52 protein-coding genes (1 of these 52 only partly in view) are annotated in these 57,671 nt (G+C 56.4%); 23 read left to right on the plus strand and 29 right to left on the minus strand.

All coding sequences use genetic code 11. From position 1 onward, the window contains the following. The 5 genes from argC to pmbA all read right to left on the minus strand — a co-directional run. On the minus strand, positions 1–1,011 hold the 5' portion of the coding sequence (gene argC / locus AC1RSM_RS14075) for an N-acetyl-gamma-glutamyl-phosphate reductase (protein ID WP_492933171.1). It extends 54 nt beyond the left edge of the window; the window shows 1,011 of its 1,065 coding nt (coding positions 1–1,011); the start codon lies at positions 1,009–1,011; its stop codon lies beyond the left edge, outside the window. 159 nt (positions 1,012–1,170) lie between these two features. Continuing rightward, a complete protein-coding gene (gene rpsI, locus AC1RSM_RS14080; RefSeq protein WP_189392419.1) occupies positions 1,171–1,563 on the minus strand; it encodes a 30S ribosomal protein S9 in 393 nt (130 codons plus the stop codon). A gap of 9 nt (positions 1,564–1,572) precedes the next feature. Then, entirely contained in the window at positions 1,573–2,001 is a 429-nt protein-coding gene (rplM, locus tag AC1RSM_RS14085) for a 50S ribosomal protein L13 (RefSeq protein WP_094197715.1), read from the minus strand. Between the two features lie 353 nt (positions 2,002–2,354). Next, entirely contained in the window at positions 2,355–3,458 is a 1,104-nt protein-coding gene (locus AC1RSM_RS14090; protein ID WP_492933172.1) for a TRAP transporter substrate-binding protein, read from the minus strand. A 211-nt stretch (positions 3,459–3,669) separates the two neighbouring features. Further along, positions 3,670–5,037, minus strand: a complete 1,368-nt coding sequence (gene pmbA, locus AC1RSM_RS14095) for a metalloprotease PmbA (protein WP_492933173.1) — start codon at positions 5,035–5,037, stop codon at positions 3,670–3,672. A gap of 67 nt (positions 5,038–5,104) precedes the next feature. On the opposite strand from pmbA, the gene yjgA reads away from it, so the two are divergent. Both yjgA and AC1RSM_RS14105 read left to right on the plus strand, forming a co-directional pair. Continuing rightward, the gene (yjgA, locus tag AC1RSM_RS14100) at positions 5,105–5,659 is read left to right on the plus strand and encodes a ribosome biogenesis factor YjgA (protein WP_492933174.1); all 555 of its coding nucleotides are present in this window, start codon (positions 5,105–5,107) and stop codon (positions 5,657–5,659) included. Continuing rightward, positions 5,656–6,324, plus strand: coding sequence for an alpha/beta hydrolase (locus AC1RSM_RS14105; RefSeq protein ID WP_492933175.1), 669 nt, complete (start codon positions 5,656–5,658; stop codon positions 6,322–6,324). The genes yjgA and AC1RSM_RS14105 overlap by 4 nt, the downstream gene beginning before the upstream one ends. A gap of 93 nt (positions 6,325–6,417) precedes the next feature. Here AC1RSM_RS14105 and AC1RSM_RS14110 read toward each other — a convergent pair whose 3' ends face one another. Continuing rightward, the gene (locus AC1RSM_RS14110; RefSeq protein ID WP_492933176.1) at positions 6,418–8,493 is read right to left on the minus strand and encodes a CocE/NonD family hydrolase; all 2,076 of its coding nucleotides are present in this window, start codon (positions 8,491–8,493) and stop codon (positions 6,418–6,420) included. 207 nt (positions 8,494–8,700) lie between these two features. Next, positions 8,701–11,172, minus strand: coding sequence for a bifunctional acetate--CoA ligase family protein/GNAT family N-acetyltransferase (locus tag AC1RSM_RS14115; protein WP_492933177.1), 2,472 nt, complete (start codon positions 11,170–11,172; stop codon positions 8,701–8,703). 444 nt (positions 11,173–11,616) lie between these two features. Here AC1RSM_RS14115 and AC1RSM_RS14120 point away from each other — a divergent pair, with 444 nt between their 5' ends. From AC1RSM_RS14120 to gltX, 5 genes are all read left to right on the plus strand, one after another. Next, positions 11,617–11,841 (plus strand): hypothetical protein, encoded by a 225-nt coding sequence (locus AC1RSM_RS14120; protein ID WP_492933178.1) that lies wholly within the window; start codon positions 11,617–11,619, stop codon positions 11,839–11,841. A 134-nt stretch (positions 11,842–11,975) separates the two neighbouring features. Continuing rightward, positions 11,976–14,678: a magnesium-translocating P-type ATPase gene (gene mgtA, locus AC1RSM_RS14125; RefSeq protein WP_492933179.1), complete on the plus strand. Its 2,703-nt coding sequence runs from the start codon at positions 11,976–11,978 to the stop codon at positions 14,676–14,678. Between the two features lie 133 nt (positions 14,679–14,811). Beyond that, entirely contained in the window at positions 14,812–15,891 is a 1,080-nt protein-coding gene (locus AC1RSM_RS14130; protein ID WP_492933180.1) for a sensor histidine kinase, read from the plus strand. Then, on the plus strand, positions 15,888–16,529 hold the full coding sequence (locus AC1RSM_RS14135; RefSeq protein WP_492933181.1) for a response regulator transcription factor: 642 nt from the start codon (positions 15,888–15,890) through the stop codon (positions 16,527–16,529). The genes AC1RSM_RS14130 and AC1RSM_RS14135 overlap by 4 nt, the downstream gene beginning before the upstream one ends. Before the next feature lie 104 nt (positions 16,530–16,633). Further along, positions 16,634–18,043 carry a glutamate--tRNA ligase gene (gene gltX / locus AC1RSM_RS14140; protein WP_492933182.1) on the plus strand — a complete coding sequence of 470 codons (1,410 nt, stop codon included), beginning with the start codon at positions 16,634–16,636 and terminating at the stop codon, positions 18,041–18,043. A gap of 741 nt (positions 18,044–18,784) precedes the next feature. On the opposite strand, the gene AC1RSM_RS14145 is transcribed toward gltX, so the two are convergent. The 6 genes from AC1RSM_RS14145 to AC1RSM_RS14170 all read right to left on the minus strand — a co-directional run bounded on the left by AC1RSM_RS14145 (position 18,785) and on the right by AC1RSM_RS14170 (position 25,384). Next, on the minus strand, positions 18,785–20,176 hold the full coding sequence (locus AC1RSM_RS14145) for an amidohydrolase family protein (RefSeq protein WP_492933183.1): 1,392 nt from the start codon (positions 20,174–20,176) through the stop codon (positions 18,785–18,787). Positions 20,177–20,192: 16 nt separating this feature from the next. Continuing rightward, a complete protein-coding gene (locus AC1RSM_RS14150) occupies positions 20,193–21,578 on the minus strand; it encodes a nucleobase:cation symporter-2 family protein (RefSeq protein ID WP_492933184.1) in 1,386 nt (461 codons plus the stop codon). A 133-nt stretch (positions 21,579–21,711) separates the two neighbouring features. Continuing rightward, positions 21,712–22,518, minus strand: coding sequence for an alpha/beta fold hydrolase (locus AC1RSM_RS14155; protein WP_492933185.1), 807 nt, complete (start codon positions 22,516–22,518; stop codon positions 21,712–21,714). Further along, on the minus strand, positions 22,515–23,582 hold the full coding sequence (locus AC1RSM_RS14160; RefSeq protein WP_492933186.1) for a Rieske 2Fe-2S domain-containing protein: 1,068 nt from the start codon (positions 23,580–23,582) through the stop codon (positions 22,515–22,517). The genes AC1RSM_RS14155 and AC1RSM_RS14160 overlap by 4 nt, the downstream gene beginning before the upstream one ends. A 31-nt stretch (positions 23,583–23,613) precedes the next feature. Next, positions 23,614–24,369 (minus strand): SDR family NAD(P)-dependent oxidoreductase, encoded by a 756-nt coding sequence (locus AC1RSM_RS14165; RefSeq protein WP_492933187.1) that lies wholly within the window; start codon positions 24,367–24,369, stop codon positions 23,614–23,616. Positions 24,370–24,409: 40 nt separating this feature from the next. Next, complete coding sequence (locus AC1RSM_RS14170) at positions 24,410–25,384, minus strand: PDR/VanB family oxidoreductase (protein WP_492933188.1); 975 nt, start codon at positions 25,382–25,384, stop codon at positions 24,410–24,412. A gap of 116 nt (positions 25,385–25,500) precedes the next feature. On the opposite strand from AC1RSM_RS14170, the gene AC1RSM_RS14175 reads away from it, so the two are divergent. Next, positions 25,501–26,406, plus strand: a complete 906-nt coding sequence (locus tag AC1RSM_RS14175; protein ID WP_492933189.1) for a LysR family transcriptional regulator — start codon at positions 25,501–25,503, stop codon at positions 26,404–26,406. Here AC1RSM_RS14175 and AC1RSM_RS14180 read toward each other — a convergent pair. From AC1RSM_RS14180 to AC1RSM_RS14190, 3 genes are all read right to left on the minus strand, one after another. Next, positions 26,381–26,929, minus strand: a complete 549-nt coding sequence (locus tag AC1RSM_RS14180) for a YaeQ family protein (protein ID WP_492933190.1) — start codon at positions 26,927–26,929, stop codon at positions 26,381–26,383. The genes AC1RSM_RS14175 and AC1RSM_RS14180 overlap by 26 nt on opposite strands. Before the next feature lie 77 nt (positions 26,930–27,006). After that, the gene (locus AC1RSM_RS14185; protein WP_492933191.1) at positions 27,007–27,519 is read right to left on the minus strand and encodes a hypothetical protein; all 513 of its coding nucleotides are present in this window, start codon (positions 27,517–27,519) and stop codon (positions 27,007–27,009) included. A gap of 99 nt (positions 27,520–27,618) precedes the next feature. After that, complete coding sequence (locus tag AC1RSM_RS14190; RefSeq protein WP_009460635.1) at positions 27,619–28,077, minus strand: Lrp/AsnC family transcriptional regulator; 459 nt, start codon at positions 28,075–28,077, stop codon at positions 27,619–27,621. Between the two features lie 112 nt (positions 28,078–28,189). Between AC1RSM_RS14190 and AC1RSM_RS14195 the strand changes: the two genes are divergently transcribed. The 4 genes from AC1RSM_RS14195 (at position 28,190) to ada (ending at position 35,486) form a co-directional block, all read left to right on the plus strand. Further along, on the plus strand, positions 28,190–31,648 hold the full coding sequence (locus AC1RSM_RS14195) for an indolepyruvate ferredoxin oxidoreductase family protein (protein WP_492933192.1): 3,459 nt from the start codon (positions 28,190–28,192) through the stop codon (positions 31,646–31,648). 427 nt (positions 31,649–32,075) lie between these two features. Beyond that, positions 32,076–32,936, plus strand: coding sequence for a histone H1-like repetitive region-containing protein (locus AC1RSM_RS14200; RefSeq protein ID WP_492933193.1), 861 nt, complete (start codon positions 32,076–32,078; stop codon positions 32,934–32,936). Positions 32,937–33,050: 114 nt separating this feature from the next. Further along, a complete protein-coding gene (locus AC1RSM_RS14205) occupies positions 33,051–33,614 on the plus strand; it encodes a YggT family protein (RefSeq protein WP_492933194.1) in 564 nt (187 codons plus the stop codon). Positions 33,615–33,758: 144 nt separating this feature from the next. Then, positions 33,759–35,486, plus strand: a complete 1,728-nt coding sequence (gene ada, locus AC1RSM_RS14210) for a bifunctional DNA-binding transcriptional regulator/O6-methylguanine-DNA methyltransferase Ada (protein WP_492933195.1) — start codon at positions 33,759–33,761, stop codon at positions 35,484–35,486. Positions 35,487–35,538: 52 nt separating this feature from the next. Here the strand turns inward: ada and AC1RSM_RS14215 are convergent, their stop codons facing one another. The 8 genes from AC1RSM_RS14215 to AC1RSM_RS14250 all read right to left on the minus strand — a co-directional run bounded on the left by AC1RSM_RS14215 (position 35,539) and on the right by AC1RSM_RS14250 (position 42,252). Continuing rightward, positions 35,539–36,030, minus strand: a complete 492-nt coding sequence (locus AC1RSM_RS14215; RefSeq protein WP_492933196.1) for an outer membrane lipoprotein — start codon at positions 36,028–36,030, stop codon at positions 35,539–35,541. Between the two features lie 57 nt (positions 36,031–36,087). After that, entirely contained in the window at positions 36,088–37,029 is a 942-nt protein-coding gene (locus AC1RSM_RS14220; RefSeq protein ID WP_492933197.1) for a carbohydrate kinase family protein, read from the minus strand. Positions 37,030–37,037: 8 nt separating this feature from the next. Next, positions 37,038–38,234 (minus strand): zinc-ribbon and DUF3426 domain-containing protein, encoded by a 1,197-nt coding sequence (locus AC1RSM_RS14225; protein ID WP_492933198.1) that lies wholly within the window; start codon positions 38,232–38,234, stop codon positions 37,038–37,040. A gap of 23 nt (positions 38,235–38,257) precedes the next feature. Continuing rightward, positions 38,258–39,178, minus strand: a complete 921-nt coding sequence (prmA, locus tag AC1RSM_RS14230; RefSeq protein WP_492933199.1) for a 50S ribosomal protein L11 methyltransferase — start codon at positions 39,176–39,178, stop codon at positions 38,258–38,260. Positions 39,179–39,274: 96 nt separating this feature from the next. Continuing rightward, a complete protein-coding gene (accC, locus tag AC1RSM_RS14235) occupies positions 39,275–40,624 on the minus strand; it encodes an acetyl-CoA carboxylase biotin carboxylase subunit (protein ID WP_492933200.1) in 1,350 nt (449 codons plus the stop codon). 4 nt (positions 40,625–40,628) lie between these two features. After that, the gene (accB, locus tag AC1RSM_RS14240) at positions 40,629–41,072 is read right to left on the minus strand and encodes an acetyl-CoA carboxylase biotin carboxyl carrier protein (RefSeq protein WP_492933201.1); all 444 of its coding nucleotides are present in this window, start codon (positions 41,070–41,072) and stop codon (positions 40,629–40,631) included. Between the two features lie 86 nt (positions 41,073–41,158). Then, positions 41,159–41,593: a type II 3-dehydroquinate dehydratase gene (gene aroQ, locus AC1RSM_RS14245; RefSeq protein WP_492933202.1), complete on the minus strand. Its 435-nt coding sequence runs from the start codon at positions 41,591–41,593 to the stop codon at positions 41,159–41,161. Positions 41,594–41,754: 161 nt separating this feature from the next. Then, a complete protein-coding gene (locus AC1RSM_RS14250; RefSeq protein WP_492933203.1) occupies positions 41,755–42,252 on the minus strand; it encodes a TlpA family protein disulfide reductase in 498 nt (165 codons plus the stop codon). A gap of 107 nt (positions 42,253–42,359) precedes the next feature. Between AC1RSM_RS14250 and mpl the strand changes: the two genes are divergently transcribed. The 8 genes from mpl to AC1RSM_RS14290 all read left to right on the plus strand — a co-directional run bounded on the left by mpl (position 42,360) and on the right by AC1RSM_RS14290 (position 50,881). Next, positions 42,360–43,724 (plus strand): UDP-N-acetylmuramate:L-alanyl-gamma-D-glutamyl-meso-diaminopimelate ligase, encoded by a 1,365-nt coding sequence (gene mpl, locus AC1RSM_RS14255; protein ID WP_492933204.1) that lies wholly within the window; start codon positions 42,360–42,362, stop codon positions 43,722–43,724. A gap of 28 nt (positions 43,725–43,752) precedes the next feature. Then, positions 43,753–44,340 carry a YqiA/YcfP family alpha/beta fold hydrolase gene (locus tag AC1RSM_RS14260; protein ID WP_492933205.1) on the plus strand — a complete coding sequence of 196 codons (588 nt, stop codon included), beginning with the start codon at positions 43,753–43,755 and terminating at the stop codon, positions 44,338–44,340. 41 nt (positions 44,341–44,381) lie between these two features. Beyond that, positions 44,382–46,271, plus strand: a complete 1,890-nt coding sequence (locus tag AC1RSM_RS14265) for a ribonuclease catalytic domain-containing protein (RefSeq protein ID WP_492933206.1) — start codon at positions 44,382–44,384, stop codon at positions 46,269–46,271. 5 nt (positions 46,272–46,276) lie between these two features. Beyond that, complete coding sequence (locus tag AC1RSM_RS14270; protein ID WP_492933207.1) at positions 46,277–47,146, plus strand: energy transducer TonB; 870 nt, start codon at positions 46,277–46,279, stop codon at positions 47,144–47,146. A 106-nt stretch (positions 47,147–47,252) separates the two neighbouring features. Then, the gene (gene aroE, locus AC1RSM_RS14275) at positions 47,253–48,104 is read left to right on the plus strand and encodes a shikimate dehydrogenase (RefSeq protein WP_492933208.1); all 852 of its coding nucleotides are present in this window, start codon (positions 47,253–47,255) and stop codon (positions 48,102–48,104) included. A 1-nt stretch (position 48,105) separates the two neighbouring features. After that, positions 48,106–48,825, plus strand: coding sequence for a monofunctional biosynthetic peptidoglycan transglycosylase (mtgA, locus tag AC1RSM_RS14280; RefSeq protein WP_492933209.1), 720 nt, complete (start codon positions 48,106–48,108; stop codon positions 48,823–48,825). Positions 48,826–48,880: 55 nt separating this feature from the next. Next, positions 48,881–50,041, plus strand: coding sequence for an LPS export ABC transporter permease LptG (gene lptG / locus AC1RSM_RS14285; RefSeq protein ID WP_492933210.1), 1,161 nt, complete (start codon positions 48,881–48,883; stop codon positions 50,039–50,041). 3 nt (positions 50,042–50,044) lie between these two features. Further along, complete coding sequence (locus AC1RSM_RS14290) at positions 50,045–50,881, plus strand: symmetrical bis(5'-nucleosyl)-tetraphosphatase (RefSeq protein ID WP_492933211.1); 837 nt, start codon at positions 50,045–50,047, stop codon at positions 50,879–50,881. A 4-nt stretch (positions 50,882–50,885) separates the two neighbouring features. On the opposite strand, the gene AC1RSM_RS14295 is transcribed toward AC1RSM_RS14290, so the two are convergent. From AC1RSM_RS14295 to AC1RSM_RS14310, 4 genes are all read right to left on the minus strand, one after another. After that, positions 50,886–51,650, minus strand: coding sequence for a lysophospholipid acyltransferase family protein (locus AC1RSM_RS14295; RefSeq protein ID WP_492933212.1), 765 nt, complete (start codon positions 51,648–51,650; stop codon positions 50,886–50,888). A gap of 23 nt (positions 51,651–51,673) precedes the next feature. Further along, positions 51,674–52,105 carry a Holliday junction resolvase RuvX gene (gene ruvX / locus AC1RSM_RS14300; RefSeq protein ID WP_492933213.1) on the minus strand — a complete coding sequence of 144 codons (432 nt, stop codon included), beginning with the start codon at positions 52,103–52,105 and terminating at the stop codon, positions 51,674–51,676. After that, the gene (locus AC1RSM_RS14305; protein ID WP_492933697.1) at positions 52,098–52,619 is read right to left on the minus strand and encodes a YqgE/AlgH family protein; all 522 of its coding nucleotides are present in this window, start codon (positions 52,617–52,619) and stop codon (positions 52,098–52,100) included. The genes ruvX and AC1RSM_RS14305 overlap by 8 nt, the downstream gene beginning before the upstream one ends. A gap of 112 nt (positions 52,620–52,731) precedes the next feature. Beyond that, positions 52,732–52,896, minus strand: a complete 165-nt coding sequence (locus tag AC1RSM_RS14310) for a rubredoxin (RefSeq protein WP_009460582.1) — start codon at positions 52,894–52,896, stop codon at positions 52,732–52,734. 121 nt (positions 52,897–53,017) lie between these two features. Here AC1RSM_RS14310 and thiD point away from each other — a divergent pair, with 121 nt between their 5' ends. From thiD to hemL, 3 genes are read left to right on the plus strand one after another with little or no spacing between them, the layout of a single operon-like run. After that, complete coding sequence (gene thiD, locus AC1RSM_RS14315) at positions 53,018–53,845, plus strand: bifunctional hydroxymethylpyrimidine kinase/phosphomethylpyrimidine kinase (RefSeq protein ID WP_492933214.1); 828 nt, start codon at positions 53,018–53,020, stop codon at positions 53,843–53,845. Continuing rightward, positions 53,838–54,524 (plus strand): thiamine phosphate synthase, encoded by a 687-nt coding sequence (gene thiE, locus AC1RSM_RS14320; protein WP_492933215.1) that lies wholly within the window; start codon positions 53,838–53,840, stop codon positions 54,522–54,524. The genes thiD and thiE overlap by 8 nt, the downstream gene beginning before the upstream one ends. Positions 54,525–54,574: 50 nt before the next feature. Beyond that, positions 54,575–55,858: a glutamate-1-semialdehyde 2,1-aminomutase gene (gene hemL, locus AC1RSM_RS14325; protein WP_492933216.1), complete on the plus strand. Its 1,284-nt coding sequence runs from the start codon at positions 54,575–54,577 to the stop codon at positions 55,856–55,858. Between the two features lie 56 nt (positions 55,859–55,914). On the opposite strand, the gene AC1RSM_RS14330 is transcribed toward hemL, so the two are convergent. Beyond that, the gene (locus tag AC1RSM_RS14330) at positions 55,915–57,564 is read right to left on the minus strand and encodes an AMP-binding protein (RefSeq protein WP_492933217.1); all 1,650 of its coding nucleotides are present in this window, start codon (positions 57,562–57,564) and stop codon (positions 55,915–55,917) included. Between the last annotated feature and the right edge of the window lie 107 nt (positions 57,565–57,671).

The raw sequence follows: 57,671 nt of genomic DNA on the forward strand, positions 1-57,671 counted from the left end.
GATGTTCATGTTTTGCACCGCCTGACCAGAAGCACCTTTAACCAGATTGTCCTGCACCACCAGGATAATCAGCTGATCGCCATTGCCAGGGCGCTGCACGGAGATACGCAACTGATTGGAAGCGCGTACCGAGCGGGTTTCAGGCAAGGTGCCAGCAGGCAGCACATCTACAAAGGCTTCTTGGGCATAACGCTGTTCGTACAAAGCCTGGAAATCGGTATCCATGGCTTCTGGCTTGATGCGCGCATAAATCGTAGAGAACATGCCGCGAATCATGGGCACCAGGTGGGGCACGAAGGTCAAACCGACCGGGCCGCCAGCCAAACGCTGCAGCTGCTCCACAATTTCTGGATGATGACGGTGGCCCGACACCCCATAGGCTTTGAAGTTGTCGCTGGCTTCAGCAAACAGATTAGGCACAGATGCGCCCTTACCCGCGCCGGACACACCGGACTTGCAGTCAGCGATCAGATGCTGCGTATCGACCAGCGGCTTGCCGCCTTCCAGCAACGGGGCCAAGCCCAGTAATACAGTAGTGGGGTAGCAGCCGGGATTACCAATCACTTTAGCTTCAGAAATCTTGTCGCGCAGCAGTTCTGGCAAACCGTAGGCCGATTCACGCAGCACCTGCGGGCAGCTGTGCTCCATCTTGTACCACTTCTGGAATACGTCCGTGTCTTGCAAGCGGAAGTCTGCGGCCAGGTCAATTACGCGCACGCCCGCTTCCAGCAGACGTTCTACTTGGCTCATGGCCACGCCATGCGGAGTGGCAAAAAACACCACATCGCACTGTTCCAGCTTGGCATTTTCAGGGGTAGAAAACTTCAGATCCACATGACCGCGCAGGTTCGGATACATATCCGACACAGGCACGCCATCTTCTTTACGCGAGGTAATGGCGACCAGCTCTACCTGGGGGTGCTGACTTAACAGACGCAGCAACTCGACCCCGGTGTAACCTGTACCGCCGACAATCCCTACCTTGATCCGGGTATCGCTATGTGTAGCCATGAACTTTCCTGAAAGAGAGACGAGCAAAAATTCTATCTTAACGTAGTCCCGCTTCATCTCAAGCACCAGAGCCGACAAAGAGGGACAAATGTAGCCAGCAAACAAAAACCCCGGACGGGTCCGGGGTTTTTGAGCACCATAAACAGGTAGCGTGGCGAATTAACGCTTGCTGAACTGTTTGCGGCGACGTGCTTTGTGCAGACCGACTTTCTTACGCTCAACAGCACGAGCGTCACGAGTCACCAGGCCAGCTTGTTTCAGCTCGGTCTTCAGTGTTGCGTCGTAGTCGATCAGAGCGCGGGTGATGCCGTGACGGGCAGCACCGGCTTGGCCGCTTTCGCCGCCGCCATGCACGTTGATCTTGATGTCAAACGATTCAACATGGTTGGTCAGCACCAAAGGCTGACGAACAATCATGCGACCCGTTTCACGAGCGAAATACTCGTCAACAGGCTTGCCGTTGACCACGATTTGGCCCGAACCCTTCTTGATGAAGACACGAGCGACGGAGGTCTTGCGACGGCCCGTACCGTAATTCCAGTTACCGATCATGACCTATCCTTAGATGTCCAGAGTTTTAGGCTGTTGAGCACTATGAGGATGCTCGGCACCAGCGTAAACCTTCAGTTTCTTGGCCATGGCGTAGCCCAGAGGGCCTTTAGGCAACATACCCTTGACGGCCTTTTCAACGGCACGGCCAGGGAAGCGCTCTTGCATGGTTTGGAAGTTGGTTTCGTAAATACCGCCTGGGTAATTCGAGTGACGATAGTACTTCTTATCCTGCGCTTTGTTACCGGTCACGGCAATGTCAGCAGCGTTGATGATAATGATGTAATCGCCGGTATCAACGTGAGGGGTATATTCGGGTTTGTGCTTGCCACGCAAACGGCGTGCGACTTCGCTGGCCACACGACCAAGGACTTTGCCTTTAGCGTCAATCACAAACCAGTCACGTTTGACTTCAAGCGGCTTGGCCACGAAGGTCTTCATGATGGTTCCTAAATATTAAAATTCTGGGTCAAAGCAACATGCTTGGCCCATACAATCCACCCGCTTATAAAGGCTGGGCGGCTCCATTCGGCCCTGCCAAGACGTTATATTCCGCCCGTGCATTTCTGCCAAATAGCTCGCCATAATAGCATAAATAGTGGATAACACGAGAGTTTTGTGTGACAACAAGGGCTTTTCGCCACATAGCTAGGGCGCTACATAGGGGAATGCGCCCTACTCTTCCTATCCTGAATGCCATAAAAAAACCCCTGCTCTCCAAAAAGAAAGCAAGGGCAGGTAAAACTGGCCTGGCAGCCCGGAACAGATCAGTCTGGCCGGGCGAACTGGCAGGATTAGCCTTTTTTCTGGTTTGCCAAAGCAATGCCCAGGTAGTTGTCGTAAGAGCCTTCAGCCACACGGAACCAAGGCACAATCGCGTCACGAAAGCCCATGTAGTCATCGTGAATCTTCTTGAACATGGGGTCCTTGTCGCAGAACTCCTTGTACAGAATGTTGGAGGTCTTGAAGGACTCGTCCATCACATCACGGGGGAACGCTTTCAGAACAGCGCCACTGGCGATCAGGCGACGCAATGCGCCTGGGCTTTGGGCGTCGTACTGGGAAATCATGCGCTCACCGGCAGCACGCGAAGCAATTTCAATCAGGGACTGGTATTGCTTGGGCAACGATTGGAAAGCGGCATCGTTCACGTACAGGGACACCTGGGCCGAACCTTCCCACCAACCGGGGTAGTAGTAGTACTTGGCCACTTTCTGAAAGCCCAGTTTCTCGTCGTCTACAGGTCCTACGAATTCAACGGCGTCCAGCGTGCCTTTTTCCAGCGATGGGTAAATATCGCCCGGTGGCACTTGCTGAGGCACAACACCCATGCGGGCCAGCACTTCACCGGCAAAACCGGCAGTACGCATCTTCAGACCTTTCAGGTCTTCCAGGGAATTGATTTCCTTGCGGTACCAACCACCCATCTGGGTGCCCGTATTACCGAATGCGAAGTTGACGATATTGCGAGTGGCGAACAATTCACGCAGCAGCTTAGTGCCGTTCCCTTCCTGCATCCAGGCATTCATCTGACGCGCGTTCAGGCCAAATGGCACTGCAGTGTCAAAGCTGAAGGAGGGATCTTTACCGTAGTAATAGTAAGAAGCCGTCTGCCCACATTCGACCGTACCGTTGCTGACAGCATCCATCACGCCAAAACCGGGAACGATTTCACCAGCAGGGTACAAACGGATATTGAAGTTGCCGTCCGAGGCCTCTTCCACCATCTTGCAAAATGCCTGGGCTGTCGAGAACAGGGCCGGGGTAGATGGACCGTAAGTCGATGTCAGCTTCCAGTTGATCTTCGGATTGCTTTGGGCAATAGCGGGAGCAGCAATAGCGGCGGTACTGGCTACGGCGCCAAGACCTGCCTTCTTCAGAAACGAGCGACGCTGCATGAATAACCTCCTTGTGGGTATTCGACGAGAGTGGGTAAATATTTTTATGCTATGGATAGTACACTGGCGCGCCCCGGAAAGGGGCCGGGGAAAGCCCGGATTATCCCGCAAATCAGGCCCTATATTGTCTGGTCGTTGACATGAAGCAGCGGCGAAGCGCCCAAAACAAAACAGCCCTTGCGGGCTGATTTGTTTTTTCCAGGCCAGCAGCTCAGGAACCGGCCACTGACATCTGCTCGATCAGGATGGAGCCTGTGCGTTTGGAACCTGCGCCAAACGTATCGGCACCCACAGCCACAATCTGCGCGAACATCTCGGCCAGATTGCCAGCAATGGTGATTTCTTCCACCGCATGCTGAATGCGGCCGTTTTCGACCCAATACCCAAATGCCCCACGCGAATAATCACCGGTCAGGTAGTTGATACCTTGCCCGATCAGCTCGGTCACCAGCAGGCCACGGTCCATTTTCTTCAACATGGCATCCAGATCATCCTCTGGACGAGTCAGACGCGAGCTGAGCAGCAAATTGTGCGAACCACCGGCATTACCGGTCGAAGGCATGCCAAGCTTGCGACCCGCGTAGGAAGACAGAAAGTAACCTTTCAGCTCCCCAGCACGCACCACATCACGGTCATGGGTACGCACCCCTTCCGAGTCAAACGGGGCACTGCCCATTGCAGCGGCCAGATGCGGGCGCTCCAGCACGTCAATGTGCTTGGCCATCACCGATTTGCCCAGTGAATCCAGTAAAAAGCTGGTTTTGCGATACAAGGCCGAGCCACTGGTGGCCTGCACCAAGGCGCCAATCAAGCCAACGGCCAGCGGCGCCTCGAACAACACCGGATAGCGGCCCGTAGGAATGCGGCGTGCTGACAGACGCGACAAGGTACGTTCAGCCGAGTAACGGCCCACAGACTCTGGGCTGGCCAAGCGATGGGGGTCACGCGAGCTGCTGTACCAGTAGTCGCGATGCATATTGTCGCCCTTGCCGGCAATGGGGCTGACGCTCAGGGAATGACGGCTGTACGGGTAGCCGCCCAGAAAACCACGGCTATTGCCCATCACAAAGTGTCCTTCCAGCGTGTCCACAGACGCGCCTTCAGAATTCGTGATCAGCGGGCTTAGCTCCAGCGCCGCCTGTTCGGCACGGATCGCCAGCTTGGCCGCCTGATCCGCGTCCAAAAGCCAGGGATGGTGCAAGTGCAAATCAGGGTAGCTTTGGGCCAGCATGTCTTTTTCAGGCAGACCGGCAAACGGATCTTCAGCGGTATAGCGGGCGATGTGCCAGGCCGCTTCCACTGTCTCGCGCAGCGCCTTGATAGAAAAGTCTGAGGTCGATGCCGAGCCACTGCGCTGGCCGGCGAACACGGTCACACCCAAGGAGCGATCTTGCGTCTGCTCTACCGTTTCCAGTTCCAGCTGGCGCACGGACACCGCCAAGCCTTTGTTTTCAGAAATGTCGACGGCAGCGTCACTGGCGCCCAGTTTTTTGGCATGTCGCAGCGCCTCATCCACCAATTCGCAAAACTGGAACTGATTGGCGCTGATAGACAATTGGGAAATAGTTGGATGACTCATTGCTACTCTTTGAGGGTTAGGCGGTTATCATAGCCAATTGGCGACAATCTTTGCTATTTCACATCTTATGTCCCGCCCACGCACAGAAATCGATGAAAACGGATATGACCGGCCCAGCAAATCACAGGTCAAGCGCGACATGCACGCGCTACTTGATCTGGGCAAGCGTCTCATAGAGCTGTCTGACGACAGGCTCAAGCAGCTGGATCTGGGCGAGCCCCTGATGGCTGCCATCAAGGATGCCAAGCGCATCAGCCCGACCGCCCGCGAGGGCCGCCGTCGGCAGATCCACTATGTGGGCAAGCTGATGCGTCACGTCGACCCCGACCCTATCCTGAAACAACTGGATGTTTGGGAAAACGGCTCCAAAGAAGACACCCGTGCCATGCATAGGCTGGAGGCTTTGCGCGATCTGTTGTTGCGTGATGACGACGCTCTGACCGAATTTATGAATGAATTTGCGGGTGCCGACATCCAGCAACTGCGCACCTTGATTCGTGCCGGACGCAAAGAAGCCCAGAAAAACGCAACGCTGGAACAAGGCCAGGACCCACAGCGCAAGCACTACCGCGCCCTGTACCAGTACATCAAGACCTTGGTAGATCTTTCGGAGTCCCCATGAACCCTCTGCTTGAGTCGATTGAGATTGAAACCGGTGCCAACCCCCAGCATGCCATTATCTGGCTGCACGGCTTAGGTGCCGATGGCCATGATTTTGCGCCCATCGTGCCAGAACTGGGTTTGCAAAACGCCCCGGCTATCCGCTTTATCTTCCCGCACGCCCCCATCCAGCCCGTGACCATTAACGGCGGCATGGCCATGCGTTCCTGGTACGACATTTATGTTGCCGACCTGGTGCGCCACGAAGACGAAAGCGGCCTGCGCCAATCCCAAATCGAAGTGCAGAATTTGATCGCTCGTGAAAATGCCCGTGGCATCCCGACCGAGAACATCGTCTTGGCTGGCTTTTCCCAAGGCTGCGCCATGACCTTGCAAACCGCATTGCGCCTGCCCGAGCGTCTGGCAGGCATGGTCTGTTTGTCCGGTTACCTGCCTTTGGCTGGTGCCGTGGCGAACGAGCGCCATCAAGCCAACCAGAACACACCCATTTTCATGGCCCATGGCAGCATGGACCCGGTCGTACCGATTACTCGGGCCGAGGCCAGCCGCCAACAGCTGGAAGCGATGGGCTACCAAGTGCAGTGGAATGTGTACCCCATGCCCCACGCCGTTTGCCCGGAAGAAATTACGGCCATCGGCCAATTCTTGAAGCAAGTGCTGAAATAAACGCTGCGCTCGAGACGGGTTCACAACCCTGGCCCAAAGAAAAACGCCACTGACATTCAGTGGCGTTTTTTATTACTGCTTAACTTCCTGAGCTTACTGATAGACCCGCTCAATCTTGTCAGTCCACGTCTTTTCGCGGACAAGCAGGCCATTTTCTCGCAGGACCTTGGTAAAGGTGAGGTAAAAATAAGACGCGTCAGACTGTATCCGGGCGCTCGTCGCCAAATCTATCTCCCTGCCCTTGATCGTAAAGACATTGCGGCGCTCACCTTGATAGCTTGCTTTGGCGGGCTGAGCATCACTGACATCCCAACGATAGGATTCGCTGGATTGGTAGGTATTGTCATGCAAGGTCCAGCTAATATCGCTGGCTGTCGTAAAGGTGGATTCCCCTGTCTGCTCATTCCGCACGCTCTTGAAAACGGGGCCATTGTTCTGGATCTCGCGACCAAAGGGAGCGGTATCGCTGGTCTGGGGTGGCGGCAGAACGCAGGCTTGCGTACCTTGATCACGCACAGGGACTACCGGCAAGTCCAGCCATGTGGCTTCACCAGGGAAAAGGCGGGTATTTCCCGGCGTAGGGCTGGGCCAGATCATGGGGAATTGGGCGTTAGACACAGCCAGACGAATACGATGCCCGGCTTTAAAACGCCAAGTTGTGAAGTGAATGGTCGCCGCTAAAGAGGTTTCCTCACCGGGCACCAAAGCAGTTGGCTCCAGCCGTGAAAAACGTTGCGCAGGATTGATGCTTGCGCCACTGACCAAGGACACCTTGCCATCCGGGGCCACATCCTCCAGACGCACGCTCCACTGATAAAACGGAGCATCTGCCGCCACTCGCAGACTCAGCTGTGGCATGCCCATAATTTCCATGGCTTCAGTCAAAGGCGCCGAATCATAAACCAGGCTGTGCGCATCATCTGCGCTCATGTCACCCGTTTGCTCGCCCCACCAGCCCCCCGCGGCCAGACCCGCTCCGGCCCGATAATGCAATACCTGAGGCATTTCCTGAGTCTGCGGAGTCTTAGCCAGAGACTGCCCAGCACGTGGATAGAAACGTTGGGTAGAACTGCCCTCTAACGGCCACTGCGGATCACAGCGCCAATAGCCGGGGACGGTTTTTAGATCCGTAGCCGGAGCATGCCCGGTACGCATGAACGCCATACGGCGGGGATCATCCAGAACCCCGTTTTCTATGCCTTTCAACCAGTAATCCCACCAGCGCAGGGCTTTTTGCCGCCATTCGTAATTTGGGCCTGGCACACCGTATTCAGGCCAGGCGTGGTTCCAGGGGCCGATCTCCACAATGACAGGAGCTTTGGCTGTCTGGCTGACGTCCAAGGCAAAATCTCGATAGCCGTCCAGCAAGCCACCAATCAAATAGGCTGGAACCTCCAGCGGTTTTTTGAACGTCACCGACTCCCGGCGCCAAAACTCACCATCCTGCTGCTGACGCAACCAGGTAAAAATCCACGGTTCGCGGTCAAAGCGGTTTTGAAAATACTCCTGATCAATTCGGTAGTCGGGACTTTGCGGCATGGAATTGTCGGTATCAATCTGATGCGCATAGGAGTCGATGTGCAAGGCACCATCTATATAGTGGACATCGTTGTAGAACAGGTCGGTAGAGCCATGCGCCGCAATAATGGCTTTCAGCGCCGGCGGTTTTCTGTGCGCCGTCATCAAGGAATTGAAGGCGCTCCAGGATAGGCCGTACATTCCCACCTTGCCATTGGACCAACTTTTACGGGATAGCTGCGCGATCAACTCTTCAGCATCATCAATTTCAGCTGCCGAGTACTCACTTTCAGGAACAGGGCCATCACTGCCGCCAGTGCCGCGTACGTCCACTCGGGCCAGCACATAACCGCGCCTGGCAAAATAGGAGCCGTACTCGTAGTCGCCCAGCGCAAAGAAATCATCTTTTCGATAGGGCAGCATTTCCATGATGACTGGAAATGTTTCCCCCGGCACTTTTGCTGCTGGTCGGTAATAAGTCACCGCCAGGCGCACACCGTCTCTCATCTCCAGCGTGTCATTTTCAAGGGCAAATTCGTAAAGCTCATTGTCCTTGGGCTGCGTTTCATAAGCCGAGCAGCCGATCAAACCGCCCATCATAAACAGGCCGATTGCCAGCCGTTTCAGGATGATCACATTCCAGCGCATCATTTCTTCCCCTGATTTTGGTGCCGCACACCAAACCTCACGGCAGGCGCCAGCTTTATGAACCTGCAAAGACGCGGTGTCTGCTATAGGACGATCCGCATTTACCAGCGGATCATAGCGTCTGGGCGTCTATAAATTACGGCACCAAAAAGGAAGAATTAAACGGGACAGCACCGGCCAAAGAGCTCCTGTCGATGGCTCGGCCAGTGCTTAATCTGAACGTCGTGTCTCGCCCAGATCCAGCCATACTCGCCGCATGCTGGGATCTTCGGGGTCCGAATCGTTCTGGAACCCCAGACGCTGCATCAAGGCCTGCATGGGCGAATTGGAAGCCAGCACATAACCGTCTATATAGGTCAGACCTTGCTCAGAAGCTGCTTGAATCAGTGCTTGCATCAACGTTGCCCCAAGACCGCGCCGCTGCCAGGCATCCCCAATCACCAAGGCATACTCTGCCCCCCGGCCATCCCCATTACGCAAGTAATGGGCAAAGCCGATGATCTCGTCACGCGGGTGGTTGCGGTTGTCCGGATTCGGAGAACGCACGGTGGCCACCAACGCCAACTCCCGGTCGTAATCGATACGGGTGTAGCGCGACAACATGCGTGGTGTCAGTTCACGCAGCATCGACACAAAGCGCATATAGCGGCTTTCGTCGGACAGGCCACGCATAAAAGCCTGCAAAGCCTCGGCGTCTTCCGGACGGATGGGGCGCAAGGTCCAGCGCTGCCCATCCTTGAACTGACGCCGCTCAATCAAATGGCGTGGGTAGGGATGAATCGCCATATGGCGATAGCCCGCCGTCTCAGGCAGCACCAGCATGGACTGCTTGCTGAGGGTGATGGTAATGCTTTGGATATACAGGCTATTTTCACCCGCCTGAATCGGGTCCAGAACCACCCGGCGCACGCCGGGAAGCTCGCTCATCAAATCAGACAAACGCTCCAGAACCTGCAAAAGCTGAGTCAACACCAAAGGCGTTAATTGCGAGGACAGGCTCTTGCGCCACAACGGGCTACGCTCAACCAGCTGGCGTGCCAGATAACGGTTCAGCGGCGGCAGCTCCACGGCCGGATAGGAAGCGGACAGCCACTCAGCATGGTCAGCAGCTCCGAAAACAGCATATGGACCCAGCTTGTCATCTGTTTCAAAGCGGATACCCATTGCCGGTACGTCCGGGTCAGGCTCCCCTTCATCATGCGTCACCCGCAAATCAACAACGGGCACATGAAAATAGCGCAGCAAGTCGCGGCATTCCTGCTCACTGGCCTCGCGGCGCTCGCTTTGAATCTGGCGCACCAACTCCCGAGCAGGCTCTACCTCCGGCAAAGTGCCCAAGGGCAAGGGGGGCAACGTCTGTTGCGACAAATGCTGGTTGTAGTGATAACGGGCCAAAATATCAAAAGCATTGGCCGCCGTATCCGGGGTACGGAAGGCCGGTGTCCCCACACCATCCAACAGATGACGCAAGGGGCGCATATCCGCATCGCCAATCAGGCAAGTAATAATGGGTTTGCGCGCACTGGCCGACAACATGGCCAGCTCACGCGATACTGCCGGCATGTCGGCCAACGGGTCGGGCGTCAGCAAAACCAGCACGCCATCGATGTCCTTGTCGTCCAGCAGGGTGGAGATCACCGAATCAATGCGCATTGGCGTCAGCGGCACATAGGTGACGACCGGGTTCTGCACCTGATCACCGGGGGCCAGCAGATTATCCAACGCACGCTGTGTGGAGGCAGACAACTCGGGGCAGGTCACGGCGGCATCCGAACCCAGCACATCCAGGGCCATTTGCGCTGCACCATTGCCATTGGAGAACAAGGCAATACGCCGCCCTTTGGGACGGCGGGTATACACCAGCACTTTCAAGGCCGAGAACAGCTGCACAAAGTAGCGGATACGCACCGCCCCCACGCGCCGCATCAAAGCATTGAATACGGCCTCATGCGCCTCGCCTTGTTGACGCTGCCCCCCTACTTTCAAGACCACAACGGGTTTGACGGCCGCTACCGCATGCAAGGCACTGGTAAAGCGGCGTGAGGCGGGAGTGTGCTCCAGATACAACGCAATACTGTCGGTACGCGGGTCCATGGCCAGATATTCCAGCACCTCGGGCACGTCAATCACGGCCTCGTCCCCGACGGACACAATGGCTGAAAAGCCCAGGCTGACATCGTCGGCCCAATCCATCAGGGCGGACGTAATTGAGCGCGACTGGGACACCAGGGCAACGCGCCCCGCCAAAGCCATTTGCGGCTCGTGACTAAGGTTGATCCCTAAATGGGGACGCTGTATGCCAAAAGCACGTGGGCCAAGCACCACACAATTATTGATGCGGGCCCAAGAGCGGGCGTACACCATATCTTCCATCGGATCACGGGAGGCCAGATTCGAGGGTAGCAGCAAGACGACGCGGGGTCTGTGTACCCGAATCGCATCCAAGGCCTGCGGCAGGCGCACCGGTTCAATACACACCAGCGCCAAGTCCAGGCGCTGCGTCTCAGTCAAACCTTCCAGACGGTCCGGCACCAAGACCTGAGTAGCTGTAATACGAGCTTGCGTGATCCGTCCTGCCAGCCGGGCCGGCATCTCTTTGATCAGCGGCAAAGGCAGTGTTGATACGACCAATACCGAACGGGGCTCAAACAATGCTGTCAGACGATGCCTTAGGGCTGCCATGATTGTTCCGCCATAAGAAGACCACACGCCAAAATAAAGAATCCCTCATCTTAAGCACAGCGGCCTACAAATAAAAGAGACCAGGCCGGCTATATCTGTCTTGAGTCATGCGCCGGGCAGGTAAGCAACTTGTTTTTCACCTACGCCCGGTTCTTGCTGTTTTTTTGCGGCTGTATTTCCTGCCTTCCCACCATCCATATACTTTCGTATAAAACCCATACTCCAATGCCTTGCCAAAAGCGGCTTTCAGGCCGTCTCAAAGCGCCGTGCAGATCGTAAAATAACATCCGTTCGGAATGCAGGACCTTTCGTTCTCTCTGACAGGAAAAAACACTATGTCCAGCGACGGTAGTCGAAGAAAGATGCTGCACAGGCCCCTCAGGCACCACTGACCCAACGGGTCGTCTGCTGAAGTGGCTTGCGCAGCACGACCAGGAGTCACCCATGCACCGCATTTTTCATACTGGACCGATCCGGGCTCATACGCCGATGGGATCGCCGCATCTTGCCACACATCACTCTAGCCAGCGCAGCCTGGGCTGCACCGGTCGCCCCAATATTGCCTGGCGTATCAACACCGCCAGCCGCAAGCCAGAGAGCTACTGGATTGTAGACAGTGACAAGCCACCCTCACCGCGCACGTGGCGCCGCACGTATCCCAGTCATTAAGCGTTTGGCTCAGGCCATCTAAATCCGCTTGTTCTTATCTTTAGTTTGCCGACCCTGAACCGGTGGGCAGGACCTGTTGTGTCCGGCTGTCTGGCCGGCGCGGCACGGTCACGCCTGTACACCAGGAGCATTTCATGAGCATTCAACAACACCGTCCGCCACTGCGCTCAGTGGATCACGACGCCCGTCTGCGTACGGCCAGCGAATCCGGGCTTAGCCTGGAGACGACTCTGGCTGCCGTGCAAGCCAACTTGAACGGCCTGACCGACGCCGAAGCATTAAGCCGCCTGACCGAATACGGCCCTAACGAAGTCGCACGGGACAAGCCCGCCCACGCCTTGATTCAATTGGCCCTGGCGTTCAAGAATCCTTTTATTGCCGTGCTCATGGTGCTGGCTGCCGTCAGCGCCGTGACCGATATTGTCTTGCCCCTGCGCTCGGGAGAGGGCGCTGACTACACCGGCGTGCTGATCATTGTCATTATGGTCACGCTCAGCGGACTGCTGCGTTTCTGGCAAGAATATCGTTCAGGCAAAGCCGCCCAGGCGCTGAAAGCCATGGTGCGCACGACAGCCAGCGTACTGCGCCGCTCTACCGTGTCCAGCACCTCCATCCTGCGCGAAATCCCCATGAGCCAGATTGTTCCTGGCGATATTGTGCGCTTGTCCGCAGGCGACATGATTCCGGCTGATCTGCGCTTGATAGAGTCGCGCGACTTGTTTGTCAGCCAGGCCGCTCTGACAGGCGAAGCCCTGCCCGTTGAAAAGTACGATGTCTTTAGCGCCGTCAGCAGCAAAAGTGCGACGGCATCCAGCGCACAGGACGGCGTGCTGGAACAGAACAATATGTGCTTTATGGGCACCAACGTGGTCAGCGGAACCGCCACGGCTGTGGTCGTTGCCACCGGTGCCAAAACCTATTTTGGTTCGCTGGCCAAAGCCATTGTGGGTTCGCGCGCCGAAACCTCCTTTGACCGTGGCGTGAACAGCGTCAGCTGGTTGCTGATCCGCTTCATGCTGGTCATGGTGCCAATCGTGCTGCTGATCAATGGTTTTTCTAAAGGCGACTGGACCGAAGCCTTCCTGTTCGCACTGGCGGTGGCCGTAGGGGTGACCCCGGAAATGCTGCCCATGATTGTGTCCTCCAACCTGGCCAAAGGCGCCGTGGCGATGGCCAAAAACAAGGTGGTGGTCAAACGTCTGAACGCGATCCAGAACTTTGGGGCGATGGACGTGCTGTGCACCGACAAGACCGGCACCCTGACGCAAGACCGCATTATTCTGGAACACCACCTGGGCCTGGATGATCGCAACAGCCCCCGTATTCTGGAACTGGCCCTGCTCAACAGCCTGCATCAGAGCGGCGTCAAGAACCTGATGGACCAGGCCGTGCTGCGTTTTGCAGAAAAAACACCCGCTGCCCGCCAGGCCATTGGCTCTTACCGCAAGATTGATGAACTGCCTTTTGACTTCATCCGTCGTCGCCTGTCGGTGGTGGTGCAAGACACCCAGGGCGACCAGTTGATGGTGTGCAAAGGCGCAGTGGAAGAAATGCTCAGCATTGCTACCCACGTGCAAGACGGTGGCCAACGCCTGCCGCTGGACACCGAGCAGCGCGCACGCCTGTTCAAACTGGCGCATCGCTATAACTCAGACGGTTTCCGTGTCCTGCTGATCGCCACCCGCACTATTCCTGCTGATCAAGCCAAGAGCCGTTATGAAACTCAGGACGAGCAAGGCATGACCGTACAAGGTTTGCTGACCTTCCTGGACCCACCAAAAGAAAGCGCAGCACAAGCTATTGCAGCCCTGACCGAGCATGGGGTCGCCGTCAAAGTACTGACAGGCGACAACGAAATCATTACCGCCAAGATTTGCCGTGAAGTTGGCCTGGAGCCCGGCACGCCCTTGTTGGGCCCCGAAATCGAGGCCATGCAAGAGCCCGACCTGCGTTGCGCCGTGGAGCGTCATTCTGTATTTGCCAAGCTCACGCCTTTGCAAAAATCGCGAGTCCTGAAAGCCTTGCAGGCCAATGGCCACACCGTCGGCTTCCTGGGCGATGGTATTAACGATGCCCCTGCCCTGCGCGATGCCGATGTGGGAATTTCAGTTGATAGCGGCACGGACATTGCCAAGGAGTCCGCTGACATCATCTTGCTGGAGAAAAGCCTGCTGGTGCTGGAAGAAGGCGTCATCAAAGGCCGCGAGACCTTTGGCAATATCATCAAGTACTTGAACATGACTGCCAGCTCCAACTTTGGCAACGTGTTCTCGGTGCTGGTGGCCAGTGCTTTCATTCCTTTTTTGCCCATGCTGGCCATTCACTTGCTGATTCAGAACCTGCTCTACGATATTTCCCAACTGGCCTTGCCTTGGGACCGTATGGACAAGGACTTCCTGCGCAAGCCTCGTAAATGGGATGCCAAGAATATTGGCCGTTTCATGATCTGGATTGGGCCCACCTCCTCCATCTTCGACATCAGCACCTTTGTCTTGATGTGGTACGTGTTTGGGGCCAATACGCCTGAACTGCAGTCGCTGTTTCAGTCCGGCTGGTTTATTGAAGGCTTGCTCTCGCAGACCCTGGTGGTTCACATGTTGCGTACGCAAAAAATCCCCTTCATCCAAAGTACCGCCGCTTTGCCCGTGATGTTAATGACGGTCCTGATTGCCGCCGTAGGGATTTACCTGCCCTTCTCCGGCGTGGGTGCCATGGTCGGCTTGCAGCCTTTGCCTTGGGAATACTTCCCCTGGCTGGTGGGCACCTTGCTGGCCTACTGCCTGGTCGCTCAAGGAATGAAGACGCTGTACATCCGCCGCTTTGGCCAGTGGTTCTAAACCCCTGATGCGTCGGCCCCAGAAAAGTGTTTCCGGGGCCGACGCATCGGACCTCATCCTTGCAGAAGGGAGCCGGGTATATGATGGCCACACCGAGGGCACGATCCTGCTGCCCGGCCCATCCCTAAAAGACATGAAATCACCCGTTAGCTTTTTATCGAGCAAAACGTACCGAGCCTTGGCCCTGACCGGCATTTGCATCTTGATGGCCCTGGTCTTTATTGCCGACACCGTCACCAACTATGCCATCGCAGCCGCCGTGTTTCACACGCCGCTGCTGCTAATCGCCATTCGTTTTTTATCGGCCCGGCAGGTCGTTGCACTGACCACCACCAGCATGGTGCTGACCGTGGTCAGCTTTGTGCTGACTCGCGCGGGTGACTACGACGTCGGTTTGGTCAATACCGGCATCAGCATTATTGCGATTGCCATCACCTCCTATCTGGGCCTGAAGCTCAAATCTGCCCAGGCAGCTGCACACGAAACACGCGAGCATTTGCTACGTTTGTCGCGCCTGACCACACTGGGCCAGTTAAGTACCTCCATTGCCCATGAAGTCAGCCAGCCTTTGGCCGCAATCAATACCAGTGCTGGTGCGTGCCAGCGCTGGCTGGAGGCCTCGCCTCCCAATATAGAAAAGGCCCAGGCGGCTGCACGCCGTATTGTGTCCGATGCCCAGCGTGCCAAGGATGTGCTGGACCGGGTGCGCAGCATTACCCGCAACGAGGCCCCCACCAGCAGCGCCTTTGACCTGAACCAGGCACTGACCGAACTGCTTACCCTGTCGGGTGGCGAGATGCAGCGCAACCATATTGATCTGCGCCTGGCCTTGCAGTCGGACTTGCCACCCGTCTATGCCGACCGGGTACAGATTCAGCAGGTCATGGCCAATTTGCTGCTCAATGCGATCGAGGCCTTATCCCCCCCCTCGGACTATCACGCCGCCCATATCACTGTAGAGACCAGCCTGATGCCGGGTGACAAGCCCCAGGCAAACAAGGTGCTGTTTTCTATTAAAGACAATGGCCCCGGCCTGTCCGGCGCGCAGCTATCCCAGCTGTTCGATACTTTCTGGACAACCAAAGCCAGCGGCCTGGGACTGGGCTTGACGATCAGCCGCACCATTATTGATGCTAATAACGGCCATATCTGGGCCACTGACCAAGCGGATGGTGGTGCTGCCTTTCATTTCACCTTACCTTTAGCGCCATGACAGACAATCTGGACTCCCCACAAAACACACCGACGGTCTACATCATTGATGACGACCCCTCCGTTCGGGCTGCGCTGGATGACTTGCTGGCCAGCGTAGGCTTGAACGCCATCAGCTTCCCCTCTACACGCGACTTCCTGGCTTTTCCCTTATCGGATGACCCTGCCTGCCTGGTGCTGGATGTGCGCATGCCCGAGCAAAGCGGCACGGACTTTCATTTGCAGATGGAATCCCGTGGGCTGCATATGCCGGTGATTTTTATCACCGGGCATGGCGACATTCACATGGCAGTCAAAGCAATCAAGCATGGGGCCTGGGATTTTCTGACCAAACCCTTTGTGGATCAGGCCTTGATTGACGCTGTGCAGTCCGCACTGGCGGCCGATGCCCAGCGCAAGGAGGAGGCGAAAACCCGGCTGACCTTACAGCAGCGCTGGGACAGCCTGAATGCGGGCGAGCGCGATGTGTTTGTACGCGTGGTGCAAGGTTTGCTCAATAAGCAGATAGCCGCCGAGCTGGATGTGAAGGAGGTCACCGTGAAAGTGCGGCGGGCTCGTGTGATGCAAAAAATGCAGGCCGGATCGCTGGCAGAGCTAGTGCGTCAGTTCGATCAGTTGAATATCGAAACAGGGCATTAAGCCTGCTGTACAAGGCGGTTCCATCCTGGTGGGCAGGCTGAGTTAAAATACGAAGATTCGGTCCCGTATGCGGGCTTCCACAAGGTCAAGGCCACACACAAGTTATGAGCACGTCTACTTCCAACGTCATCCGTACCCGTTTTGCCCCCTCGCCCACCGGTTATCTGCACCTGGGCGGCGCACGCACGGCGCTGTTTTCCTGGGCATTTGCCCGCCATCATCAAGGCAGCTTTGTGCTGCGTATTGAAGACACGGATCTGGAACGCTCCACCCCCGAAGCGGTGCAGGGCATTCTGGACGGCATGCAGTGGCTGGGTCTGGATGCAGACGAAGGCCCGTTCTATCAAATGCAGCGCATGGACCGTTACCGCGAGGTCATCGCCCAGTTGCTGAAGGATGGCCATGCCTACTACTGCTACAGCAGCCCAGAAGAAGTAGAAGCCATGCGCGAGAAAGCGCGTGCCATGGGGCTGAAGCCACGCTATGACGGCACCTGGCGTCCGAAGGCTGGCAAAGCGTTGCCTGCCATTCCTGCGGACCGCAAGCCAGTGGTGCGTTTCAAGAGCCCGCAGTCGGGCGCGACCAGTTGGGACGATTTGGTCAAAGGCCGAATCAGCTTTGACAATAGCGAGCTGGATGATCTGGTGATTGCACGTCCTGACGGCACACCCACCTATAACTTCTGCGTGGTGGTGGATGATTGGGATATGGCCATCACCCATGTGATTCGTGGTGATGATCACGTGAACAACACCCCACGTCAGATTGTGATCTTGCAAGCTTTGGGCGCGACGTTGCCCGAGTACGGTCACGTCCCCATGATTCTTGGCCCTGATGGCGAAAAACTGTCCAAGCGCCACGGTGCGGTCAGCATCATGGATTACGACAAGGATGGCTATCTGCCCGAGGCCATGATCAATTACCTGGCTCGTCTGGGCTGGAGCCACGGTGATGATGAACTGTTCACCCGCGAACAGTTGGTGGAGTGGTTTGATACACGTAATCTGAATAAATCGGCTTCGCAGTGGGACCCCAAAAAGCTTAATTGGGTGAACGCTCATTACATCAAGGCCAGCGACAATGCGGATTTGGCCGAGCGTGTGGCCCCCCGAATTGAAGCCTTGGGTGGCAAGACAGATGGTCAGGATTTGCCTGGCATTATGGGTTTGCTCAAGGATCGTGCGGAGACCCTGAATCAGTTGGCCGAGGGTGCACTCTTGTTCTGCCGTCCTTTTGAACCGGCCAGTGATGAGTTGCTGTCCGAGGTCATGACGCCTGAAGCGCGTGCTTTGCTGCGTGATTTTGCCAGCAAGGCTGTAAGCCTGCCGCAGTGGAATACAGAAAATCTGGCGGCCTTGATCAAGGAAGTGTTAGCCCAGCATGAAGTGAAGATGCCCAAGCTGGCAATTCCTTTGCGTGTGGCTGTGACGGGTCAGAAGCAGACGCCTGCGGTGGATGCGGTGTTGGCTTTGGTGGGCCGCGACAAGGTATTGGGGCGTTTGGCTGGGTTGTAATGTAGTTACTGCATTTACAGCTTATGAGGGCATCTCTTTGGAGGTGCCCTTTTTATTTATTTTTTTGCTTGTGGCTGGGGTGTGTTTTTTAAGCATAGGGATGTCCAGGGAGCGTCTGGATGGGGTAATGGGCATGTCTTGAGTAAAGCTGGAGGCAAATGAGGCCGTCGTTCCAAGGGATGGTGCTCAGGCGGGGCTGATAGCTTGCCGGTGCTGCGCACCGGTTCCCTTGTCGAGCGCTTACTACGGGCGCGACCTTAACTCCGGGGGTGACCGGTCCCCCGGACCAGTCACAAGCGCCCCCGTCATACAGAAGGTCGCTTGCATCCCTGCGTAATCCCTCGCCAGCGGCAAACTATCTGACTCGCCCTGCCTGAGCACCACCCCCTGGAACGACTCAGTAAGTCCTCTGACTCAAGAGCTTGCTTCAGTAACTTGCTGATCAGGATGGGGCCTGACTCGGAGAGAGGCCAAGGCTGTTATTTGATGAAACAGGGTCAGTGATTTCGGTGACTTGGTGACTTTGTCATTCGGGTACTGAGTGGCTGTGGCTGTGGCTGTGGCTGTGGCTGTGGCTGTGGCCATTAGCATGCGCTTAGCGATGCGCTTAGCGATGCGCTCAGAATATTTAGTGCCTTGTTGGTTTTAGTTTTTCGAATTATCTTTCAAACAGAATAGGCAAAGGCCCAGGGGCTTGCCCCTCGGCCTTTGTTCCTCTCCCCCTACTTTTTGTGTCGGCTTTTAGGCGGCTACCAGGCCCGCCGATTTCACGAGTCCCAAGCGTTTGATCAGCGCGGTGCAATGTTCTCTTGCCTTAGCGACGACTTCTTCTTTAGACACGCACAGGCTCTCGCCTTTTTCGTAGATGATTTGGCCGTTCACCATCGTCATGGTGACGTCACGGCCGCTGGCACAGTAGACCAGGCTGGCAACAACATCGAAACAGGGGCTTAAGTGCGGCTGGTCCAGGTTCACCAAAGCCATATCGGCCAATTTTCCGGTGCTGATCTGCCCTGCATCTATGCCCAACATTTCAGCCCCACCTCGGGTAGCTAGCCAGAAGGCGTCTTGGGCATTGCTGGCTTGCGGGTCCAGGCGAGCCAGACGCTGTACATAGACGGCTTGGCGCATGATCTGGAACAAGTCTACTTGGTGGCCTGCCGCACCATCGGCACCCAGACCAATACGTACACCCGCTTCCAGCAGTTCTTTCAAGCGGATGGGGCCTGATGCCAAGTATTCGTTGGACATAGGGTTATGGGCGATGCTGCACCCGGCCCGGCCTGCACGTTCGATTTCATCGTCGTCCATCCAGATGGCGTGGGCAAATCCGGCTCGTTCATCCAGCCAGCCTTGTTCGTCCAGCCAGCGGAAGGGGCGTGCGCCGTAGGCTTTTTGAAAGATGTCCGGATCTACGGGCGCTTCAGAGCAGTGGGTTTGCCAGCGCACATCAAACTTGCGAGCCATCTCGGCGGAACCCAGCACCAGGTCCAGGTCGTTGTAGATGATGTTGATGGGCGATGGCCAGATCTGAACTCTCCCCTGCTCCCAATGGCTCAGGCATTGCTGCATGGTGTCCAGCTCATGTTTGACGCTGTGGCGAAACAAAGTATCTTGCAAGCCGTTATCACGGGCAACGGGGGTGAAGGGGCCGAACATGCCGCGCGCCACGATGCCACGCAGGCCGGTATCGTGCAGGGCCTGTGCCACAGCGATCGTGGTTTCAGGGTCTGCGGGGGCGTAGTGGTTGTCCAGTACGGTGGTGATGCCGGAGGAGGCTGCCTCGAGCGCTCCCAATTTCACGGCCGCCAGGGCTTCTACTGGACGAATATCCGCAGCCAATGGCAGCATGAATTCCCCCAACCATTGCCACAGGGCCATGCCATCCCCCAGCCCGCGCCCGGCCAACTGGAACAGATGGTTATGCGTATCGATTAAACCGGGAATCAGCGCTTGTTGGGGAGCATGGATGGTTTGTTTGCCCTGCCAGTGCTGCATGTCCTGGGCCGCGCCTACGGCACAGATTCGATTTCCCGATATCGCCACCACACCGTTTTCGATCACCTCGCTGTGGTCGTTCATGGTGACCACTTTGCCAGCGTGAATCACGATATCGCACAATTGGTTTGTCATTGCCTCTCTCCTTTCTTTATCCTTGCGGAGTCACCCGCACAACGCTCAAGGGCGCCTCTTCTTGTGTTTCAGTCACGACTTCCTCGGTATGACGGCCACTGGTTCCGTTAAAAAACAGGTTCAGCAGCACGGAAGAAATCACGGTTAACAGTACCCCGCTATGAAGCAGTGGAATCAAGTATTCCGGGAACTGATCAAAGAATGTTGGCGCAACGGAGGGGATCAAGCCAACGCCCAGGCTGATCGCAAAGATAAAGGTATTGTGCTTATTGTTCTTGAAGTCCACGGTCTGCAAAATCCGCACGCCCGACGCAGCAACCATGCCAAACATCACGATGGCAGCGCCCCCCAGTACGTAGTGCGGCACTAGAGCCACAACATGCGCGATACGCGGCACCAGTCCCAGCACAATCAAGATCAGGCCCGCGACCAGACAGACGTAACGGCTACGGACGCCGGTCACGCCAATCAGGCCGATATTTTGTGCATAGGAGGAATACGGAAAGGTATTGAACACCCCCCCTATGACAGCTCCCAGCGCATCAGCCCGCAAGCCACGAGCAAAGTCGTCGTGACTCAAAGGACGATTCAAAATCACGGCCAGTGCATAGAACAGGCCAATGGCTTCCACCATAGTCACAATCACGACCAGCAGCATGGTGAAGGTGGCACTGAAGGAGAAGGTCGGCATGCCGAAATGAAAGGGGGTTACCAGCTCCAGCCAAGGCAGTTCATCCAGACCTTGAACCGTCACCTTGCCCATCAAGACCGCCAGCAGCATGCCCGCTGCCAAACCGGCCAGAACAGCAATACTGCCAAAAAACCCCCGCCCAAAGCGGGCAACCAGCAAGGTCACCAGCAGTACTACCCCCGCAATACCTAAATAAACCAAGCTGCCAAAGTCCTTGGCGCCGTGCCCGCCTCCGGCCCAAGTAATGGCAACCCCAAACAGCCCGACCCCCAGCGATACCAGTGTGGTGCCGGTAACCAAGGGCGGAAAAAGCCAAAGCAGTCGAATGATGAGTGGCACCATCAGCACGGCAATAAAACCAGCCGCAATAATGGCGCCGTAAAGGGCGGGCAAGCCCATGCCAGGGGTCATGCCGATGGCGATCATGGGGGCAATTCCGGCAAAGGAAATGCCCATCATGACCGGTAGCCGGATACCTACCCAGCGCCCTGCCCCCATGGATTGAATGATGGAAATGATCCCACAGCACAGCAAGTCTGCATTGATCAAAATGGCAATGTCCTGCTGGCTCAAACCCAAGGCGCTACCCAAGATCAAGGGGACAGTCACCGCCCCCGCATACATGACCAGCACATGCTGTAAACCAAACAAGAAAGAGCGTCCGACAGGCAGCCGCTCGTCAATACTGTCCTGAATCTGACGGGTATTCATAGGTTTGTCTCCTCATCTTTTTCCCGTTACTTTTCTCAGTACATCTGGCAGCGGCGCGTCCCCCTTATTACCTGTCCGTGCCGCCAAGATAAATGCCCCTGCAGGCACACGGCCCAGGGGCAAGCTCAATCCATCACACCGTCAGAAAATCCTCCAAATAAGCGGCAACAGGTCCTGGTGCTTCTAAGGGCAATAAGTGACCTGTGTCCGGCAGTTCGTGCAGGCCCGCCGGATACCGTAATCGATCTTGCATCTCTTTCATGACGGACAGCCGCACAAAGCTGCGTTCACCATGCAATAACAAGGTTGGACAACGCAGCTCCTCCAGCCGCGCCCAAGCATCATCATTGCGAAACGGCCAACGCGTCAAAAAGTACGGATCGTGCCGCCGCTGCCACAGGCCTGCCGCCACCTGATTGACGGACTCATACGCGAAGTGCTGCAACAAAGGCTGCGGCGCTTGCGGGTTGGCTTTCCCCTCGTACTCCAGCACAGCATCACGACTGGGGAAATTCCCCGGACGTGGCATGACGTCGTGCTCACTTTGCGCAAAACTGGGCTCCACATCCAGCACAGCCAGGCGGCGTACCCGTTCCGGATAACGGGTCGCGTATTCCAGGCCAACCAAGCCCCCCCAGGACAAACCGGCCAGATCGTACTGAACCTGTCCCAAGGCCTCCAACAGACAAGCCAAATCCTGCACATGCGCAGCTGTGGCGTAGTCTTGCTGACTGCTCCAGTCACTCAAGCCATGCCCGCGAAAATCCAGGGCAATGACTGCGCGATTTTCCGCCAGAGCACAGGCCACTTGATGCCAAAGTCCTGCATGGCCAGTGACACCATGCAGCAGCACCAGGGGCACCGGTGCGCCGCGGATAACGCCGTACTGACGGGCATGCAGCAAGCCCGCAGCGCCTTGCACGTAGATGGAGTGGTTCATCGCAGACTCTCGACCTGCGCGACCAGGTCATTGAGCCAGCGGCGATACTCCACCGTGACAATATCTGCGCCCCGCACCGGTGTCTCGCGCTCATGGGGCAGATCGCCTTGCAGATTGATCCAAACCGGACGCTGCGACTCGATGATGGGTTTGTCCTGCCCCAGCACCTCGTCCTCAAAGTCCATGAAGAAATCATCGTACATAGGCTCGATACCAAAATCGCGAGCCTGCCACCAGAAGCTGCGCGTGGTGAACTCATCCACCGGACAGGCCGCCATCAGCAGCACATAGCGCTTGCCGTTGGGAAATGTACGTTTCAAGTGCACGGTATGGGGCATGGTGACGTGATATTCGTTCACCGGCTCAATCAATTCTTCTTCTATGCCCAGCAGTTTTTTCTTCAAGCCTACACCGGGCTCTTTGACGCCGCTGCGATCAAAGCGCAGCACGTGATCTTCACGCCAAACTTTGACCGGCTCCACCCGAGGATTGTCCCGGCTGCCAATCGTGCCATCGTGTACATAGGCAAAGTGGCTGAAATCCACAAAATTTTCCAGACGGCGTGGCGAACTGGTGCGCCAGTCATACGTACGCCCCTGCAGAACCCGATAGCCAGGATCATTCATTTCTGGAAAGACCGGAACCGGCATTTGCGGAGTTTCCAGCGCCACCCACACAATGCCGCCAGACTCAGTGACATTGAAGCGTTTCACATTCACCTTCATGGCACAGGTCAGTTCTTCCCGAGCCGGGATGCGCACACATTCGCCTTGCGCATCAAAGCGCCAGCCATGGTAGGGACACTCGATGGTGGCATCGACAATCTCGCCCAAAGCCAGATTGGTGCCTTTATGCGGGCAACGGCTATCCATGGCCACCAGTTCATCATTCAAGCGCGCCAGAACCAGGTCCTGGCCCAGCAGTCGTGCGCCAAACGGTTTGTCCAGCACCTGACTGCTATAGGCCACGGGATGCCAGAAATGCGCCAAGGCGCGATACAGGGAATTGCTTTGTTCCTGGGGATGGCGGGCCTGGATCATGGGCACCTCATTCATGACTGTCATGACTTACTCCTGATAATTCCAGCTGATCTGTTTACAGAAAATGCGCGCCGCCGTTCACCAGCAGGCTCTGCCCCGTCACAAAGTCCGAACCGCTACCCAGCAGGAACAGGGCAGCACCCACCATGTCCTCCGGCTTCTGGGTACGTTGCAGGCAGCGACCAGCAACGGTGCGCCGATCAGCCTCGTCCCCCTGGGTCGCAGTAATACCCGCGTCCGGGATCAAGTCCGGGCACAGCGTATTGACCTGGATATTGAAGGCCCCCACTTCGCGCGCCATGGCACGGCTTAAGCCCACCACGGCGGCCTTGGAGGAAACGTAATGCAAGAAATTGGGCACCCCCTTGTAAGGAGTGTTGGACGACACATTAATGATCTTGCCGCCCCCTTGATTCTTCATGGCAGGAATCACGGCCTTACAGCATTGCCACAGCCCCCGCACATTGATGGCGTAGCAGCGGTCCCATTCTTCCGCCGGAATATCCATCAGTGAACCAAAGGTACAGCCCCGGAAAAAGCCCGCGTTATTGATGATGCCGTCTATAGAACCAAACGCCTCCAGCGCGGCCTGGGCCATTGCCTGGGTGTCATCGTTATTGGACACATCCACTTTGACCGCAATCGCCTGGCCCCCCTGATCTCGATATTGCTGGGCCTTATCACTTAAATCACCCAGGTCCGCCATCACCAGGTTTGCGCCGTGTTCGACCAAGGCATCGCAGTACGCCAAACCGATCTGGCCCCCGGCCCCGGTGACGATAACCGTCCTGCCTTTCAATGAAGCATTCATTTTCCTGTCTCCTCCGTATATGGGCGTGTTCGCCCTGCTCTTATAAATCCAGCGTCAAGGCCTCGCCGCGGCAGCGGGAGACACAAATCATCATGCTTTCGGATGCGACACGCTCTTGTTCGCTTAATACGTGATCGCGATGATCGGGTTTGCCGTCCAGCACTCGGGTTTCACAAGAGCCGCAAATTCCTTCGCGGCACGAGCAATACACCCGTATGCCCTGATCCAACAGACACTCCAGAATGCTGCGACCTGCCGGGACGGTGATAGACCCGCCCGTGCGGGCCAAATGAACAGTGAACGCGCTGTCCTCGCCTTGATCCGTCACCACTAGAGGGGCAGCGGCGAAATACTCGAAGTGAACCCGCTGATCGGGCAAATCGGCACAGGCCTGCTTATAGGCTTGCAACATGCCCGCTGGCCCACAGCAATAGAAATGGCTGCCCTGACTTTTATAAGGAGTCAGTGCGGCTTCCATATCCATGCGTGCGCCCTGCATTTCATCTTCGATCAGCACCTCCAGCCGTCCCAGCCCCTGGCTATTAGCGGCTAGGAGTTCAAGCTCGTCCAGAAAAGCGGCTCGGCTACGACTGCGCACACAGTAAAAAAGGTGCCAGGGCTGGCCCAAGGCTTGCAGGCGTTGTGCCATGGCATGAATGGGCGTGATGCCTATGCCACCTGCCAGCAAGACGCTGATAGCAGGCTGCGTTTCATCCAGCTTGAACAGATTGCGCGGTTCTGAAATTTCCAGAACATCGCCCACGTTCAAGCTTTGATGGACGGCACGAGAACCACCCCGGCTGGCCGGGTCCAGGCTGACACCAATTCGGTATTGCCCTTCGTGGCTACCCGCCAGCAAAGAATATTGCCGGACCAGACCACCGGGTAAATGCACATCGATATGCGCCCCCGCCTCCACTGTAGGAAAGCGGTTTTCCTGTGGGCAGAGCTCCAAAGAACGGATGCCCTCTGCCTCGATGCGTATGCTGCGTATCCAGGATTTCATGGTGCTCATGCCTCCTTTTTATTATCTGACCTTGGCAGCCCCCGCTGCGGTCTATGAAAAACATTTAAGCACCCACCATTTGATAAAACAATTGAATTTATTTGATTTATTAGTAAGATAATCTGATGAATATAACGCTAAGACAACTTCGTGCTTTTGTCGCGGTAGCGGAGGCGGGTCAGTTCACCCAGGCCGCACGCAATCTGCATGTGACCCAGTCCGCATTAAGCATGTTGATTCGAGAACTGGAATCCCAGACTGGCCTGCGGCTGTTTGATCGGCATACCCGCAAAGTGGTGCTCAGCGAGCCCGGACAGGAGCTGCTAGGCACAGCGCGGCGTGTTCTGGCTGAAGTAGAAGAAGCTGTGCGTCATTCCAAGGAATTGACCAGTCATCAGCGGGGCCGGGTATCCATTGCCAGCGGTACCGTGCTGTCTTCCAGCCTGTTGATTCCTTTTATTGCGCTATTCCAGCAGCGTTACCCCGGCATTCGGGTGGAATTGCTGGACATGGCCGAGCAAGACATCAGCCGGCGACTGGAACAAGAACCTATTGATTTTGGTCTGGGAACGGACTGGAATCGCCCGGACTCTATCGAGGCACATCCAGTGATGCAGGATCAGTATCAAGCGCTGCTCCCAGCGAATCACCCTTTGACGGCCAAACCGCAAATACGCTGGCATGATCTGGCCGCACACCCCTTTATTGCCTTGTCCTCACAAAGCCCCTTGGGGCAAGCCATCCAACGGCAACTGACCGCCTTGGACATACGCTTTGCTCAGGTGCATGAAGTCTCTTTGCACACGACGGTGCTGAGTATGGTGCGACATGGGCTGGGGCTGGCGATTTTGCCCGCCAATACGCAAAGCCTGCCCGAGGCCGTGCAGATTATTTTTCGCCCCTTGAAAGCGCCGGTGTTGCCGCGGCAAGTCAGCCTGCTGCAGTTGCGTCAGCGTTCGCTGGCACCCGCTGCTACTTTATTTCGCAGCGAGCTGCTGGCTCATATCAAGCGGCAGCATTCAGGTGGCTGATCTCAACCGTGGCTTCGCCCTTTTCACTGCTGGCCCAAACCGTGCCGTCTTGCACGTTCAGGTTGATGGTCATGCCACGCTCGGCCAAAGCGGCCAAGGCATCCGTGCCGGCCACATCCAAGGCATAGACCTGTAGATTGCGCACGCGGGTCAGTTTGTCTTTAATGCCATTCCACCAAACGGATACGTTGCGGCCGTAGGCCACGACGGTCACTTTCTCTGCCCGCCCACAGGCCTTGATCAAACGCCGGTCATCCGGCAATCCCACTTCCAGCCAATGCAGCAAATTACCGCTCAGATCGTGTTCCCACAAAGCGGGTTCGTCTGAATCGCTCAAGCCGCGCGAAAAACTCAAGGCTTCATCAGCCTGCACATACAGGCCATACGCCAGCAAACGCGCCATCAAGCGCTCTTCTGTCTCGGAAGGATGACGGGCCAAAGTCAGAGTATGACTACCGTAGTAGGCGCGATCGTTATCGGCCACATTCAGTTCAACTTTATAAATCGTCGCGCGCAAAGCCATGGAGCGTCCAGCAAAAGAAACAGACAAAAAACTGGCCGCCCCCAGGACGGCCAGGAATTATTTCAAACCAAAGGTGATCAGAAAGGCAGTCGGTAGCCAGGCGACATTTTAGTCAGGCGGTAAGTGGTACCACCTTGATCGCGCAACACCAGATTGCGAGCGCTCAGGCTAACGATGTTGTAATGGTTTTGGTAAATAGGATCGCCCGGCTCGGTGGTGACACCATTGGATTCCTGGGTGCTGATCATCAGATCATTCCCTTTACGCGACCAGCAACCGCTTTCGCTCAGCCCTTGAGACGGTTTGTTGGGCCGTTTTACCTGTTCGGTATAGGCCATCGTGCCGTCTGCTTGCAAGGTGAACAACGTGCGCAGTTCACCGACCACGCCTTTTTGCCTATGCTTGCTAAGCCAGTTACCGGCCAGCTGATCGCCCGCTGCGGCAGGCTGACATGCAGGATGCACTGGCGCTGCCGCCACTGGCGGTTTCGCAGGTTCTGGGGCTGGTGATTTAACTGCGCAAGCGCTTAACAGCACTGTAGCCAACACAGCGACCCAGGAAGTGCGCCGCAGGATATTCGCCTTCATCATAGAAACCCGTCCTTCATGCTTACAAACCGACCCACTACAGGCCGCCGAATCCTGAATATTCTACCTGAAGGCGCTTGTTTTACCCCATAACAAGATGCATCAAAGTGGCAAGGGCAAGCGCGTCACATTCTTGATTTCACGCATGGCCACAATCGTGCGGGTTTGGCGCACCCCAGGCATGTTGAACAAGAAGCGGTGCAGGAAATCGTCGTAGGACTCGGCGCTGGGCACCATGATCTTGAGCAGAAAGTCCGCGTCCCCTGTTACGGCGTGACACTCCAGAATTTCCGGCGCATCACGCACGGCACGAATGAAGTTATCCACGATTTCACCTGAATGCCGGTCCAGGCTGATCTGGGTAAACATGCAACTTTGCAGGCCCACCTGACGCCGATCGACCCGCGCATAATAGCCCTGGATCACCTTGTTTTTTTCCAGATTTTTTATACGCCGCCATACAGGCGCGGTGGACAAACCCACCTGCTCGGAGACCTGCTGAGCAGAGGCGCGCCCGTCCAATTGCAAGGCGTCCAAGATTTTTAAGTCAGTTTTATCCATATTTGAATATTTACGAAATGAATATTTCAAAGAATAGGGAATACACGCAACTATAACGCAAAAAAATGCGAGGGCAGACTCTCTATCATGAACCTTATCTGGAGGTTTCATCATGACGCAGTCCGTCGACACTCAATACAAGCTCAGCGACAACCTGACCGCACAGTCAGGTCGCATCTTTTTAACTGGCACTCAGGCCCTGGTGCGCATGTTGCTTACCCAGGCGCGCCTGGATAAAGAACGTGGTTTGAACACTGCCGGTTTCGTGTCCGGCTACCGTGGCTCGCCATTGGGCGGCGTAGACATGATCATGTGGAAGGCCCAGAAACATCTGGATCAGGCCAAGGTTCGCTTTCAACCGGCGATCAACGAAGACCTGGCAGCCTCCATGATTATGGGCACCCAGCAAGCCGGCGAACGAGACGACCGCACCGTCGATGGCGTCTTTTCCATGTGGTACGGCAAAGGCCCAGGCGTAGACCGTGCGGGCGACGCCCTGCACCACGGCCATGCCGCCGGAGCCTCCCAACACGGTGGCGTCTTGATGATTGTGGGTGATGACCACGTGGCCTCGTCCTCGTCCATCCCGCATGCCAGCGAACAATCCCTGATTGCCTGGGGCATCCCCGTGGTCAACCCCAGCTCGGTTGAAGAATACGAGCGCTTTGGCATCTGGGCCTGGGCCTTGTCGCGCTACTCCGGGTCTTGGGTCGCTTTTAAAGCCATCACCGAAACCGTGGAAAGTGGCCGCTCTTTCGAGATCAGCCCTTTGGACGACCTGGCCCCCGCCTTGGCAGATAGCCAAGGTGGTCAGCATCCGTATGACCCGAGCAAGTTTCTGACCCCTGCCATGGAAGGCACCTTGGATGCCCGCCTGGATAGCGTGCGCGAATTCGCCCGCAAGTACAGCCTGGATCAAATCCTGAACGCCGCCCCCGACGCTCGTATTGGGATTGTGTCAGCAGGTAAAGCGACACTGGATACGCTGGACGCCTTGGAGCAGCTTAGCGGCCTGAATGACCTGCCCGCGATTCGGCATCTGAAAATCGGCCTGAGCTGGCCCGTCAATCCGCAATCGCTGGAAAGCTTTATTGAAGGCCTGGACCACGTACTGGTCATTGAAGAAAAGGGCCCGATCATTGAGGACCAATTAAAGAATCTGCTCTTTAACCGCGCCCAGCGCCCTACCGTGTCGGGCAAGCGTGACATTGAAAATGAAGTCCTGATTCCTGCTGATGGCCAGTTAAGCCCTGCCCGTGTTGCCGTTGGTCTGCGTCGTTGGCTAGGCCAGCACGCCAATGTTCAATTGCCAGCCTGTACCGTGCAGAGCCTGGCGCCTATCGACACCAATGGGCTGACGCGCCGCCCCTACTTCTGTTCGGGCTGTCCGCACAACACCTCCACCAAAGTGCCTGAAGGCAGCCAGGCCATGGCCGGTGTGGGCTGTCACTATATGGCGACCTGGATGGACCGCAAAACGCGCGGCCTGACGCAGATGGGTGGCGAAGGCACGGACTGGGTGGGCCTATCCCCCTTTATCCAAACCGGTCACATGTTCCAGAACATGGGTGAAGGCACTTACTTTCACTCCGGCTACTTGGCGATTCGTCAGGCAATTGCTGCAGGCGCCAACATTACCTACAAAATTCTGTTCAACGATGCCGTCGCCATGACAGGCGGCCAACCCGTTGACGGCCCTATTTCCGTACCGCGAATTTGCCAGCAAACCATAGGCGAAGGTGCTCGCCGCGTAGTCATTACCACCGACGAACCTGAACGCTATCGCGGTGTGAGTCTGCCTGATGGTGTGGTGGTTCATCACCGCCGTGAGTTGGATCGCTTGCAGCGCGAGCTGCGCGAGATCACCGGTGTCACTATCCTGATTCACGACCAAACCTGCGCTGCAGAAAAACGCCGCCGTCGCAAAAAGAACGAATATCCCGATCCGGCACGCCGCCTCTTCATTAACAAAGCGGTCTGTGAAGGCTGTGGTGATTGCGGTGTGCAATCGAACTGCTTGTCGCTGGTTCCTGCCGAAACGCCGGAAGGCCGCAAGCGCCAGATCGATCAGTCCAGTTGCAACAAGGATTACTCCTGCGTTGAGGGTTTCTGCCCCAGCTTTGTGTCCGTGATGGGCGGCGCCTTGCGCCGTGGCGACCAGAACGGCCAGGCCGATATGAAAGCCCAACTGTTGGCCAAGCTCGATAGCCTTCCCCAGCCCGCGATTCAAGCCAAGGACTGCAATGTCATCGTGGCCGGTGTGGGTGGTACAGGCGTGATTACGATTGGTGCCGTGCTTTCAATGGCAGTGCACCTGGAAGGCCGCTCCAGCTCCGTGCTGGACATGACGGGTCTGGCTCAAAAAGGCGGTACGGTGATCAGCCACATCCGTCTGTCTGCCAGTAAAGAAACAACGGGTGCCGTGCGTGTTGATCCCGGCCAAGCAGATCTGGCTATCTTGTGTGACGTGGTCGCTGCCGCTCACCCCAATGCCCTGTCTTGCCTGCGCCCCGGACATACCCATGCACTGATCAACGAGTACCTGGCACCAACGGCAGAATTTACCCGCAACCCCGACGCCCCCCTGGATGCCCAGCATCTGCTGAGCCAATTGAAAGCCACCGCCGGTGACAATCAAGTGCATTCAATCAACGCGCACCAAGCAGCTACCTTGCTGTTTGGCGACAGCCTGTTGTCGAATATGTTGTTGATGGGCATGGCCTGGCAACAAGGTTCCATGCCGGTCAGCAGTGCCGCCATTGAGCAAGCCATTCGCCTGAACGGCGTTGCGATCCAAGCGAACCTGGACGCCTTTCACTTGGGTCGCGTCCTGGCGCACGATCAAAAAGCGCTGGCCAGCTTGCTGGCTCCGGCCGCTCAGGTCGTAACCTTGCAACGCCGCGAAACGCTGGAACAAATCATGCAGCGTTGCGTTCCGAACCTGGAGCAATATCAAAACGCTGCCTACGCCCAGAATTTCTCCAAAACCATCAATGCCTTGCACGAAGCCGAAACAAAACTGCGCCCCGGCCAGCGTCCCGTGCTGACTGAAAAAGCCGCACGCAGCTTGTACAAACTGATGGCTTACAAGGATGAGTATGAAGTGGCCCGCTTGTTCAGCCACCCTGCTTTCCGCAAAGATCTGGAACAACAATTTGAAGGCGACTTCTCTTTGCGTTTCCACTTTGCACCGCCTTTGCTGGCACGCCGTGATCCAGCCACAGGCCGCCCTCGCAAAATCACCTTGGGCCCACGTACCGCTACCTTGCTGCGCTGGATGGCCAAAGGCAAAGGCTTGCGCAACACGCCGCTGGACCCATTTGGCTACACCCATGAGCGCCGTATGGAGCGTCGCTTCTGGCGTCAGTTCCAGAACCTGCTCAACACCTTGAGCAAGAACCTGGATCAAGCCAACTACTCGACTGCTCTGGAGCTGGCTGATCTGCCTCAGCAACTGCGCGGCTTCGGCCCTGTCAAAATGGAATCGGCCAAACAATATGAAGAGCGGTTTGCGCAGTTGTCCCAACAGCTAAAACACGCCGGCCCCTCCATCCAGGCTCAACCAGCTTAAGCCATATCGGCCTTTGCGCTATAACCATTAACCTGCCCTTCAGCCCTGTTCATTCAGGGCTTTTTTTTGTTTGCTCGTTCTGTGAAAACACAGACGCCATCCATTTATAAACTCATGCTTTTTAGTAGCGACTAAACACGTTTCATCTGTCGGGCAAAGCGTAGAAAATCAGGGACTTGGATAAGCTCGCCTTCACTCTTCTCATGCTCAGAACGCGTCTTATTGGAGACAGCCTGCACAGATTCGCAAATCCGTATGCCCCAAGCTATGATTAATGCTTGACTGTGTAGGGGCTTGCGTTAGACTTCTAAGCGTATAAGGTATCTACCTTAAACGCCTGCGTCATTTGAAAAAGGCCATTGCAGTTTTCCAGGCCAGGTCAAATGGGTGTGGACAAACTAAAGACTTGTTCTCAAGGAGCATGATCATGGCAACAGCCAAGAAAGGCGCAGCAAAAGCAGCAAGCACTAAAACCGTCAGCCCTAAAAAAGCAACGCCAGCTAAAGCAGCCGCAGCCCCAGTAAAAGCAAGCGCTACCAAGACCAGTCCCAGCAGCAAAACCGCTGCACCTAAGTCCCCCGCAAAAACCACTGCTACCAAGACGAGCAAGGCTGCTGTAAAAGCCCCTGCCAAGTCCACCAGCAGTGCGGCTGCCAAAAAAACGGTAGCCAAAAAAGCAGCAGTCAAGAAAACCACCCCGGCAAAAACCGCGGCCACCAAGACACCCGCTGCCAAAACAGCAGCTGTCAAAACGGTAGCCAAAAAAGCTGCGGCTAAAAAGACCGTCGCTAAAAAAGCGGTTGCTAAAAAAGCGGTAGCCAAGAAGGCTGTCGCCAAAAAGACAGTGGCTAAAAAAGTAGCGGCGCCTAAAACCGCCAGCACGAAACCAGCCGCTGCCAAAAAGCCTGCCACAACCGCAGCCGCCAAAAAAACGGCCAGCACCAAGGCAAGCAAGCCCGTGGCTAAAAAAGCCAGCCCAAGCAAAGCGGCAGCCAAACCTGCCACTAAAACCAGCACCAAAGCAGCGGTAAAGACAGCGGCCAAGAAAGCCAGTCCCGCCAGCAGTGCTAAAAAACCCGTAGCTCCAAAGAAGAAAGAAGTTAAATCCGTGACCGCAGATACCAAGACTCCAAAGACCAGTCCAGCCTCTAAAGCAGCACCTAAAGTGGGCAATAAAACCGCCGCACGCAAGGCAACTAAAACGGCGGCAGCCGCAACGGCCGAACAACGCCGCGAAGACGTCAACCCCGCTGGCTCCTGGCCCTTCCCAACTGGCAAGCGCCCTTAAGCACTCGCCAAGTTTATGTTTCTCCCCAAAGAGCCACCCTTATCCGGTGGCTCTTTGGCTTTGTAGCGCTTGCGTGCGACAATTCCTTCTCCCATTAATTCATACCAAGCAACTATGTTCAGTGAAGTCGCCCTCTTCCTAATCCATATTGTGCTGTCGCTGCTGGGCACGATTTTGCTACTGCGTGCCTGGGTTTATGCGCTCAGAATCCATCCCTTCAACCCTTATTCGCAAGCCATGTTCAAAGTCACGGACTGGCTGGTCATGCCCTTGCGGCGCGTGATCAAAAGCGGCAACTATTGGGACTGGACCTCCTTGGTCGCAGCCTGGCTTAGCGCCCTGGTTTACCTGATGCTAAGTGCTCTGGTGCTGACTGGTTCATTTTCCGTGATGTCCAATCTGCCCATGCTCTTGCTGGCCGCCGTGTTGACCGTGCTGCGCTGGACCCTGAGCCTTGTGTTTTGGATCGTGCTGCTGCAAGCGCTGCTGTCATGGATTCAGCCACAGTCGCCCAGCATGCCCTTGCTGCGCTCTATCACCGCTCCCCTGCTGGACCCGATTCGTCGTGTCTTGCCAGACCTGGGTGGCTTGGACCTGTCGCCATTGGTCGTGCTGTTGCTGACCCAAGTGCTCAATATGGTCATCACACGCACTGCCTTTAGTCTGGTACCCATCTAAGGTCCCGGTTCGCTCTAAAAAAGAAAGCCTGAACACCACGTTCAGGCTTTTTTTTGGGCGGTAGAATTCAAGAGCAAGATTCAGGATGTGTCCTCCAAAAACCGACTTTATACTGGTCCCATCATCAATCAGCCGACTCTTCCCATGACCCGCCTACACGCTAAACAGGACACTAGCAGCCGCTATCATCAGGCCGAACAATTCCTGGCGGCTTTGGATGAAGACTGGCAAGCCTTGGTCAAACAGATTGGACCTTGCATCCATCAACCCAGACCGGAGCGCGACCCTTACGAGGCTCTGGTCCGATCCGTGGTGTACCAGCAATTGCACACTCGTGCCGCTGACCGCATCCTGCAGCGTTTGATTGATCTGTACCCTCATGGCCATTGCCCTAGCCCCCAGGAGGTGCTGGCTACGCCCTACGACACGCTACGCAGCTGCGGCCTGTCCGGTGCCAAGGCCAACAGTATTTTGGGGCTGGCCCAGGCTCGCCTGGATGGCATCATTCCTGATCAAGCAACAGCCCTGCAAATGCCGGATGAAGAGCTGATCGCTCAGTTGACCACCTTGCGCGGCATTGGCCGCTGGACGGTGGAAATGATGATGATGTACACGCTGGAGCATGAAGATATTCTGCCCGCGGACGACTTCGGTGTACGCGAAGGCTATCGCAGCTTGAAGCGTCTGGATAAGGCACCCAGCGCACGCGCGCTGCGAGAGATAGGCCAAGCCTGGGCCCCCTACCGAAGTGTCGCTTCCTGGTACTTGTGGCGCATGCCACGTCTGATCACTCCTCCCCAGCCTTTCCAAAGCAAAGAGCAACGCTGGCAAGCAATTGTGGATAGAGACACCAATGCGGATGCGCACTTTGTGTATGCCGTTCCCAGCACAGGAATCTATGCTCGCCCCAGCTCTGCATCCCGTCGCCCTAATAAAGAACATGTGCTGTACTTTGATACGGCGGCTCAGGCCGAGCAAGCGGGCTTCAGAGCCAGCCGCCATCGCCATGCAGACCGTCAACAGCAATCAAGCCAGCGCCATGACTTGATTGTGCAAGCCTGCCGCCTGATCGAGACCCAAAACCCCGCTCCCAAACTTGAAGAGCTGGCGGCCTCCCTGGAGATGAGTCCCTATCACTTCCACCGTATTTTCAAAGCCCAAACGGGCTTGACCCCACACGCCTATGCCAAAGCGCACCGCAGCCAGCGCTTGCGTCAGGAACTGGATAAATCAGGCCAAAGCATTACCGACGCCATTTACGAAGCCGGCTACGGCACACACAGCCAGTTCTACGACGAATCACATACCATGCTGGGCATGCCTGCCAAGGCTTTTCGCAAACAAGGTCAAGGCAGCACCATCCGCTTTGCCATTGCCCAATGCAGCTTGGGTGCCTTGCTGGTGGCAGAAAGTGAGCGCGGTATCTGCGCCATTGCCTTGGGCGATGATCCCGGCATTCTGCTGGAACAGCTACAGGAGCGCTTCAAGGCCGCGGAACTGATTGGTGCGGACCCCCAATTCAATCAACGCGTCGCCCAAGTAGTAGCTATGGTAGAAGAGCCGGCACTGGGTTTACGTTTGCCGCTAGACATACAAGGCACTGCGTTTCAGCAACGGGTGTGGGAACTGCTGCGTCAGATCCCGGTGGGCCAGACACTGAGCTACACCGACATTGCCACACGCCTGGGAATGCCGAACGGCGCGCGCGCCGTAGCGCGAGCTTGTGCCAGCAATACCCTGGCCGTCGTCATCCCCTGCCACCGCGTTGTGCGTCAAAGCGGCGATCTGGCGGGTTACCGCTGGGGGCTCGCCCGCAAGCAAACCCTGTTGGAACGCGAACGCTCCAGTGCCGAAAATAAGCAGCAGGCATGAAAAAACCCGGCCACTGGCCGGGTTTTTTATCAGCAAAGCCCTGGGGCGATGTTTACATCGGCACCACACGGGTTGGGCCATTACCGCTAAGCATGCGCACGCGCTGACCTGTAGACAGGGGCACGTCAGCCTCTTGGGCCACAACACGGGTTTCGCCATTATCCAGCTGAACGGTAATTTCCAAACCTTGGGTCTTGCCCATGCGGTTTTCCACTGCATTACCGACCAGACCACCCAGAATGGCACCACCGATGCTGGCCAGGATGCTGCCGCGACCACCACCAATACTGCTAGCTGCCACGCCACCCAAGGCTGCACCACCCACGGTACCCACGCCCGAGCTCTGATCTTCCTGGATCGTGACTGCGCGTACCGACACGACGGTGCCTAGACGCACGATTTGTTCACGCTGAGCTTGACCGTAGTTGTACACGGAGCTGGAAGCCGATTTATTGGCACAACCTGCCAACAGGAACACAGGTGCTGCCAGGCTCGCCACCACCAGCAGACGTACTTTGGGACGATCGAAAAAAGAAACGTACATACGGTTTACTCCGAAAAACGTACCTGGCCGAATCACAAAAAATTGTTGAACGTCAGCTTACAGGCTACGCTCAATACCAAAATGCTGTTTTAGCATGGCCGAAATGTCTGACCGTTTAAATTCATGATTTTGCGGGCCATGACTTTGGATTTTAATACTGCCCATCAGGTTACCCAAGCTGCCAGCCTCTTGCAGACTCCAGCCTTTTGTAAGGCCATATAACAAGCCAGCCCGGTGCGCATCACCGCAGCCCGTGGGGTCCACAACCATTTCAACCTGTACCGGCGCAATTTCCACGACCTGACCATCTTGGTAAAGCGTGCTGCCATGCTCTCCACGGGTGACCACCACCGCCTGCAAGCCTTCTGCAATCTGCGCAATGGATTTGCCGGTGCGCTGTTCAATGACTTCCGCTTCGTATTCATTAGCGGTAAGAACTTGACACAGTTCAAGCATTTGCAGCAGGTCCTCGCCCGTGAACAAAGGCATGGCCTGACCCAGGTCGAAAATAAAGGGTGTGCCCTGTGCATGCAGGCGTCGGGCATGCGCAAACATGCCGTCTTTAGAGTCAGGAGCCACAATCGCCCAAGCCGCTTCCTGACCACTCAGGTCATTTTCGGCTGAGCTTTGCATGGCACCTGGGTGAAACGAAGCAATCTGGCTGGCGGCCAGGTCGGTGGTAATAAAGCACTGAGGGGTAAACAGCTCAGGCATTACACGCACCATGCTGGTATCAATACCCAGCTCGTTCATGCGCTCCACATAGTCCACCCCATCCACGCCTACTGCACCGACGGGAACGGGCTGACCACCCAGCATATTCAGCGTAAAGGCGATATTACCTGCACAACCGCCCCACTCTTTACGCATACTGGGCACAAAGAAAGAGACGCTCAGGGTCTTGATGCTGTCGGGCAGAATGTGGTCTTTGAAGTACCCATCGAAAACCGCGATCGTATCAAACGCGATCGAACCACATACCAGCACTCGCTCGGTCATAAATTACCTTATGGAAAAAAGGGGCTAATCTGGTAGCCATTAACTTGGAGCTGCCCGGTATTCAAGGGCAAGCGCACGGTGATTTCACTGCGCGCTGCAAAGGCAGGCTCACGTCGCTCGGGCGCCAGATATTGATCCGGCGCAAGATTGCGCCTGGCGATCAAGGCGCCTGAAAAATCTTTCAAATCCAGAACCAGGGTAGGCCACTCCTGGGGCCGCTCAAACTCGTTGCGCAGCGTAAAGCCCAAGGTGGATTGACCGGGTTGATTGGCCGCTTTGTGCAGGGCGGAGGCCTGAACGCGTATCTGGTCCAGCCGCCGCTCGTAAGGAACCTGGCAAGACAAGGTCGCGCAAGTACGCTCGAACACCGGGCGCAATAAAGGTATCTGGCTAACAATCTGTACGCGATACACATACAAAAGCTGCGCCACAAAAAGCACCACACCCAAGACGCACAAGCTGGTCCAGATCAGGGAGCCTACGCGCTGCCCCAAGCTGGTCTCGCCCTCGTAACGAGTCTCTCGTTGCAAAGCGGGGTTGGGGTCAATCGTCCAATCCGGTTGGGCCAGGTCCGCATCACTATCGTGCGTGCCGTCGGCCTGACGCGAAGGGAAGGACGCCCGCAGAGTGTTGGCGCGATCGCCCACACTGAATTCAGGTTCAGAACCGGACCAGGAGGCCTGACCGATGTGGTGGCCACTGTCTTGTTCAGGCACAGAACTGGCCGACACGAAAAAAGGCGTGTCACGATCATCCTGATGATCCGGCTGCAGTGCTTCTGGTCGGGGACGAGCACGAATTACGGAAGGCGCTGCAGGCGTAACAGGTGCCTGGGCCAGAATGGAATCGGGGAATTTGCGCACCTGCAAGGATTCGTGGGCAGTGCCCTCATCACGCGGTGGGGCGTGGCGGGAATGCTCCACAAAACGAGGTCCCGGCACCGGGGCTTGCAAGTCTACAGTCTGCGCCTGTTCCTGCCTGGGCGAGACCGGCCGCTCCGGCTCAACAGGAGGCGCTGCAGGCGCAACGGCTACCGGAGGGGCGACATAGGTGGGTTCAGGGGCTTGCTCATCAATGACTTCCTCAAAGCCATCGAAGATATGCGCACATTGAATGCAGCGTATATAGCCCCGACGGCGTTGCAGCAGTTCTACGCTGGCTGCAAACGATGTCCCGCAACGGGGGCAGCGAGTCTTTAGCTCCATGAACTCACCTTAGGTTTAGCGTCTTACAAGGGGCGTTGACCGGCCAGACACACCCAGCCATCGCGCTCCTGCCAGACCGACATGGGCAGGAAGGAGGAATAGACTTCGATCATTTCCTCGGCCTGCCAGTCATAAATGCCTGACAGAATCAGATGCCCGCCCGGTTTGACGCGATTAGCCAGCATGGGAGCCAGCATACGCAAAGGATTGGCCAAAATATTGGCCACGACCAGATCGGTCTGCCCGGAAGGCATGGCATCGGGCAGCAAGCCTTCAACCTCAACCTGATTGACCTGCGCATTGTAGCGCGTGGCCGTCACGGCTTGCTCGTCAATATCCACCCCGACGGTATGACCCGCACCCAGCTTGCGGGCAGCAATAGCCAAAATGCCAGAGCCACAACCGTAATCGAGCACTGTCTGACCGGGCTTCACATTGTGCGCCAACCAGTCCAGACACAAATGAGTGGTGGGATGGCTACCCGTACCAAAGGCCAAACCGGGGTCCAGCTCGATACGGACCAGGCCATCGTCGCCCTCTTGAGCAGCAGGCAGATCCTCGTCGTCTTTGTGCCAGCTGGGGACAATCAAAATGCGATCACCCACAGGGATAGGGCCGAACTGGGATTGTGTCAAACGAACCCAGTCTTCATCCGGTACATCGCGCACAGTCCATTGTGCCTGTTCAGGCGACAAGACACCGGCGTCAAAGAGCGGCTGCAACAACTCTTCTGGCTCCAGCTCCTCGGGCAGCAACGCAACCACCCGATTGCGATCCCAGGCCAGCACTTCCGGCTCAATACCGGGTTCGCCAAACAGGGGCTTTTCCTGTTCGGTATCGCCATCGGCATCTTCCACCGACACCGACAAGGCTCCGGCTTCAAGCAAAGCATCGGACAAGCGCTCGGCCTCGTGCTCCTGGCAGCTCAGTAAGAGTTCACGCATACGTATATTCCATAAAGCAAAACAGGGGGCTCGCCCCTGTTTCACATAATCATCATGTCAGTCAGGCCAGGCCCCTGGCCTGACCTGTGGCTGCCCTTACTTGTTACGTTGGGCCAGCTTTTGTTCCAGGTAATGAATGCTGGTGCCGCCTGCCTTGAAGCTGGCGTCCTGCATCAATTCCCGGTGCAACTCCACGTTCGTCTTGATCCCTTCAACCACCATTTCGGACAAGGCGATGTTCATGCGGGCAATGGCTTGCTCGCGTGTCTTGCCGTAAGTAATCAACTTGGCAATCATGGAATCGTAGTACGGCGGCACGGTGTAGCCGGTAAAGACGTGCGAGTCGATACGCACGCCTGGGCCGCCGGGAGTGTGCCACTTGGTAATCAAGCCTGGGCTTGGTACGAAAGTGAACGGATCTTCTGCGTTGATACGGCATTCGATCGAGTGGCCTTCAAACTGAATATCACGCTGGCGCAACACGAATTTCTCGCCCGCAGCCACATTGATCTGTTCTTGAACCAGGTCAATGCCGGTAATCATTTCAGTGATGGTGTGCTCAACCTGAATACGGGTGTTCATCTCGATAAAGAAGAACTCACCGTTTTCATACAGGAACTCGAACGTTCCTGCACCGCGGTAACGCATCTTGCGGCACGCATCTGCACAGCGCTCGCCAATTCGTTCGATCAGGCGACGTGGAATACCAGGTGCGGGGGCCTCTTCAATCACTTTCTGGTGACGGCGCTGCATGGAACAATCGCGCTCGCCCAGCCAAATTGCGTTGCGTTCCCCATCGGCCAATACTTGAATTTCGACATGGCGTGGATTCTCGAGGTACTTTTCCATGTAGACCTCGGGATTATTGAACGCTGCAGCCGCTTCGGTTTTTGTCGTGGCAACCGCCGTCAACAAAGCCGCTTCGGTGTAGACCACACGCATGCCACGACCACCACCACCGCCAGAGGCTTTGATGATGACCGGGTAACCGACTTCGCGAGCAATGCGCACGATTTCCGCAGGATCATCGGGCAAAGCGCCGTCCGAGCCGGGAACCACGGGCACACCAGCCTCGATCATGGCTTTTTTAGCCATGACCTTATCGCCCATCATGCGGATGTTCTCGGGACGTGGACCGATAAAGACAAAACCGCTCTTTTCGACACGATCAGCAAAGTCCGCGTTTTCAGCCATAAAGCCGTAGCCAGGGTGAATGGCTTCAGCGTCTGTGACTTCCGCTGCCGAGATAATGGCAGGCATGCTCAGGTAGCTGTCACGTGCCTGGGCGGGGCCGATACACACGGCCTCGTCTGCCAGACGCACGTACTTGGCACCACGATCAGCTTCAGAATAAACGACGACAGTCTTGATACCCATTTCGCGGCAAGCGCGTTGGATACGCAAGGCAATTTCGCCCCGATTGGCGATTAGGATTTTTTCAAACATATCATCAACCGATGACGAACAGAGTCTGACCGTATTCCACCGGCCCGCCGTTTTCAACCAGGATTTCTTTGATGACGCCGGACTTGTCGGCCTCGATCTCGTTGAGCAGCTTCATGGCTTCAATAATGCACAGGGGCTCGCCTTCTTTGACCGACTGGCCAACTTCAACAAAGGGAGACGCGCCTGGGCTAGGAGCACGGTAGAACGTGCCGACCATTGGTGCCTTGACGGCATGGCCTTCGGGAACAACAGGTGCTGCAGGAGCAGGAGCTGCTGCGGATGCCACCACTTGGGCTGCTGGAGCCTCGGGAGCATAGACCACAGGAGCTGCCGAGCTTTGGGAAAATTTAACAATGCGGACCTTGTCATCACCTTCGGTGATTTCCAGTTCGGCAATGCCAGACTCAGCTACAAGATCAATCAGGGTTTTGAGTTTTCTAAGATCCATGCGTACTTCCCGCAACGCCGTACTAGCCACTGACTGGGTCAGGACGGCATTAAAAAAATATTGGTCAAAAAAACGAAACGAGCCGCCTAATTATTCAAAGCAAACCGCAGCGCGGCTTCATAACCGTACGCCCCCAAACCCACAATGACGCCGCTGGCGGTGTCAGACAAATAGGAGTGGTGACGGAACGGCTCACGACGGTGAACATTGGACAGATGGACTTCAATAAACGGAATACCGACACCGGCAAGTGCATCCCGTATCGCCACGCTGGTATGTGTATAGGCCCCAGCATTGATAAGAATGTAATCGACGCCCTCGGCACGGGCTTGGTGAATTCGATCGACGAGCCCGCCTTCGTGATTGCTTTGAAAAAAATGACACTGCGCGCCATGCTGATCGGCCAGCACCTGTAACCCGCTGTTGATGTCAGCAAGAGTCTGATGTCCATAGACATCGGGTTCTCGTGTTCCCAGCAGGTTGAGGTTGGGCCCGTTAAGGACCAGAACATGTTTCGCCATAGCGGATTTTTCGTCAAGACAGACCGCCTTTTTACGCTAAATAACGTCATTTGTCTATAAACCTACTTGGCTTACAAACAGTTAGCAATCGTCCAATTCCGTTCCAATAGAGGTCACGACAGACGGAGAATTTGACGAAATTAAGCGAAAAAGTCGGCCAGTTAACGTTGAGCCTTAATAACTTCGTCCAACTTTTGGGGATCTATCTGGCCCAAAATGCGTTCGCTGATCCGGCCATTGCTGCCAAACACCACGGTGAAGGGCAAACCGCCCTGTTTGTTACCCACGCTGCGCATTTGTTTAAGGCCGCCAGAGCCCGCCAGCAAAATGTCGTAGTTCACCGGTACACGTTCCAAAAATTCGGTGACGTTATCCAGCGAGTCCACCGCAATCCCTACAAAGCCCACTTCGGGATAACGTTGATGCAAAGCCTCCAAGTCCGGCATTTCCTTCACGCAAGGTGCACACCAGGTCGCCCAAAAGTTGATTACCAGCGGCTTGCCTATATAAGTAGACAGCGTGCGAGCCTGACCTTGGAGATCCTTGAAGCTTTGCGCCAGAAAAGGATCGGAGGGCAAGAAGCTAGCCCAGGGGGCAGGATGGACAGCTAACAGGCTGGCACACAGCAAAGATTGCCTTAGAAAAAGACGCCGACTCATACTGACTCACCGTTGAAAAAAATCACTTGGGGATGATAGCACCGGCCCTCACCAAAGCTCACGCATCAGATCAAACAGTCGTCTAGAATACAGGCCGGAGGATTGTCATGCACATACATATATTAGGAATTTGCGGCACATTCATGGGCGGTCTGGCCCTGATTGCCCGTTCAGCTGGTCACACAGTCACAGGTTGCGATGCCGGGGTCTACCCTCCCATGAGCACCCAGCTGCAAGAACAAGGTATCGAGCTGATCGAAGGCTTCGCGGCGGAGCAAACCAGCCTGTCCCCTGATCTCTATATAGTGGGCAATGTGGTGACGCGCGGTAACCCTCTGATGGAAGCCATTCTGGACCAGGGCCTGCCCTATACCTCTGGCCCCCAGTGGCTGGGTGAAAACATCTTGCAGGGCCAGCACGTCCTGGCGGTGGCCGGTACACACGGCAAAACCTCCACCAGCTCCATGCTGGGATGGATTCTGGAGCAAGCTGAGCGCTCTCCCAACTTCCTGATTGGTGGGGTTGCCCCAGGCTTGGGCGTTTCGGCCCGCTTTGACCCTGCACAATCTCTGTTTGTGATTGAGGCGGACGAATACGACACCGCCTTTTTCGACAAACGCTCCAAGTTTGTTCATTACCGTCCGCGCACGGCCATTCTGAACAATCTGGAATACGATCACGCTGACATCTTCCCTGATCTGCACGCTATCCAGACTCAATTTCACCATTTGGTTCGCACCATCCCCTCTACGGGTTTGATTCTGACTCCCACTCACACCCCTAGCCTAGACGAAACCCTGGCGCGTGGCTGCTGGACTCCGGTAGAAAAATTCGGGCCCGAAGGCGATTGGGATAGCCGAGCCATCAGCGCCACTTCTTTCGAGGTCAGTTTGCGAGGTCAGCCCCAAGGCATTGTGCAATGGACACTGACAGGTGAGCACAACCGCCTGAACGCATTGGCTGCGATTGCCGCTGCGCACCATGTAGGGGTGAAACCCGAGCAGGCCTGCGCAGCCTTGAGCCAATTCGCTGGCATCAAGCGCCGTATGGAAGTGCGGGGCGTGGTGAATGACATTACGGTTTACGACGATTTTGCTCATCACCCCACCGCCATTGCCACGACCCTGGCCGGTTTGCGCAGCCAGACCGGCAAAGCAACTCGTATTCTTGCCGTGCTGGAGCCTCGCTCCAACACCATGAAGCTGGGCGCCATGGCGGCACGCCTGCCCGAATCCCTACAAGACGCAGATCTGGTGTTTTGCTACGGCGAAACGCAAGGCAAGCATGCTCTGGGCTGGGATGCGGCCCAGGTGCTGGCCCCTTTGGGCGATCGCGCCACAGCATGGAGTGATTTAGATAAAATGGTGCTGGCCATTGTTCAAGCCAGCCAGCCTGGCGATGCCATTGTCGTGATGAGTAACGGCAGCTTTGGCGGCATTCATCAGCGCCTGCTGGATCAACTGTCACGCTGACCCTCTTATATATATAGCAGGTGCCCCCATGATCCTCTATCTACACGGCTTTCGTTCCTCGCCTTCGTCCTATAAAGCGCAGCGCCTGAAACAAACCCTGCAAGACAGAGGCTTGTTGCACCTGTGGCGTTGTCCCCAGCTTCCTGCCAGCCCGGCCCAAGCCATTGCCATGAGCAAGCGGATTGTGGATACGGAAATGCAGGCCGGGATGGGGGCAGAGCAACTGTGTGTGATCGGCTCCTCGCTGGGGGGCTATTACGCTAGCCACCTGGCCCAGTACTATCACAGCCGCGCCGTACTGTTAAACCCGGTGGTGTATGCCGGCAGAGACCTGGCTACCCAAGTGGGTGAACACGTCTGCTATCACTCGCCAGATCCGTTTCATTTCTTGCCGGACTATGTGGATGAGTTAAACGACATTCACGTACCGCGTCCTGCTGATCCCCAGCGTTTTTACCTGCTGGCAGCCAAAGGCGATGAAGTGCTGAACTGGCGCGAGATGGCTGACTGGTACAAAGGCAGCCAGGGTCACATTCTGGAAGGCGGGGATCACGGCTTGTCTGACTTTGATCCCTGGATCGACGATATTTTGCGCTTTGCCTTGCAGCAACCTTAAATATATTTACCGGATGGCCAGCGCTATCCAGATGGAAAATCATGTACGTCCTTTTTGAAGACAGCGGTAATTTCAAAGCAGAAAAAATATTTTCTGACAGCGATACCACCATGCAGGTGGAATCCGCGTCGGGAAAACGCAGCAAAATCAAGAAAAACAGCGTTCTCTTTACCTTTGAAAAACCTGCTCCTGCCGAACTGCTGGAACAGGCTCAGGCGCTGGCCGAATCGCTGGATATAGACTTTCTATGGGAATGCGCACCCCAGGACGAATTTGAAGCCGCCTCTCTGGCTCAGGAGTATTTCGGCCATCCCCCCAGCGCAGTGGAAAAGACCGGCACGATCTTTGCCTTGCATAGCTCGCCTGCGTACTTCCACCGTCGGGGCAAAGGCTTGTATCGCCCCGCCCCCCCGGACATTTTGCAAGCAGCACTGGCCGCGATTGAAAAGAAACGCCTGCAACAAGAGCAAATCCAGACCTGGGCCGAACAAATGATCAAGGGCGAGCTACCGCCTGAAGTCGCCCAGAAAGCCAGCACGTTCCTGACCCAGCCGGACAAGAACACGCTGGAATGGAAGGCATTTGACCAAGCCCAGAAAGAACTAAGCATCAGCACGGAAAAACTGCTGCTGTCGCTGGGAGCCTGGTCCAATCCGCTGACCTTGCATCAGCATCGCTTTATGGCGGCCCATTTCCCCAAAGGCACCGGCTTTCCAGCCATCGCCTTGCAAAACTGGGGCCAGGATCTACCCGAGGCCCAAGTTACCGCCTACTCGGTGGACGATGCCAGCACCATCGAAATCGACGATGCTTTGTCAGTCCAGCATCCCGAACCCGGCCGTCTGCGCGTGGGCGTGCACATCGCCGTTCCCTCGCTGGCTATGGGACGTGGCAACGAAATAGACCAGATTGCGCGCAACCGCATGGCGACGGTGTATACACCTGGCTACAAGATTCCCATGCTGCCACCGGAGCTGATCGCCCATTTCTCGCTGGATCAAGGCCAAACCCGCCCAACCCTGTCTTTGTATGTCGATGCCGACATCAATACGGGCGAAATCCTGTCGCACCATACCCGCCTGGAACGCATTACCGTAGAGCGCAACCTGCGCCAGCACGAGCTTGATCCTTTGATTAGCGAAGAGGCCTTGGCCGACGACAGCGCCGAGCTGCCTTACGCAGAGTGGCTACGCCCGCTCTGGGCTTTCTCGCGTCAGCTATCGGCCCAGCGCGAAGCCGTGCGCGGCAAACCAGAAAACAATAACCGGGTGGAATACAGCTTTGAGCTGGATGGCCCACACGATGACCCGGACTCCATCATTCGTCTGGTTCCACGGGTCCGAAACGCGCCTTTGAGCCTGTTGGTAGCCGAATACATGATTCTGGCGAATCAGCTATGGGGCGGCTTGCTGGCCGAGCATAATGTGCCCGGCATTTACCGCTCGCAGCAATTCATGCGCACCCGCATGTCCACCACCCCCGGCCCGCATGACTCCATCGGTGTGCCGCAATACATTTGGTCTACCTCGCCTTTGCGCCGTTATGTGGACTTGATCAACCAGGGGCAGATTCTGGCGGCTGCCGAGCACGGCATCTCCGCCCGCTTGGTCGCCCCTTTCCAGCCAAAGGATGCAGATCTGTACGCCATTATTGGTGCCTTCGAGTCGCAGTACACCCAGTGGGCCGATTATCAGTCCTCCCTGGAGCGTTTCTGGTGCCTGCGCTGGCTGCAGCAAAACGATATCAAGCAAGTTCAGGCCAGCTTCATCAAGGAAGACCTGGTGCGTTTGACCAATGCGCCTCTGGTTCTGCACGTGCCGGGCCTGCCTGCCCTGGAGCGTGGTCAGGAAGTAACGCTGGACCTCTTGTCATTTGACGAGCTGGCCCTGACGGTAGAAGCCCGCCTGCGCTCGGTAGCCACGGCTGACTAAACACCATGGCCAAATCCGACCGCCGCCACGCGTCCAAAGACTATCTGTGGCTGGCGGTCGCCCTCTCGGCTCTGATTCATCTAGTACTGATCTTCTGGCCCAGCCACGGCCCCTCCCCCGCACCTGCCAATAGCCTGGATGTTGCACTAGTCAATTTCAGCACTGACTCTGTGCCTTTACACCCGCAACTGCTGGCACAGCTAAACCTGGACGGAGGCGGAGAACATCAACAAGGGCAGGCCAGCCACCCTCTGCCTCTGACCGATCCCAATCTGCCGAATCAATTAGTGCTGGAAGCATTGCGCGCACGCCAGCAAAGTCTGGAAAGCGAGCAACAACGTCTGCTGGGTGAACTTGAAAGCCAGGATAAAGCAGCTCCTGCCACACCCCGGCTGGAATACATTGGCTCGTCCATTGAGCCAGGCCCGGACGATCAGGACCTGCTGCCCCAAGTGCACAATAGCCAACTGGCCGTACTGCGCGAACAAATCCGCGAGCAGCAGCGCCAGCCCCGCTACCACTACATTGGCCCCAGCGCTCAGGCCAGTGACCAAGCCCAATATCTGGACCAATGGCGTCAAAAAATTGAGCAGACTGGCACACGCCACTACCCGCGACAAGAAGGCCAGCAGCTGTACGGAACACTGCAAATGACGGTCTATATCCGGCGCGATGGCAGCCTATTGCGCGCCCAGATCACACAACCCTCTGAACAAGCCGCCCTGAATCTGGCCGCCCGCCGGATTGTGGAGCTGGCCGCCCCTTTTGCTCCTTTGCCTGAGCAACTGGCCCCCGGCTCGGATGTGCTGGTGATCACCCGGACCTGGAGTTTTACGCATGACAAACTCAGTATGCACAGCGCAGACTCGCAGTAAGATCGTATTGTCCTGGACTGGCTCTGGTGAAAGCAGACCCTAGGGTAAAATACGACCTTTCAGCCCACGTGCTGACACCACACAACAAGACAAGCATCGCTTAACCATGCCCGACACGACTCCTGCCAAGCGCTACGGCGTTATTGGTCACCCTATCGAGCACAGCCGCTCGCCTCAAATCCATACGCAGTTTGCCAGCCAATTTGACCTGGCATTGAGCTACGAGCGTGTTCTGGCTCCGCTGGATGGCTTTACCGCCACCGTGGAAGAGTTCTTCAAACAAGGCAGCGGCCTGAATGTCACCTTGCCGTTCAAAGAGCAGGCCTATGATCTGGTCGGCCCGCGCCTGAGCCGCCGCGCCCGCATGGCCGGAGCAGTCAACACCTTGTGGATGCAAGACGGGCAATTGCATGGCTGCAATACCGATGGTGTGGGCCTGTGTTCGGACCTGTTGCGTCTGGGCCATAACCCCGAGGGCAAGCGCATTTTGCTGATTGGCGCAGGTGGCGCATCCCGTGGCGTCGTCTTCCCCTTGCTGGAGGCTGGCTGCGAACTGCTGCACATCATCAACCGCACCAGCAGCAAAGCTTACGAATTGCGCGACCACGTGGTTTCCCTGGACCCTGAGGCCTCGCGCTTGCTCAGCGCAGGCGGTCTGGATGACCACTGCGGCGATTGGGATATCGTGATCAATGCGACCTCGGCCAGCCTGAACCAGAACTTGCCTGAACTGCCGGACGCACGCTATCGCAGCAACTCTCTGGCCTACGATATGTTTTACGCCAGTGAGCCCACCGCTTTCATGCAAGCTGCAGAACAAGCCGGAGCCACACATAGCAAGGATGGCTTGGGCATGCTGGTAGGCCAAGCCGCCGCCAGCTTTCATATCTGGCACGGCGTGCAGCCAGATGTAGAACCTGTACTGGCCCACTTGCGCCAGGCAATCGGACAAAGTTGACGTGCGCCGTTTACTGGCCCATCCATGGAAACTGGCTGGCTTGGCTGTGTTGGCCGTGGCCGCCGGAGTCTTGCTCTACCAGATTGCCCTGTTTTTAATGGTGCTCTGGTATAGCGTGGTGCCGCCCCGCATGACCACTTTTATGGCTGCAGAGCAGGGCCAGTTACGCAGTGCAGACTCCAATGCCGAACTACGTTATCAGTGGGTTCCTTACGACAAGATCAGCGCCAATTTGAAGCGCGCCGTCATTGCGTCTGAAGATGCGAACTTCATGAACCATTCCGGTGTCGAATGGGATGCCATACGTCAGGCTTGGGAATACAACCGCCGTCAGTTGGAAAAGGGCTCTGCCCGCCGCCGGGGAGGCTCCACCATTTCCCAACAATTGGCCAAAAACCTGTTCCTCTCTGAGTCCCGCAGTTACTTGCGCAAAGGTCAGGAATTGATTTTGACCTATATGATTGAAACCGTCATGAGCAAGGAGCGTATCCTGGAGCTGTACCTGAACGTGGCTCAATGGGGCCAGGGTGTATTTGGTGCACAGGCTGCTTCAAGGCACTACTTCAAGGTGGATGCCGCCCAGCTCAGCGCCATGCAGGCAGCCCGCTTGGCAGGCATGTTGCCCAACCCGGCTTACTATGACAAGAACCGTAACAGCCCCTATTTGCAATCGCGCACGCGCACCATCAGTCAACGTATGCGACAAGTGGTCATTCCCTGACTGAAATCCGCATTTTTGTTAATCTAGCCACGTCTTTCCTGGGCCACTTTTCTTCATGCGCACCGCTCGCCGCTATCTCGCTTCCGAAATCTACCGCTCCAGCGCCGTTGTGCTGATTGCTCTGCTTGGCTTGTTCACCTTTTTCGCCCTGATCGAAGAACTGGATAAGGTGGGCTCCAAATTCACCCTGACCAATCTGTTCTACATCCAGGCGCTGGAACTGCCCACCCGCCTATACGATCTATTGCCCATTGGCCTGTTGATTGGTGCCACCCTGGCTCTGTCCAGCTTGGCACAACGCAACGAGCTGGTTATTTTGCGCGCATCCGGGGTTAGCGGCCTGCACATGATGATCATGCTCTGGACTATTACCCTGCCCCTGGTGGCAGGCGCATTTGTCCTGTCCGAATATGTCACCCCCATGGCGGAGATCAAATCCAGCGAACAAGGGATGGCCCTGCTGGGCCGCTCGGGTGGCGGAAGGCTGGAAAGTGGCTACTGGTTCAAGGAAAACAATGACAGTGGCGGAGTACGCATCATCAACATCGCCAACTTGCAGGGCAATGGAAATGTCAGCGATGTCAGCATATTCGAGTTCTCGGACGGCCAGCGCCTGAACACAGTCACGCAGGCCCCTTCTGGCCAGTTTCACAAAAACCAGCTGGACTTGCAGGATGTGACCGAAACCCATTTGAATGAGCAGTCCCACGAAGCGCTGTCGCAAGACAAAGCCCCTGCTCAGGCTCTGGTCAGCATTGAAAAACGTCCCGAACTGACACTGACTACGTCTTTGACCCCCGACCGTCTGATCGCCCGTGTGGTTACCCCCGAGCGCATGTCCATTCTGGATTTGAAGGACTACGTGGACTACCTGGACGCCAATAAGCTGCAGACTAAACGACAAGTGGTGGCACTGTGGCGCAAAGTGGCGTATCCCTTTACCTTATTGGTCATGATTACCATTGCCGCACCAATCGGCTTTATGCAGACACGCCATGGTGGCGTAGGGACCAAGGTCTTTACAGGCATCTTGCTGGGCGTAGGCTTTTTCATGATCAACCAGCTGGCTCTGAATGTGGCTATGCTAAGTAGTCTGGCCCCTTGGGTCACGGCGCTGGTCCCCAATCTGGTTGCCATGGCGTTGGCATTAGGGGCTCTTATCATGATGGAAAACCGCCACAATGTGCGGCGCCGTAACTCCAGCGTAACGAACTAAACCATGTCCTTAGCTTCCTCTCCTGCCATCTGGGCGATTGGTGATATCCAGGGCTGCTGTAGCCCCTTGGACAGCCTGCTCAGCCACCCCGATGTTGCGGCCGATAGTCAGGCCCGTTTCTGGTTTGCCGGTGACCTGGTAAACCGAGGCCCCGATTCACTGGGTGCCTTGCGATTAATCCGTTCGCTGGGCGAGCGCGCCGTCTGTGTTTTGGGCAACCACGATATCCATTGTCTGGCGGTTGCTGCCGGCGTGCGCAAATCGGGCAAGCAGGACACATTGCAGGAACTGCTGGCGGCACCCGATGCTCAAGAGCTGCTGGACTGGCTGCGTCATCAGCCACTGGCTCATTACGAGCATGGTCATCTGATGGTCCATGCCGGTGTGCATCCAGACTGGAGTCCGGAGCAAACACTGGACTATGCCCATGAGCTGGAGTCTCTGCTGCGCGCCGACGACTGGCGGGACAAAATCATTGAGTTATTTGGCAATCAGCCAGATCGCTGGGAGCCCCAGTTACAGGGCTACGATCGGCTACGCGCTATTGTCAGCACGCTGACCCGTATGCGTATGTGCGATGTGGATGGCCGCATGGACTTTAAACACAAGGGAGCGCCAGACACCGAATCCGGCTTGCTCGCTTGGTACGAGATGCCCAATCGCGCCTGTGCTCAAGTGCCTATTATTTTTGGTCATTGGTCTACGCTGGGCCTGCTCAATACGCCAACGGTGATTAGCTTAGATACCGGCTGCGTGTGGGGTCGCCAATTAAGCGCAGTTCGCTTGCAAGACCGGCATCTAGTTCAGATTCATTGCCCGGAAAGCAAGAAACCGGGCTAAGCCATCACGCTTGTGCAGATACCGCTTCAGGGCAAACCACGGCGCGGATCTGCGCCCTAGCATGCTGTGCCGTCTGCGAACGCCCCCATTCTGCACAGGATTGGGCAGGCATCAAATCCAGAAAGTGACAGTGCACAGACACATTGCGAGCACTTAAGAGCACCCAGATATTGCCCACTAGCGATTGCTCGCCTACGAAAGCAAAGCGTTCGCTGCGCTGGCCGTCCTGCTCAAATACCAGTGCCAAAGGCTGAATGTCTACATTCAAGCTGATCGCCGCCTCGAACAGACTGGCGTGAAAAGGCTGTACATCCAAGCCCGTAGAGGTTGTACCTTCGGGAAACAATCCAACCGCATCGCCACGCTCAAAGCACACCGCCATTTGCTGGCTGACGATTTGAATGGCACGCCGCTGCCCGCGCTCGATAAATACGGTTCCCGCCCCCGCTACCAGCCAGCCAATCACCGGCCAGCGACGAATATCGCTTTTAGCGATAAAGGACGTACAGCGCACGCTGTTAAGAACAAAGATATCCAGCCAGGACACATGATTGGAGACGTAGAGCACGGCTCGATCTTGTACGGCGCGGCCATGCTCGATGACGCGCACTCCGCAGATACGCATCAAGAGGCGAGACATGCGCAGCACCATGATGCGGCGCCCGCCTGGACGCAATACTGGGAAAAGAAGGCCGACTATAAACAAGCCGATCACAATCCACGCAATCAAAGCGACGGCGCGCCAACTAAAACGAAATAAACTAATCAAAAGGCTGCAACCTTGTAGAGGGCTCAGGCCGGCGGCAGGCTATCCAGATAACGCTGCAAGATCACGCAGGCTGCCATGGCATCATCATCGTCATTATTGCCCAGCAATTCTTGAGCCTCCATGCTGGAGCCCCGTTCATCGACCAGGTCTACCGCAATACCGTAGCGGCCATGCAGTTGATTGGCAAAACGCCGGCACCGCAGCGAAGCATACTGCTCGCCACCATCCAGGGTCAAAGGCAAACCAACAACGACGCGATCAGGCTGCCATTCGGCCAGCAAAGCCTCGATGGCCGCAAAGCGCTGCTCCCGGGTAACGGGCCGCAAAATCGTATAAGGGCGAGCCTGACGCGTCAAGGTGTTCCCCAGGGCAACGCCAATTTTTTTCAAGCCATAGTCAAAGGCCAGCAAGGTTTGCGCCGAGCTGACCGTTGACGGTGTTTCGTGTTCAGGCATGGCCCGCAGCACCAGTCAAAGTAAAAGGACTGATTCCCAGCAAAGCCAGGGCGCGATCGTAGCGCTCCCCAACCGGAGTAGAAAACAGGATTTCATGGGTGGCTTTGACACTTAGCCACGCGTTGTCGGCCATTTCGCTTTCCAGCTGACCGGCACCCCAACCTGCATAGCCCAGAGTCACCAGCAGATGTACTGGCCCCTGGCCTTGGGCCACATCCTGCAAGACATCGCGCGATGTCGTCAGGGTCAGGTCGCCCACCTCCAGGCTGGCGGTATAGGCTTTTTCGGAGTCATGCAGAACAAAGCCGCGGTCCGTTTGAACAGGGCCGCCAAAATACACGGAGGTCGCTGCCAGATTGGCCCGGTTTTCCACGTCCAGCTCGATACGAGACAGAAGTTCAACCAGGCTTAAATCGGTTGGCCGGTTAATGACCAGACCTAAAGCACCTTGCTCATTATGTTCACAGACATAAATGACCGTGTCAGCCAAACTGCCCGATACCACACCGGGCATGGCAAGTAACAGGTGGTGCGTTAAATCAGCGCTTTCTTGGATTAGCGGGGACTGGCTAGTGGCACTCATACACACCTCCCGTCAAAGCAAACCACCTTGGAACTTGAGATGATCACACTTGGATCATTTCGAAGTCTTCCTTACGGGCGCCACATTCGGGACAGACCCAGTTTGGAGGGACATCTTCCCACAGTGTGCCCGGCGCAATGCCTTCCTCAGGCAAACCTGCTTCTTCATCATAAATCCAGCCGCAAATCAGGCACATCCACGTACGCATAGTATTCCTACTGTATTTGTAAACATAGTCCGATCCGCGTGCAAATCGGGGCAATCCATTAAAATGGGGTTCATATTACTAAATTACTCAACCCCTGACATCCAGAGCCTGAGGGCGCTGCATGTGTAACCAAGACAAGATGGCTGCTGAAATCAAAAATTCAAGTCCCGCCCTGGCTCTCGTGCTGGCTCCCTATGATCCCAGCGGTGGAGCGCACCTGCCTGCAGATACTCTGACCGGCGCACGCTTGGGCTGCCATATTGTCAGTGTGCCCACGGCCCTGCTGGTACGCGATACCGCCCAACAAGAGGATATCCAGACCCTGGCCGAAGATACCGCGGACGACCAGGCCCGCTGCTTGCTGGAGGATATCAACATCCAGGCCATCAAATGCGGTCCCGTCTACAGCCCGGAGATTGCCAGCATGGTAGCTGAACTGTGCTCCGACTACCCCGAACTCCCTTTGGTCTTGCACCTGACTGCCATGCCTGTCGGACTGGACGAGCTGGAAGCGGACGATGCCCTGGATGCCAGTTTACGCTTGCTGCTGCCACTGAGCGCCTTATTGTTGATCGACTCCCCCAGCCTGGATCGTTGGCAAGCAGACGGCTTGCTGGGCGAAAGCCTGGACGGGGTAGAGACCTTGCTGAACGCGGGCGCCAATGCCGTTCTGGTCACTGGAGTACCTGGCTCCGCAGGTCAATGGCATAGCCGTTTTCAGGGCCATCACGGCCGTCTGGATTACAGCATGCCGCTGGATGTCGGCGTGCGCCAGCAAGACATCGATAGTTTGCTGGCTACCGCTTGCGTGAGCTTTTTGGCTCAGGGCAATGAGCTGGATAACGCGGTAGAATCAGCCTTGCTACACCTACAGGAACGTGCCAGTGACACCTTCCAGCCCGGCATGGGCCACCGCCTGTTCAACCCGCTTGTTCCCCACCATGACTGACGCCACTACCCTGCGCTTTCCTGCCGGCTTATACGGCATTACTCCCGAATGGGACGACACCCCACGCTTGCTGGACGCTGTGCGCGCCGCACACGATGGTGGCTTGCAGGTGCTACAGTTTCGCCGCAAGAACGGCTCTGAACCAGTCCGTCAGCAACAGCTCAAAGAACTGATCAAGCTCTGCTTGTCGCTGGACCTTCCATTGCTGATCAACGACCACTGGAGCTGGGCTCAGCAGTTCGACGTGCAAGGCGCACATCTGGGTAAAAGCGATGGCGAACTCACCCAGGCCCGTCAGGCCCTGGGGCCGCAAGCCTTGCTGGGACGCTCGTGCTACAACAGCCTGGATCTGGCGCGCCAAGCCTTGGCTGATGATGCCGACTACATCGCCTTTGGTGCCATGTACCCGTCCAGCGTCAAGCCCGAAGCGCCTCCTGCGGAACTGAACACCTTGCGCCAAGCCCTTAAGCTTTGTCAGGAACAGCAAAGCGATGGCCGTCGTGCCGCTATTGTTGCGATTGGCGGGATCACACCCGAAAAAATGCCGGAACTGCTGGAAGCGGGCGTCGATAGCGTAGCTGTCATCAGCAGCCTGTTCGAGACAGCCGACATACGCGCCACCGCGCAACGCTTTACCGATTACTTTCACGCCCAGGCCCAGTCGCGCTTCATGCGCTAACACTGAGCCTTGCCTTGACCAACCGATTTTTACGTCTGGATTCTTGCCTCATGTCCCGTAACTCCGAACTTTTTGAACGTGCCAGCAAAGTCATCCCCGGCGGCGTTAACTCGCCAGTCCGTGCCTTCGGTTCCGTGGGCGGTACACCCTGCTTCATCGAACGCGCCCAAGGCCCTTACATCTGGGATGCAGACGGCCAGCAATACACGGACTACGTAGGTTCCTGGGGTCCGGCCATTCTGGGTCACTCTGACCCGGACGTGATCAAGGCTGTTCAAGACGCCGCCGTTCATGGTCTGTCGTATGGTGCTCCTACCGAAGGCGAAGTGGTTCTGGCTGAAACCCTGACCCAAATGCTGCCTTCCATCGAGCAAGTGCGTCTGGTCAGCTCCGGCACCGAAGCCACCATGAGCGCCATCCGCCTGGCCCGTGGCTTTACCGGCCGCAACACCATCATCAAATTTGAAGGTTGCTACCACGGTCACGCTGATAGCTTGCTGGTCAAAGCGGGCTCTGGCTTGCTGACCTTTGGCAACCCGACCTCTGCCGGCGTACCTGCCGAGTTTGTCGCTCATACCCTGGTCCTGGACTACAACAAGCTGGACGCCGTCCGCGATGCCTTCAAACAAAAGGGCGATGAAATCGCTTGTGTGATCGTTGAGCCGTTTGCCGGCAACATGAACTTGGTCCGCCCTGCGCCCGGCTTTCTGGAAGGCTTGCGCGAGCTGTGTACCGAGTACGGTGCTGTGCTGATTTTTGACGAAGTCATGACCGGATTCCGTGTCGGCCCGCAAGGTGTACAAGGTTTGACCGGCATCCGTCCGGATCTGACCACACTGGCTAAAGTCATTGGTGGCGGTATGCCCGTGGGTGCATTCGGTGGCCGCCGCGACATCATGCAGTGCGTCGCTCCCGTGGGTGGCGTTTATCAAGCGGGCACGCTGTCCGGCAACCCGGTAGCCGTTGCGGCAGGTCTGGCAACTCTGAAAAAACTGGCACAGCCCGGTTTCTACGACACGCTGACCAAAAACACTGCCCACCTGATCCAGGGCCTGAAAGCCGCTGCACAGGAAGCCGGCATCCCCTTTACAGCCGATCACGAAGGTGGTCTGTTCGGGATTTACTTCAGCGAGCAGGTTCCTGCCTCCTTGGCTGAAGTATCCGCAGGCGATATCGAGCGCTTCAAGCAGTTCTTCCACGCCATGCTGGACAAAGGCGTGTACTTCGCCCCATCGGCCTTTGAAGCCGGTTTTGTCTCTGTGCAGCACACGCCAGACGTGGTTGACACCACTTTGCAAGCCGCACGCGAAGTGTTTGCCAGCTTCAAGAGCTAAAAACACCAGGCACAAAAAAGCGGGCTATATGCCCGCTTTTTTTATCGCTTGAACAATCAGTGCTGCGCCATCTGACGCAGTACAAAACGCTGCAACTTGCCCGTCTCTGTACGCGGCAAGGAATTCACAAACTCAATTGCCCGTGGGTATTTGTAGGGGGCCGCATTTTCCTTCACAAAGTCTTGCAGCTGCTTTTTCAGCTCATCACTGCCCGTGAAACCCGGCTTGAGCACAATGAAAGCCTGCACAATCTGCCCGCGCTCCTCGTCAGTTGCACCAACCACCCCACACTCGGCCACTGCCTCGTGCTTGAGCAACGTACCCTCTACTTCAGGACCGGCGATGTTATAGCCTGACGACACAATCATGTCGTCATTGCGCGCCTGGTAATACAGATAACCGTCTTCATCCATCTTGAACGTATCGCCGGGGAAGTTCCAGCCGCCCTGCACGAACTGTTTCTGACGCTCGTCGTTCAAATACTTGCACCCTGTCGGCCCCTTGACGGCCAAACGCCCCACCGTGCCTACCGGCACTGGATTCAGATCATCATCCAGAATCGTCGCTACGTAACCCGGCACCACTTGCCCGATCGCGCCAGCACGCACTTTGTCCGGTGCGCTGGAGACATAGACGTGAATCATCTCGGTACCACCGATGCCATCAGTCATCTCGATGCCACTGGCCTGCTTCCAAAGCTGGCGTGTAGCATCTGGCAAGGCCTCACCCGCAGACACCGTGGCCCGCAAGCTGGCCAGAGAGTAACGGTCCACCAGACCGGCCATTTGACGGTAGAAGGTAGGAGCGGTAAAGCTCATGGTGACCTTGAAACGGTCAATCATGCCCAGCAAATCAGACGGTGTCAGACGCTCCAGCAAGACGGTCGATGCTCCTACGCGCAGCGGGAAACACAGCAAACCACCCAGACCAAAGGTGAAAGCCAGGGGTGGCGTACCGCAAACCACATCATCCGGCGTCAAGCGCAACACATGACGGGCAAAGGTATCGCACATAGCCAGCACATCACGATGAAAGTGCATGCAACCCTTGGGTTGACCGGTCGTGCCACTGGTAAACGCGATCAGGCAAATATCATCGGCGGCTGTATCGCACGCATCAAACTGCTCGGGCTTGTCTGCCAGCAAGGTTTCCAGGCCGCTGTCGCTGTGATCGTTAAAGCACAGCAACTGCTTGAGCACCGGCGTATACGAATCGTGCGCAGAGTCCATGCAGTGCTCCAGCTCTTCGCGCAGACGCTCGTCACATAGAGCCGCGTGAATCTCGGCCTTTTCCAGGATCGTCTTCAACTCCACGGCACGCAGCAAGGGCATGGTGGGCACAGTCACCAAACCGGCCTTGATGCTGGCCAGCCAGCACGCCGCCATCATGGGATTGTTCGGGCCACGCAGCAAAATACGATTGCCGGGCACCAGCTTCAGATCCTGGGTCAGAACATGCGCAATACGGTTGGTCAGCACATCCAGCTGCTTGTAGCTCAGGCTGCGATTCTCATCGCCATCGGCCCATTGCAACGCCACCCGATCCCCATGTCCTGCTGCTACCTGTTCGCCCAACAACGCCACGGCGCAATTTAAACGAGCGGGGTAGTCCACATCTGGATTCCCTTCCAAAAGCATTTCTGGCCACCACTCCATGGGCGGCAGATTGTCGCGTGCGAAGGTATCAAGGTGCGCTGAACGTTCCATCCGTATCTCCTGCGTAGATAACGCCCCACTCAGGCGTAGACCTTGCTGCATCAAAGGCGCGGGCCAAATTGGCAAGGTCTATATTGTTTAGTTCTAAAGGATATTAG

The sequence above is a fragment of the Alcaligenes sp. GW821-FHT11D07 genome (assembly GCF_058808495.1).

Coding starts and splice junctions, on each gene's coding strand:
- AC1RSM_RS14290 (WP_492933211.1), top strand. CDS start 50,045: ATGTCCTTAGCTTCCTCTCCTGCCATCTGGGCGATTGGTGATATCCAG.
- AC1RSM_RS14150 (WP_492933184.1), bottom strand. CDS start 21,578: ATGAATACCCGTCAGATTCAGGACAGTATTGACGAGCGGCTGCCTGTC.
- AC1RSM_RS14265 (WP_492933206.1), top strand. CDS start 44,382: ATGTACGTCCTTTTTGAAGACAGCGGTAATTTCAAAGCAGAAAAAATA.
- accB (WP_492933201.1), bottom strand. CDS start 41,072: ATGGATCTTAGAAAACTCAAAACCCTGATTGATCTTGTAGCTGAGTCT.
- mgtA (WP_492933179.1), top strand. CDS start 11,976: ATGAGCATTCAACAACACCGTCCGCCACTGCGCTCAGTGGATCACGAC.
- AC1RSM_RS14115 (WP_492933177.1), bottom strand. CDS start 11,172: ATGGCAGCCCTAAGGCATCGTCTGACAGCATTGTTTGAGCCCCGTTCG.
- AC1RSM_RS14145 (WP_492933183.1), bottom strand. CDS start 20,176: ATGACAAACCAATTGTGCGATATCGTGATTCACGCTGGCAAAGTGGTC.
- AC1RSM_RS14105 (WP_492933175.1), top strand. CDS start 5,656: ATGAACCCTCTGCTTGAGTCGATTGAGATTGAAACCGGTGCCAACCCC.
- thiE (WP_492933215.1), top strand. CDS start 53,838: ATGACTGACGCCACTACCCTGCGCTTTCCTGCCGGCTTATACGGCATT.
- AC1RSM_RS14160 (WP_492933186.1), bottom strand. CDS start 23,582: ATGACAGTCATGAATGAGGTGCCCATGATCCAGGCCCGCCATCCCCAG.
- aroE (WP_492933208.1), top strand. CDS start 47,253: ATGCCCGACACGACTCCTGCCAAGCGCTACGGCGTTATTGGTCACCCT.
- ruvX (WP_492933213.1), bottom strand. CDS start 52,105: ATGCCTGAACACGAAACACCGTCAACGGTCAGCTCGGCGCAAACCTTG.
- AC1RSM_RS14310 (WP_009460582.1), bottom strand. CDS start 52,896: ATGCGTACGTGGATGTGCCTGATTTGCGGCTGGATTTATGATGAAGAA.
- AC1RSM_RS14205 (WP_492933194.1), top strand. CDS start 33,051: ATGTTCAGTGAAGTCGCCCTCTTCCTAATCCATATTGTGCTGTCGCTG.
- prmA (WP_492933199.1), bottom strand. CDS start 39,178: ATGCGTGAACTCTTACTGAGCTGCCAGGAGCACGAGGCCGAGCGCTTG.
- pmbA (WP_492933173.1), bottom strand. CDS start 5,037: ATGAGTCATCCAACTATTTCCCAATTGTCTATCAGCGCCAATCAGTTC.
- AC1RSM_RS14165 (WP_492933187.1), bottom strand. CDS start 24,369: ATGAATGCTTCATTGAAAGGCAGGACGGTTATCGTCACCGGGGCCGGG.
- AC1RSM_RS14270 (WP_492933207.1), top strand. CDS start 46,277: ATGGCCAAATCCGACCGCCGCCACGCGTCCAAAGACTATCTGTGGCTG.
- hemL (WP_492933216.1), top strand. CDS start 54,575: ATGTCCCGTAACTCCGAACTTTTTGAACGTGCCAGCAAAGTCATCCCC.
- AC1RSM_RS14090 (WP_492933172.1), bottom strand. CDS start 3,458: ATGCAGCGTCGCTCGTTTCTGAAGAAGGCAGGTCTTGGCGCCGTAGCC.
- mpl (WP_492933204.1), top strand. CDS start 42,360: ATGCACATACATATATTAGGAATTTGCGGCACATTCATGGGCGGTCTG.
- AC1RSM_RS14225 (WP_492933198.1), bottom strand. CDS start 38,234: ATGGAGCTAAAGACTCGCTGCCCCCGTTGCGGGACATCGTTTGCAGCC.
- AC1RSM_RS14155 (WP_492933185.1), bottom strand. CDS start 22,518: ATGAACCACTCCATCTACGTGCAAGGCGCTGCGGGCTTGCTGCATGCC.
- AC1RSM_RS14305 (WP_492933697.1), bottom strand. CDS start 52,619: ATGCCCGGTGTGGTATCGGGCAGTTTGGCTGACACGGTCATTTATGTC.
- AC1RSM_RS14130 (WP_492933180.1), top strand. CDS start 14,812: ATGAAATCACCCGTTAGCTTTTTATCGAGCAAAACGTACCGAGCCTTG.
- AC1RSM_RS14110 (WP_492933176.1), bottom strand. CDS start 8,493: ATGATGCGCTGGAATGTGATCATCCTGAAACGGCTGGCAATCGGCCTG.
- AC1RSM_RS14200 (WP_492933193.1), top strand. CDS start 32,076: ATGGCAACAGCCAAGAAAGGCGCAGCAAAAGCAGCAAGCACTAAAACC.
- AC1RSM_RS14250 (WP_492933203.1), bottom strand. CDS start 42,252: ATGAGTCGGCGTCTTTTTCTAAGGCAATCTTTGCTGTGTGCCAGCCTG.
- thiD (WP_492933214.1), top strand. CDS start 53,018: ATGTGTAACCAAGACAAGATGGCTGCTGAAATCAAAAATTCAAGTCCC.
- AC1RSM_RS14170 (WP_492933188.1), bottom strand. CDS start 25,384: ATGAGCACCATGAAATCCTGGATACGCAGCATACGCATCGAGGCAGAG.
- ada (WP_492933195.1), top strand. CDS start 33,759: ATGACCCGCCTACACGCTAAACAGGACACTAGCAGCCGCTATCATCAG.
- AC1RSM_RS14135 (WP_492933181.1), top strand. CDS start 15,888: ATGACAGACAATCTGGACTCCCCACAAAACACACCGACGGTCTACATC.
- AC1RSM_RS14260 (WP_492933205.1), top strand. CDS start 43,753: ATGATCCTCTATCTACACGGCTTTCGTTCCTCGCCTTCGTCCTATAAA.
- AC1RSM_RS14180 (WP_492933190.1), bottom strand. CDS start 26,929: ATGGCTTTGCGCGCGACGATTTATAAAGTTGAACTGAATGTGGCCGAT.
- AC1RSM_RS14185 (WP_492933191.1), bottom strand. CDS start 27,519: ATGATGAAGGCGAATATCCTGCGGCGCACTTCCTGGGTCGCTGTGTTG.
- AC1RSM_RS14190 (WP_009460635.1), bottom strand. CDS start 28,077: ATGGATAAAACTGACTTAAAAATCTTGGACGCCTTGCAATTGGACGGG.
- AC1RSM_RS14330 (WP_492933217.1), bottom strand. CDS start 57,564: ATGGAACGTTCAGCGCACCTTGATACCTTCGCACGCGACAATCTGCCG.
- AC1RSM_RS14195 (WP_492933192.1), top strand. CDS start 28,190: ATGACGCAGTCCGTCGACACTCAATACAAGCTCAGCGACAACCTGACC.
- yjgA (WP_492933174.1), top strand. CDS start 5,105: ATGTCCCGCCCACGCACAGAAATCGATGAAAACGGATATGACCGGCCC.
- AC1RSM_RS14215 (WP_492933196.1), bottom strand. CDS start 36,030: ATGTACGTTTCTTTTTTCGATCGTCCCAAAGTACGTCTGCTGGTGGTG.
- accC (WP_492933200.1), bottom strand. CDS start 40,624: ATGTTTGAAAAAATCCTAATCGCCAATCGGGGCGAAATTGCCTTGCGT.
- aroQ (WP_492933202.1), bottom strand. CDS start 41,593: ATGGCGAAACATGTTCTGGTCCTTAACGGGCCCAACCTCAACCTGCTG.
- AC1RSM_RS14220 (WP_492933197.1), bottom strand. CDS start 37,029: ATGACCGAGCGAGTGCTGGTATGTGGTTCGATCGCGTTTGATACGATC.
- rpsI (WP_189392419.1), bottom strand. CDS start 1,563: ATGATCGGTAACTGGAATTACGGTACGGGCCGTCGCAAGACCTCCGTC.
- AC1RSM_RS14175 (WP_492933189.1), top strand. CDS start 25,501: ATGAATATAACGCTAAGACAACTTCGTGCTTTTGTCGCGGTAGCGGAG.
- gltX (WP_492933182.1), top strand. CDS start 16,634: ATGAGCACGTCTACTTCCAACGTCATCCGTACCCGTTTTGCCCCCTCG.
- AC1RSM_RS14120 (WP_492933178.1), top strand. CDS start 11,617: ATGCACCGCATTTTTCATACTGGACCGATCCGGGCTCATACGCCGATG.
- rplM (WP_094197715.1), bottom strand. CDS start 2,001: ATGAAGACCTTCGTGGCCAAGCCGCTTGAAGTCAAACGTGACTGGTTT.
- lptG (WP_492933210.1), top strand. CDS start 48,881: ATGCGCACCGCTCGCCGCTATCTCGCTTCCGAAATCTACCGCTCCAGC.